Below are 45,014 nucleotides of genomic sequence, written 5' to 3'. Positions count from 1 at the left end.
CCTCGGGGGCGCGGGCACCTTCGCGTGCGGCTCGGCGGCAGCCTCCCCCGGCGAACGGGCGGCGGCGGGCGGCGCAGCGGTCAGCAGATGCGCGTACGGCTCTCCATCGCCTCGCGTGCCGTCTTCTCGTCCCTGTACACCTCGCACATGTGGCGACCGTCCGGCGTAGCCGTGTGCTCGACCTCCCAGAGGCTCGTCTCCCTGCCGTCGAGAAGCAGGAACGCGTGCTCGTACAGCGTGAATCCAGCGTCCCGCCCGTCCACCCGGCACTGCCTGCCGAAGATCTGGGTGATGTGGTGGGCGAAGGCGGCCCGCAGGAGGCGCGCGGTCTCCTCGCCCGGACCGTTGTTGTTCTCCGCGCGGCGCAGGACCCGGCGGGCGTGGTCCGCGGAGTTGTCCGGCGCGTACATCCGGGGCAGCGGGGCCGGCGGAGCGGCCATCAGGAGCGTCAGTGTCTCCAGGTCGGCCTGCGGGCCGTCCTCGCCGAACACGGGTACGTCGGAGAAGCTGCCGGACAGCCGGGCAGCGGCGACCTGGACGTCCGCCTCGTCGTCGTACAACTCGTGGTGCTGGGGGACGGGCTGCCTCCGCGACCGGGGGTCCGTCGTGTCCCTGGCGGTGCTGTGGACCAGCTCCCACAAGGTGAGCGCGGAGCCGTCGGCCAGCAGGTAGGTGTGCCGGTAGATCTCGCGATGCAGCACGGAACTGTGGTGCGAGGAGTGCAGGGAACTGCTGTGGGCCAGCGCGGTCCCGAGTTGCTCGACCGTGCAGTCGGGCAGGTCGAAAGAGTTGAGTGCCCGTCGTAGGAGTCGGTCGAGATGCTGCTCGGTTGTCTCGTACGGATCGCTCAAGGTGCTGTCTCCAGGCCGTCGCCGCGTGTTACTTGCTGCGTGCTTAACGTAGTCCCTGGGTCCGACATCGTGACCGGGGTTCCTGAAAACGTATGACGCGTGCGGAAGGTTCCTTGCGATTCGTCCGAACTTCCTGCTGTGGATGGCGAGTCGGTGGGCGCCCGGCTGCGGCAGGTGGGTCAGCGGGGGCCGTAGAGATCGCTGTACGAGGGGTGGACGCCCGCGCCGGGGCGCAGGTCGACGCCCTCCGCCGCCCGTACGGCCTTCACGACGGCGCGGGTCAGGGTGTCCGCGCCCGCTGCCAGGAGCTCGTTCAGAGCGATCGGGTTCTCCTGCGGCAGCGGGCGCTCGCCCGTGGCCAACGCGAAGACCGTGTCCCCGTCGGTCAGCAGATGTACGGGCCGCACGGCGCGCGCCAGCCCGTCGTGCGCCGTGCCCGCGAGCTTCTGCGCCTGCGCCCGGGTGAGATCCGCGTCGGTGGCGACGACGGCGAGCGTGGTGTTGAGCGTGGGGAGCGCGTTCGCCTCCCGTGCTTCGGCCAGGCGGCGCACGGCGGTTTCGTGGACTTCCGCCGCGGGGTGCACGGGCGGCTCCGCGGCGCCGTACTCCCCATACAGGACCCCGGTCACCGGATCGACCACGGACCCCGCCGCATTCACCACGACCAGCACGCCGACCGTGATTCCGGACGGCAGCCGCACACTCGCCGTGCCCACACCGCCCTTGAGCTGACCGGCGACCGCGCCCGTACCCGCACCGACCCCGCCCTCGGCGACCGGGGCCCCCGGCTCCGTACCGGCTGCGGCCTCCACGGCGGCACGGCCGGTCGAGGCGTCCGGGCGGGCCCGCCAGTCGCCGCCCCGCCCCAGGTCGAAGATGCACGCGGCCGGGACCACCGGTACCACCTGCGACGGATCGGGGCCGACCCGCACACCCCGCCGCTGCTCCTCCAGCCAGGCCATCACACCGGACGCCGAGTCCAGACCGTAGGCGCTGCCGCCGGTCAGGACGACGGCGTCGATCCGCTGCACCAGATTGCGCGGGTCGAGTGCGTCCGTCTCCCGGGTGCCGGGGCCACCACCGCGTACGTCGACAGCCGCGACGGCGCCGCCCTCGGGGGCGAGGACGACAGTGGTGCCGCTCAGCGCGCCGTCGCCCGCCACCTGCGCGTGACCGACGCGCAGCCCGGCGACATCGGTCAGCGCGTCCATCGCCCCTGCCGCCGGTGAAAGCGGGAACTGTGCATCCTGTCCGGTCATCGCGTGCTCCTCACATCCGGTTCGGCGAAACCACGGCGCCCGGTGCGCCCGTTGCCGGGCGTCGCGACAGCAACACTCCGACGGCCACCGTCGCGGCCGCCACCAGACCGGCCGCGAAGGCCGCCCACTCCCCGGCGAACGTACAGCCAAGGATGGCCACCGCGGCCAGGGGGAGGGGCAGTTGCTCCGCGAGATCGCGCTTGAAGTGGCGGGCGTGGATCAGCCACACCGTCAGCAGATAGACCGCGGCGGGCACCGTCACGGCGGCCGAGGCGACCGTTGTCGACACGTGCGCCTTGCCGATGGCCTCCTCCACCGCGACCTCGATGCCCGAGCCGATCGCGGCGGCGGAGCCGAAGATCACGTAGTGGCCGTATCCCCAGACGAACGCCTGCCTGCTGCCGCGGAGATAGCTGTGGATCGGCACGGCGAAGTAGATCCACCAGGCGGCGAAGACCAGCAGCAGCCCGCCCGCGGCGACCGGCAGCAGTTCGTCGAGCGCTTCGTGCTCGTCGGCCGCCTCCTGGACGGCGACCGTCGCGGCGGCGATCGTCTCCCCGAGCACGATGATGGTGAACAGCCCGTACCGCTCGCCGATGTGGTGCGGATGCCAGCTCGTCCCGAGGTCGCGCTCGGCGATCGTCGGGACCGCCAGCTCGCACAGGGCGAGCACGACGAAGACTGCGGAACGGGCGCCGTTCGCACCGGCGGGCACGAACAGCATGCCGATCCAGCCCAGTTGGAGCAGGACGATGCCGGTGGCGTACCGCCGGGCGACCGTGCGCTCCGCGCCCTCGGCGTAGTGGGCCACCCGCAGCCACTGGCTGGTCAGCGCGAGCCGCATCACCACATATCCGATGACGCCGAGCGCCCAGTCCCCGTTGTCGAAGGCGCGTGGTACCCCGGCGGCGAAGATGAGCACGCCGGTGATCTGGACGAACGTGACCACGCGGTACAGCGCGTCGTCGGTGTCGTACGCGGAGGCGAACCAGGAGAAGTTGACCCAGGCCCACCAGATCGCGAAGAACACCGCCAGGTAGCCGGCGACCCCGGTGCCGGGGTGCCCCTCGACGACGGCATGCACGAGACGCCCGCCCGCCTGGGCGACGGCGACGACGAAACACAGGTCGAAGAAGAGCTCCAGCGGGGTCGACGCGCGGTGTTCCTCGGTGCGGCTGCGAGCGGTCATCCGGGGCATGCGCCCCAGCACAGCAGACCGCCCCGAGGGCGGGCGCCCGGACGCGCAGCCCGATCGGGGAAAGCCTCCCGGAGATTCCTGCGAATGCATTCACCAGTGGACGGCGGCGGATGGAGAGGCTTACGGACGACGTCGGGAGACGCGGGCCAAGGAGGCCCACCGTCCGCCTCGTCCCTTCGCGTCGCACGGCCTGCGCGTCGCCGAAAACCCGGCTGCGCGCCGTCCGGGCGACGGGCTCACCCTGCCGCTGGCTAAAACAGGACTAATAACCCCATTCGTCCCTACGGTGGCTGAGTGACCGAGCCACCAGAAGCCGCAGCCGGAGCCAGGGGTGCACCGGCACCGCCCGCCGCGGGCGGTGCCGGCGTTCCCCTGTCCGTCACCTTCCGGGCGACCGTGGCCGGCGTCGTCGTCTCCGTCCTGCTGATCCTCGCGATCGTCTTCGGCAGCCGGCTTCTGGAGAACTTCGACTCCGCCCTCCTCCCGTACGCGGTCGCCACGGTCTTCCTCGCCTTCGGTGTCGCCTACCGCTACACGGTCTGGATCTCCGCGCCGGGCGCCCGGCGCCTGTTCCGGCAGGGCCGACGGGCCTTCTTCTCAGTGGCCAACTTCCGCAAGGCTCCCACCGCTCTGCCGAAGATGATCGCCACCTATCTGGGCTTCCAGAAGTTCCTCGGCGCCCGCTCCCACGCCCGCTGGGCCGCCCACCAGCTGATCTTCTGGGGCTGCGTCCTCGCCTCGCTGATCACCTTCCCGCTGACCTGGGGCTGGTTCACCTTCACCTCGGGCAGCGGCTCGGGCCCCGGCTACGAGATGCGCATCTGGGGCTTCAAGATCATCGGCTTCGATTCGCTGAACGTCCTCGGCTGGCTGATGTTCCACGGCCTCGACATCGCCGCCGTGCTCGTCATCCCCGGTGCCTGCTACTTCCTGTGGCGTCGGATGAAGGACCGCGGTGCCATCACCGGCCAGCGCTTCGCCTACGACCTCGTCCCGCTGATTGCGCTGATCGTCGTCTCCGTGACCGGTCTGCTGCTCACCTTCTCGTCGATCTTCCTGCACGGCGGCGGATACGAATTCCTGGCGATCCTCCACATGGTGTCGGTGGTCTTCACTCTCATCTACCTCCCGTTCGGGAAGTTCTTCCACATCGTCCAGCGTCCGGCCGCGGTCGGTATGCAGCTGTTCAAGTACACCGCCTTGCAGGACCAGGAGATCTTCGGCTGCCGTCGCTGCGAGGAGCCCATCGACACCGGACCGTACGTCGAGAACCTCCGCGGCACCATGCGCGATCTCAGCCTCGACTTCGACGAGTGGGCCGAATACTGCCCGCGCTGCAAGCGGGTCCTGCGCGGCAGTGCCTATCTCTCCCATGTGAAGAAGGGCTTCAAGTGACCGCGGATCCGCGAGCCGACGACCCCCGTAGGGCCGTCCCGCTCGGCCCGTCCCTCGCCCCGCCCGGCACCCGGGCGTTCCGGGACGCGGGCGGCATCCCCGCCGACCGGTGGCACGCCGACCAGAACGGCGAGACCCTCGTCCCCACCCACTGCTGCTTCTGCGGCGTCCAGTGCGGGATGTATCTGCGCGTCGACCGCGGCGGAAAGGTCTTCGGCGTCGAACCCCGCAACCACGACATCAACCGGATGCGGCTGTGCCCCAAGGGCGTCAACGCGTACCAGCAGGTCAACCACCCCGACCGGCTCACCGCCCCGCTGATGCGCCGTTCCCGTGACGAGGCGTTCCGCGAAGCCTCCTGGGACGAGGCGCTCGACTTCACGGTCTCCGAGGTCGAACGCATCCAGCAGACGTACGGCAACGACGCCTTCGGGGTGCTCGGCGGCGCCAGCCTGTACTCCGAGAAGACGTATCTGGTCGGCAAGTTCGCCCGGGTAGCACTCAAGACCCGGCATGTCGACTACAACGGCCGGCTCTGCATGGTCAGCGCGGCGGGAGCCAACAAGCTCGCCTTCGGCATCGACCGGGCCGGCAACCCGTTCTCCGACATCCTGCTCACCGACTGCCTGCTGATCGCGGGCTCCAACGTCGGCGAATGCTTCCCCGTGATGACCCAGTATGTGTGGGGGGCCCGGGACCGCGGCGCGAGCCTGATCGTCATCGACCCGCGCGAGACCGCGGTCGCTCGCACGGCCGACATCCATGTCGCCCTCAAGCCGGGCACCGACTCGGCGTTCTTCACCTCCGTTCTGAACGTCGTCATCGAGGAGGGCCTCACCGACGAGGCCCATCTCGCCGCCCACACCACCGGCTGGGACGAGGTCAGGGCCAAGGCCGCCGAGTACCCGCCGTCCCGTGGCGCCGAGATCTGCGGTGTCCCCGCCGAACAGATCGTCCAGGTCGCCCGGACCTTCGCCCGCGCCCCCAAGGCCATGGCCTGGCACGCCCGCGGCATCGAGCACCACTCGCAGGGTGTCGAGAACTGCCTTGCCGTGATCAACCTCTGCGCCGCCACCGGCCACATCGGCAAGCCCGGCGCCGGCTACGGCACCATCACCGGTCAGGGCAACGGGCAGGGCGGTCGCGAGCACGGCCAGAAGTCGGACCTCCTGCCCGGCGGCCGCTCGATCATGAACGCGGAGCACCGTCGGCAGATCTGCGAGATCTGGGGCATCGAGGAGTCCGAACTCCCGCCCGCCGGCACCTCGATGATGGAAATGGTCTGGCAGATGCAGCGCCGCGAGATCCGGGGCCTGATCGGCATCTGCAACAACCCCTTCGTCTCCCTGCCCAATTACAAAGTGGTCAAGGAGGGGTACGACGCCGCCGAATTCCATGCCCAATTCGATTTCTTCCTTTCCGAGACCGCTGCCAACGCACATGTCGTCTTCCCCGTCACCACCTGGGCCGAGGACGAAGGGGTGATGGCCAACGCCGAGGCCCGCGTCGTCAAGCACAACAAGGCCCAGGACCCGCCTCCCGGGGTACGGACCGACACCTGGGTGATGTGCGAACTCGCCCGGCGGCTCGGCGCCGGCGACAAATTCGCGTTCGCCGACTCGCGCGCCGTCTTCGACGAGCTGCGGATCGCCTCCGCCGGCACCGTCAACGACTACTACGGCATCACCTACGAACGGCTGGAGGAGACCGGCGGCATCGCCTGGCCCTGCCCCTCCATCGACCACCCCGGTACCCCCCGGCTGTTCGAGGACGGCCGGACCTACCACCCCGACGGAAAGATCCATCTGCAGGTCGTCGACTGGCACCCGCCGATGGACCCGTACGACGACGAGCACCCCATGTCGCTCACCACCGGCCGCACCGTCGCCCACTACCTCTCGGGCAACCAGACCCGACGCCTGGGCGGCCTCGTCGAACAGACCCCGCGTCCCTGGGCCGAGGTCCACCCCTCCCACGGCTTCCGCAACGGCGAACCGGTCCGCGTCGTCACCCGGCGCGGAAGCGAGGTCTTCCCCGCCCTCGTCACCGAGGCGATCCGCCCCGACACCGTCTTCATCCCGTACCACTGGCCGGTGCCCACCGCTGCCAACGCACTCACCATCGACGCCCTCGACCCCCGTTCCAAGATCCCCGAATACAAGGTGTGCGCCTGCCGCATCGAGCACGCCGAAAAGGTCGACGAGGTCCCCGCGCCTCCCGTGGCACCCGGCCACGTCGCCTATCCGGAGGCCCAGGTCTCCCGCACCGACCCATGGCCGCCCACGTCCCCACAGGGCCTTGGCACATCGGAGAGGGGCTGAGACCCGGATGATGGGAAGAACGATCTTCATCGACCCGGGGCGCTGCATCGGCTGCCAGGCCTGCGTCTCCGCCTGCCGGGAGTGCGACTCGCACCGCGGTAAATCGATGATCCACCTCGACTACACCGACGAGGGCCACTCCGTCGCCTCCCTCCCCACGGTCTGCATGCACTGCGAGGACCCGGTCGCCCCGTGCGCCGAGGTCTGCCCGGCCGACGCCATCCTGGTCACCGCCGACGGTGTGGTGCAGCAGGCCGACACCACCCGCTGCATCGGCTGTGCCAACTGCGTCAATGCCTGCCCCTTCGGCGTCCCGAAGATCGACCTGCAGGCGAAGCTGCAGATGAAGTGCAACCTCTGCTACGACCGCACCGCCTACGGCCTCGCCCCCATGTGCGCCACCGTCTGTCCGACCGGGGCGCTGTTCTACGGAACGGCCGAGGAACTCCAGGCCGAGCGGCCCGGTGTCCAGATCGCCGACACCTTCACCTTCGGCGCGACCGAGGTCCGTACCGGCGTCGCGATGGTCGTCCCCGCCGACAAGGTCCAGTGGCCGGTGCCCGGCGGTCTTCCCGTCGTCGAAATCAACGGGAAGGACGTCCGCCGATGAGTGTCAGCGAACAGCCACCGGCCGGGGACCGGCACCCCGGCGGGGACCCGCGCGAGGCCCTGCACGACCGGATCGCCGCCGACTCCCTCACCACCCGGCGCGACTATCTCCGGATCGTCGCCACTGTCTCCGGCGGACTGGCGGTCGGCGGGCTCGGCGTGGCCTCCGGGATGCTTCCGCGCCACGGGGAGCCCGAGGACGGCAAGGCACCCGGGCCGAGGAAGATCACCGCCCAGCTCCTGCCCGGCGAGTCCCTCGCCTTCGGCTACCCGGACGAAGAGGACAGGGCGGTCGCCGTCCGGCTGGACGACGGCACCCTCGTCGGCTACTCCGCGATCTGTACCCATCTCGCCTGCGCGGTCCTCTGGCGCAAGGACCGTGGTGCGGAGGGGGAGCTCTACTGCCCCTGCCACGACGGCGTCTTCGACGCCCGCACCGGCGAGGTCACCGCCGGACCGCCGCCCCGTGCGCTGCCCAAGGTGGTGCTCACGGAGGAGACCGACGGCAGCGTCTGGGCCATCGGCACCACCCGCTCCGGCGAGAGCATCGAGCAGGGCCTGTGCCGCCAGATCAGCTCCGAGCGCCCGGACCTCGCCTCCCGGATCGGCTGCCCCTCCGTCCGGGGCGGCGGGGAGGCACCCCCGCGCCTCCTCCCGGGGCGAAGGAGCTCCGTACCCAGGCAACCGAAGCCGAGCCCCCCGGCAGGCGGACATGACCGACGCCCAGCAGCCCGTCGGCCCGGACCCGCGGGCCTACCCGGAGTACCACCCGGGCAGCGCCCGGCCGGAGCTGAACCGGCCCGTCCGTGAGCGCTATCCGCAGATCCGCTCCACCAGCGGCTACGGCGACCCCCGGGTCCGTCGCACCGGTCCGGGCCCGGGAGCGGGCACCGACCAGGAACCCGAGCGCTCCTCGAAACTGACGGCCCGGCTGGCCCTGGCCATGACCGTGGTCATCGGCCAGCTCTGGGGCCTGACCGTCGTCGTCGACGAATGGATGGAGGGCAACACCGCAACGGCCTGGTGGGGTGCGGGCTTCCTCTGCCTGTCCTTCGCCGTCGTCCTCGGGCTCTGGATGCTCGACCCGAAGGACCGCTGACCGCTGCCGTACCCGGGAGAGCCGCCGTACCCTGGAGACATGAGCACCGCCCCCGCCTCCGGACCGCGCGATTCGAAACCGTCACAGCCGGCACACCCCGTACAACCGGAACAGAGGAAGCCCAGGCCGGCTCTGATCTTCGACGATCCACTGGACCAGCAGTCCGCGGACGATACGGACCGAGGGTGGGGTGAGCGGGCCCCGGGGGGCGACAGCTCCGCCGACCTTGCGCGCTTCCTCGACGAGAAGCCGCCCCACCACGTCTGAGCTGATCGTGCCCGCGCCCCGGGTCCTGGCCGCGATCCGCCATCGGGTCGGCGACGCAGGGGGTCCTCGCGGCAGGAGTTGCGGCTCTCCGGATCCCGGGTGCCGAACGCGCCGACGAGCGGGTCGATGACGCCCTTGACGATCGCGTTCACGATGTCGGCGAGGGCGGCGCCGATGCCGACCGTGATCGCCGTGTCGATCACACGGCCCGCGCAGCAGGAAGGCGTTGCAGCCCTCCCCGGACCGGCCTTCTTCTTCTCGCCCACGGGTGAGCCTTCCTCCGCGGGAGCCGCAGGGGGAGCGAACTGTTCCGCAACCTGGGGCAGTACGCGGCAGAACCACCCGATCCACGCCTTCGGGGCGCTGGCCTGACGGTGTGTCAGTCCGCAGGGCCGACAGGTCCCGTTCAGCACAGGGTCACCGCCAGCCGGGCCGAGATCCCCGCGCCGGCCAGCGATGCGGCCGTGCTCCGCGGCACGGACAGCACGACCAGCGCGCCGCCCGCCGCAGGACCTTCCGCGGGATCCTCCGCCCCGCCGTCGGCCGGCGCCCGCGGCACCGCCGCCACTCGGGCCCCCTTCGCCACCACCCTGGCATCGGCCCCGGCGCCCCCGGCCGCGATCACATCGACCCGGTCGCCGGGGCGCAGCAGCCGGACGGTTGCCGCATCCGCGATCCGGACCGGTGCCGACACCAGCGGAGCCGGCCGTCGCTTCACCGGCCCGGCACCTGCCGCGCCTCCGGCACCGCCCGGGGTCTCGCCGCCGCCCAGTCCCGCGGCGGCCAGCGCCGCAGCCGTCAGCGCCAGCCCGGCCGCCATCGCCCGACGCTGCCGCCACATCGCACGCCGCAGCCGACGCCCCCCGCCCCCGCGCACCCGCAACGGCGCGAACGAGGGCACCCCGCAGGGCGCGGGCGCCGACACCGGCGGACCCGGGACGGACGGGCGTACATGAAGCGAGGAGGAGGTCGCAGAAGCGGGCGGGAACATGGCCAACACCACCAGTCATGAGGAGCGCGGAGTCGGACGAACGCCGACTCCCCTCACCCTCCGCCTTCCGCGAGATTCCCGCTGAGCCCTGTGGACAGCCCCCACGGTGTGGACAACTCCGTCACCCACCCGCCACCGGGGCACCCCCCTACGGCAGTTCGAGTCCCGTCTCGATCCCGTCCAGCGCATGCGCACAGGGACAGTGGCGATCCCCCTCCGGGGGCAGCGCGGTCACCGCGTCGAAGAGCACCGACCGCAGCCGGTCCACATTGGCGGCGAACACCTTCAGCACCTCCCCGTGGGAGACGCCCTCGCCCGCCTCGGCACCCGCGTCCAGGTCCGTCACCAGCGTCATCGTCGTGTAGCAGAGCCCCAGTTCGCGGGCGAGCACGGCCTCCGGATGCCCGGTCATCCCGACCACGGACCAGCCCATCGCCGCGTGCCAGCGCGATTCGGCCCTGGTCGAGAAGCGCGGCCCCTCCACGACGACGAGTGTTCCGCCGTCCACCGGCTCCCAGTTCCTGCCGCGGGCCGAGGCCAGCGCGACCTTGCGCCCCTCGGGGCAGTACGGATCGGCGAAGCCCAGATGCACCACGTTCGGCGCCACCCCGTCCGGCCGGGTCTCCCCGTCGTAATACGTCTGCGTACGGGTCTTGGTGCGGTCCACCAACTGGTCCGGAACGAGCAGCGTCCCGGGGCCGTACTCCGGTCGCAGCCCTCCGACCGCGCACGGGCCGAGCACCTGACGTACGCCCACGGAGCGCAGGGCCCACAGGTTGGCGCGGTAGTTGATGCGGTGCGGCGGCACATGGTGGCCGCGGCCGTGGCGGGGGAGGAAGGCGACCCGGCGGCCGCCGATCTCGCCGAGGAAGAGGGAGTCGCTCGGCTGTCCGTACGGGGTGTCCACGCGAACCTCGGTGACGTCCTCCAGGAAGGAGTACAGGCCCGAGCCGCCGATGACACCGATCTCTGCGTTCACCATGCGATCACAGTAGCGGCGCGCAAAAACGCCGGGGACCCCGCCGAGTGGATCGGCGGGGTCCCCGGTGAAGAGAGGCTGGGTACCTCGGCTCAGGCGGCCGACGTACCACTCGTCGACGACGCGGAGGACGACGACGAGGAAGCGGACGAAGCGGAGGCGGACGAAGCGGACGACTTCGAGTCCGACCCCGTCGAGGAGGACGAAGCGGAACCGGATGCCTTCGCGGGCGAAGACGACGGCGTGCTGCTCGACGACGATCCGCGGCTGTCGTTCCGGTAGAAACCGGAACCCTTGAAGACAATGCCGACCGCCGAGAACACCTTCTTCAGGCGTCCCTCGCAGTTCGGGCACACGGTCAGGGCATCATCGGTGAACTTCTGCACCGCCTCGAGGCCCTCGCCGCACTCGGTGCACTGGTACTGATAGGTCGGCACTTGATCCTCCTGGCACTCTGACTCAATGAGTGCTAACGACGCTCCATACTGACGTATTCCGCTGGATCAGTCCACCGTGACCGGCTCTCGGTGACCGACACCACGTGCCACGGTCCGTCCCGATGCTCTCGGTGTCAGCCGCGAACGCAGGGTCACCAGGGTCGCGAGGGCCAGCACGGTCCCCACCAGCGGCACCACGAAGCCGGTGCTCGCGCCGTGGGCGTCCGCGAGCCGTCCGGCGACCGTCACCGCAGCCGCCTGGCCGAGCGCGACCGAACCCGTCAGCCAGGTGAACGCCTCGGTCCGCGCGGACGCCGGAACCAGCGTCTCCACCAGCGTGTATCCGCTGATCAGCGCGGGTGCGATGGAGAGCCCGACGAGCAGCCCGAGCCCGGCCAGCAGCGGCACGGAGTGCACCGCCCACAGCCCCGAAGCGGTCAGCGTCAGCGCCGCGTACCCGGCGATCAGCCTGCGCCGCGGCCCGCTCTTCCAGGCGATGGCGCCGCAGGCGATCCCGGCCAGCATGTTGCCGGCCGCGAAGATCCCGTACAGCAGGCCGTTCGCGCCGGGCCGGCCGATCTCCTCGGCGAACGCGGTCAGCGAGACCTGCATGCCGCCGAAGACCGCGCCGATCCCGAGGAAGGCCACCGCGAGCACCCGTACGCCCGGCACGGACAGAGCGGAGACGCGCTGTCCGGAGGTGCCGGCCGCGGCGGCTCGGGCCGTGGGCTGGGTGCGGTGCTGCGCCGCGAAGAGCAGGCCGCCCACCAGCGTCAGCGCGGCTTCCGTGATCAGCCCGGCCGCCGGGTGCACGCCGGTGCACAGCGCGGTGGCGAGGACCGGCCCGATGACGAAGGTGAACTCGTCCGTCACCGACTCGAAGGCGGCGGCGGTCGACATCAGCGGCGAGGCCTCCCGGCCCGGAGCCGCGCCCAGCAGGGCCGCCCAGCGGGCCCGCACCATGGGCCCGATCTGGGGGACGGACGCACCCGTCGGAACGGCGGCCAGGAACAGCAGCCACAGTGGCGCGTCCGCCAGGGCGAGTGCGGTCAGTGCCGATACGGACGCCGCGTGCACGAGGACGCCCGGCAGCAGTACGGCGCGCTGGCCGATGCGGTCGGCGAGCTTGCCGCTCTGGGGTGCGAACAGCGCCATGGAGACGCCGGTGACAGCGGCGACGGCGCCCGCGCTGCCGTACGAACCGGTGGTGTGCTGGATCAGCAGCACGATGCCGATGGTCAGCATGGCGAAGGGTTGCCGTGCGGCGAAGCCCGGCAGGAGGAAGGTCCACGCACCCGGGGTGCGCAGCAGCTGCTGGTAACCGGGGCGGTCGGAGACCGTGGACGCCACGGTCCATGCCTTTCTGCCGCCTGGTAGCGGTGCCCCCGCCGGTCCGCACCTGTGGGTGCCGGTCCCGTACGGGGGCTGCCGAGAGCTGTCCTCTTCGCGCGGAACTGCGGTAGATGCCGGGCGCTCGCTGCAGAAGCGGAGGACGCCACGACCGCCATACGGTCGCGCCAGCTCTGCGTCAGGCAGAGTTGGTCGATCAGGTGGAGTGACCAGATGTATCGATCAGATTTCCTTCATGCTACAGGCAGGATTGCTTGCCTGCCTGCGATTGTGCGCAGACTCCTGGTCGTGCGCTTCGGATGGTCAGTGATGGGCCCTCGCGCCCCTGCTGTCCCCGTCGGTCCCCAGCCAGCTGGCCAGCTTGCCGCCCTCGCCGACTGCCCGCAGCCGCGACTCCGCCGCGTCGCGTACCGGATCGGTCGTGACGACCAGCAGTTCGTCTCCGCGCCGCAGCACCGTCGACGGCGCGGGGACGAAGCTCTTGCCGTCCCGTACGACCAGGGTGACTGCGGCACCGGCGGGCAGTCGCAGTTCGGCGACCTCCACGCCGTGCATCTTCGACTTCGCGGGGATCGCGACCGACAGCAGATGACCGCGCAGCCGTTCCAGCGGCGCCGACTCGATGCCCAGGTCGGCGGCCTCGGACGGGTCCTCGGCGATCTTCAGGGCCTTGGCCAGCCAGGGCAGGGTCGGTCCCTGAATCAGCGTGTAGACGACCACGAGTACGAAGACGATGTTGAAGACGTGGGCGGATCCCTCGATCCCGGACACCATGGGAATGGTCGCCAGGATGATGGGTACGGCGCCGCGCAGCCCCGCCCATGACATGAAGGCCTTCTCCTGCCAGGGCATCCGGAACGGGATGAGCGAGATGAAGACCTCCAGCGGGCGCGCCACCACTGTCAGCACCAGACCGACGATCACCGCGGGCCAGAAGTCCGCGAGCAGGTCGTGCGGGGAGACCAGCAGCCCGAGCAGGACGAACATGCCGATCTGCGCCAGCCAGCCGAGCCCGTCGGCGAAGCCGCGGGTGGCGGGCCAGTGGGGCAGTTTGGCGTTGCCGAGGATCATCGCGGCCAGATAGACGGCGAGGAAGCCGCTGCCGTGGAGCATGGCGCCCGCCGCGTACGCGGACACGGCGATCGCCATCACCGCGATCGGGTAGAGACCGGACGCGGGCAGGGCCACATGACGCAGCCCGAACGAGCCGAGCCAGCCGACGGCGATACCGACGGCCGCGCCGATCGCCAGTTCCAGGGCGATCTCGCCGACCAGTACGTACCAGCTGTCCACCGGCCCCCTGGTCGAGAAGGCCACCACCAGGATCACCACGGGGGCGTCGTTGAAGCCGGACTCGGCCTCCAGCACGCCGGTGATCCGGGCCGGCAGCGGCACCTTGCGCAGCACCGAGAAGACCGCGGCGGCGTCGGTCGACGAGACGACCGCGCCGATGATCAGCGACTGCCGCCAGTCGAGGCCGACCAGATAGTGCGCCCCGGCCGCGGTGACGCCCACGCTCACCGCGACGCCGACGACCGAGAGCATGGCGGCGGCGGGCAGCGCCGGCTTGATCTCTTTCCACTTCGTGCCCAGGCCGCCCTCGGCCAGGATCACGACCAGAGCGGCGTAGCCGAACGCCTGGGTGAGTTCGGCGTTGTCGAACTTGACGTGGAAGATCCCGTCCTGCCCCATGGCGATCCCGATGCCGAGATACAGGAGCAGGCTGGGGAGGCCGCTGCGGGACGAGATGCGTACCGCCACGACGGCGACGAGCAGCACGAGTGAGCAGACGAGCAGGAGTTCGTTGAGCGCGTGGACAGTCAGTGGCCGTTCCTTCCCTGCGTACGCCTGCCGAATCGTCTTCCGGCGGCCAGTACTTCGTTACCTTACCTAATCTTTAACGTTTTCTTGACGGCTTCGAGCGTTCGTGCGATCGCACTTCGATTCGATGCATCCCGATACCGCGTCGGACCCGCTTCGGTGCTGCGCCTATGGTTGCTCCTGCACTCCCAGGACCACCCTGCCCCTCGAAGGACAGCGATGCCCGCCAACACAACCGCCTCTTCCGGCTCTTCCGGTTCCGCCGGTGGGAAGCCCGGCAAGAAGAAGGGGCGACGCGCCCGCCTGATCGTGATCGTCCTGGTGCTGGCGCTTGTCGCGGGTATCGGTTACGGCGCGTTCTGGTCCGTAACCACTGTGCGGGCCTCGTACCCGCAGACGAACGGCTCCATCAAGATCGACGGCCTCGCCGGGAACGTCGACGTCAAACGCGACAGCTACGGGATCCCGCAGCTCTACGCGGACTCCGACGCCGACCTGTTCCGCGCACAGGGCTTCGTGCAGGCGCAGGACCGCTTCTGGGAGATGGACGTCCGCCGTCACATGACGGCCGGCCGGCTCTCCGAGATGTTCGGCTCCGGGCAGGTCGACACGGACGCCTTCCTGCGCACGCTGGGCTGGCGCAAGGTCGCCCAGAGGGAGTACGACACCGTCCTGTCCGCGGACACCAAGAAGAACCTCCAGGCGTACGCGGACGGGGTGAACGCCTACCTCAAGGGGCGCGACGGCAAGGACATCTCCGTCGAGTACGCCGCGCTCGGCCTCACCAACGACTACAAGCCGACCAAGTGGACCCCGGTCGACTCGGTCGCCTGGCTCAAGGCGATGGCCTGGGACCTGCGCGGCAACATGCAGGACGAGATCGACCGCTCGCTGATGACCAGCAGGCTCAGCAAGAAGCAGATCGAGGACCTGTACCCGGAGTACCCGTACGGCACCCACGAGCCGATCGTCAGCGAGGGCGCGATCTCGCCGGTCACCGACACGTTCAACCCGAAGGCGACGCCGACCTCGGGCGTCGGCGCGGACACCGTGCAGGGCGCCACCGAGGGAGTGAACACGCAGCTCGCCTCGCTCTCCGACACCCTCGACCGGATCCCCGCGCTGCTCGGTCCGAACGGCAACGGTATCGGGTCCAACTCCTGGGTCGTCTCAGGCCAGTACACGACGACGGACAAGCCGCTGCTCGCCAACGACCCGCACCTGGCGCCGCAGCTGCCCTCGCTCTGGTACCAGATGGGGCTGCACTGCCGTCAGATCTCGGCGACCTGCCAGTACGACACCGCCGGATACACCTTCTCCGGCATGCCGGGTGTGATAATCGGTCACAACCAGGACATCGCCTGGGGCTTCACCAACCTCGGCGCCGACGTCACCGACCTCTTCCTGGAGAAGGTCTCCGGCGACGGCTACCAGTACGACGGCAAGGTGAAGCCGTTCGTCACCCGTGAGGAGACCATCAAGGTCGCGGGGGGCGCGAGCCGGCACATCACCGTGCGCGAGACCAACAACGGTCCGCTGATCTCCGACCGCAGCAGCGAGCTGGAGAAGGTCGGCCAGAAGGCCCCCGTCGGCAACGCGGCCCCGGACCGGGCCGACGGTTACGCGGTCGCCCTGAAGTGGACCGCGCTGGACCCCGGCCGCTCCATGGACGCCGTCTTCGAGCTCAACCGGGCCAAGGACTTCCCGTCCTTCCGCAAGGCGGCCGAGCACTTCGAGGTGCCCTCGCAGAACCTCATCTACGCGGACAACAAGAACAACATCGGCTACCAGGCCCCCGGCAAGATCCCGGTCCGCAAGAAGGGCGACGGCACGATGCCGAGCCCCGGCTGGACCTCGGAGTACGGCTGGGAGAAGGACCCGATCCCGTTCGCCCAGCTGCCGTACGAGTACAACCCGAAGCGCGGCTACATCGTCACCGCCAACCAGGCCGTCATCGACGAGAAGACATACCGCCCCTTGCTCACCAAGGACTGGGGCTACGGCACCCGCAGCCAGCGGATCAACGACCTCATCGCGGGGAAGATCAAGGGCGGCGAGAAGATCTCGACCGAAGACATGCAGAAGATGCAGATGGACAACACCAGCGAGATCGCCGCGGAGCTGGTGCCCGAACTGCTGAAAATCAAGGTCTCCGACAAGAGCGTGCGTGAGGCGCAGAAGCTCCTGGAGGGCTGGGACTCCCACCAGGAGCCCGACTCGGCGGCCGCCGCGTACTTCAACGCGGTCTGGCGCAACATCCTGAAGCTGGCCTTCGGCGACAAGCTGCCCAAGGAGATGCGGGTCAAGGGCGAATGCCTCACCGTGCTCCCGGCCGACAGCACGGGCCCGGTCGACGAGCAGGACAAGCCGGTTCGCGAATGCGGTCAGCGCGACGCGGACTCGGCGCAGCCGGACGGCGGCGACCGCTGGTACCAGGTGGTCATGAAGCTCAAGGACGACGAGAACAGCGACTGGTGGAAGGCGCCGAAGAACCGCAAGGACAAGGCGACCGAGAACCGTGACATGCTCTTCGCCCGCGCCATGAAGGACGCCCGCTGGGAGCTGACCGCCAAGCTCGGCAAGGACATCTCCACCTGGAGCTGGGGCCGGCTGCACCAGCTGACCCTGAAGAACCAGACCCTCGGTACCGAAGGCCCCGATCTGCTCCAGCGGGCCCTCAACCGCGGCCCGTGGAACCTGGGCGGTGGCGAGGCCGCGGTCAACGCCAGCGGCTGGAACGCGGCGGGCGGCTACGAGGTCATCTGGGTCCCGTCGATGCGCATGGTCGTCAACGTGGGGGACTGGGACAAGTCCCGCTGGATCAACCTCACCGGTGCGTCCGGTCACGCGTTCAGCGCGCATTACACCGATCAGACCGACAAGTGGGCCGACGGGGATCTGCTCGGCTGGTCCTTCGGAACGAACGCCGTGGCCAAGTCGACGAAGGACACGCTGACGCTCAAGCCGTCGTAGGGCGGCGGACCCGGCACCGCGGTCCCGGGCCGACGGGCCCGGCGCGGTGCCGGCCGGGCTCAGCCGGTGAAGCGCCGCGTTCCGGCCGGCGTCACGACGGCGTCTACGGGGTGGTCGTGCGGTTCCACGGGAACCGTCGCGACCACCTCGTTGTCGTAGAGGAGGACGATCAGCGAGGGGTGCGCCCCCGCGGCCGCGAGCCGGGCCAGCACCCGGTCGTACGAACCGCCGCCCCGGCCGAGCCGCATCCCGCGCCCGTCCACCGCGAGGCCCGGCAGCAGGACCGCGTCCGCGTCGAGGACGGCGTCGGGCCCGAGCCGTGGGCCGTCCGGCTCCAGCAGCCCGCGGCCCGCCGGGAGAAGGCGGTCGGCGCCTTCGTACGGCGCCCAGTCCAGATCGTTGTCCGGGAGGAGCACCGGCAGCAGTACCCGTACGCCCCGCGCGCGCAGCGCGTCCAGCAGCGCGCGAGTCCCTGGTTCGCTCCCGACCGAGACATAGGCGGCGACGGTACGGGCCCCGGCCAGCTCGGTGAGACCGACTGCGCCCCGGGACAGAACCATCGCGGCATTTTCGACGTCTTCGCTGGCCAGGAGGGCTCGCGAGGCGAGTAGTTGACGCCTGAGCGAGGCCTTTCCGGACATGTCGGTGTTCAACGTGCACCTGCGCATCTCTCGTATGTGCATATAGAAGTACAAAGTTAACCGGAGGCTCATCTTCCGCCCATACTCACCGGTTATGGTTGCGCGCATGACTCAGTCGCACCCCAGGATCAGCAAGGCTGTCATCCCGGCCGCGGGACTCGGCACCCGCTTCCTGCCGGCCACCAAAGCCACTCCCAAAGAGATGCTGCCTGTGGTCGACAAGCCTGCGATCCAGTACGTCGTCGAGGAGGCCGTGGCGGCCGGTCTCTCCGACGTACTCATGATCACCGGACGCAACAAGCGTCCGCTCGAGGACCACTTCGACCGCAATTACGAGCTGGAGTCGGCGCTCACCCGCAAGGGAGACGCCGAACGGCTCCAGAAGGTCCAGCAGTCGAGCGACCTCGCCACCATGCACTACGTCCGCCAGGGCGACCCGCGCGGCCTCGGCCACGCCGTGCTGTGCGCCGCACCGCACGTCGGCGACCAGCCGTTCGCCGTTCTCCTCGGCGACGACCTGATCGATCCGCGGGACCCGCTGCTCGCCCGCATGGTCGAGATCCAGGAGCGCGAGGGCGGCAGCGTCATCGCGCTGATGGAGGTCGAGCCGGAGCAGATCCATCTGTACGGCTGCGCAGCCGTCGACACCACCGTCGAGGGCGATGTCGTCAGGGTCACCGGCCTGGTCGAGAAGCCCGAAACAGCCGATGCGCCCAGCAATCTCGCCATCATCGGGCGCTACGTCCTCGACCCCGCCGTCTTCGACATACTGCGCAGGACCGAGCCGGGCCGCGGGGGCGAGATCCAGCTGACCGACGCTCTGCAGCTGCTCGCCGCGGACGAGAAGATCGGTGGCCCGGTGCACGGTGTCGTCTTCAAGGGACGCCGCTATGACACCGGTGACCGGAGCGACTATCTGCGTGCCATTGTCAGACTCGCGTGCGAACGTGAAGATCTGGGCCCGGAGTTCCGGACCTGGCTCCGCAGATATGTCACCGAGGAGATGTAGCACTTTGAGCAGCACGATCTGGTCGGTGGACGAGCACCTGGAAGACATTCTCGGCGCCGTGCGGCCGCTCGAACCCATCGAGCTGCAACTGCCCGAGGCCCAGGGCTGCGTCCTCGTCGAGGACGTCATGGTGGAGATCGCCCTGCCGCCCTTCGACAACAGCTCGATGGACGGGTACGCGGTCCGGATCGCCGATGTCGAGGGCGCCAGCGAGGAGTTCCCCGCGGTGCTCACGGTCATCGGTGACATCGCGGCGGGCAGCGACGGGCTCTCCGGCGACCAGACCGTGGGACCGGGCGAGGCCGCCCGCATCATGACCGGCGCACCCCTGCCGGCCGGTGCCGAGGCCGTCGTCCCTGTCGAGTGGACCGACGGAGGTACGGGCGGCGGCCCGGCGGACACCATGCGCGCCCACAGCGACGCCCCGCAGGTCGCGGGCGGGGAGGTCCGCGTCCACCGTCCGGTCGCGGCCCGTGCCCACGTCCGGGCCCGCGGCAGTGATGTGCAGCCCGGCGATCTGGCCCTGCGGGCCGGTTCGGTGATCGGGCCGCCGCAGATCGGGCTGCTCGCAGCGATCGGCCGCTCCACCGTGAAGGTGCGCCCCCGGCCGCGCGTCGTCGTCATCTCCACCGGCAGCGAACTCGTGCAGCCCGGCGAGGAGCTGACCGGCGGCCGGATCTACGACTCGAACAGCTTCGCGCTGACCGCCGCCGCGCGCGACGCCGGAGCGATCGCCTACCGGGTCGGAGCCGTCGAGGACGACGCCGATTCGCTCCGCGCCACGATCGAGGACCAGCTGATCCGCGCGGACATCGTCGTCACCACGGGCGGGGTCAGTGTCGGTGCGTACGACGTGGTCAAGGAAGCACTGTCCTCCGTCGGCGACGAGGACGAGCCGGGCAGCGGCATCGAATTCCGCAAGCTCGCCATGCAGCCCGGCAAGCCGCAGGGATTCGGTTCGATCGGCCCGGAGCACACACCGCTGCTGGCGCTGCCGGGCAATCCCGTCTCCTCGTACGTCTCGTTCGAGCTGTTCGTGCGGCCCGCGATCCGCACGCTGATGGGCCTGCAAGAGGTGACCCGCCCGACCGTCCACGCCACGCTGAACACCGACAAAGCGCTCTCCTCGCCGTCCGGCAAGCGCCAGTTCCTGCGCGGCACGTACGACGCGGAGGCGGGCACCGTCACGCCCGTCGGCGGCTCCGGATCGCATCTGATCGCGGCTCTCGCCCAGGCGGACGCGCTGATCGTGCTGCCCGAGGACGTCACCTCGGCGGAGCCCGGCACGGTCACCGAGGTGATCCTGCTCCGCTGAACGCCGGCCGGTGGCGGTACGGTGTCTGCCGCTGTGCCTTACCGGGGGACACCCCCTGGGCCCCCGGCCGCACCCCGGTGCAGGCCGAGCGGGCAACCGGCGCCCTACCGCTAGGCGGAGTTCAGTGAGTACGCAGAACAGGCTGACGCATCTCGACGAGGCGGGCGCGGCCCGGATGGTCGACGTGTCCGAGAAGGACGTCACCGCGCGCGTCGCCCGCGCCAGCGGCCGGGTCCTCGTCTCGCCGCGCGTCGTCGAACTGCTCCGTGGCGAGGGAGTCCCCAAGGGCGACGCCCTCGCCACCGCCCGCATCGCCGGGATCATGGGTGCCAAGCGCACCCCGGAGCTGATTCCGCTCTGCCACCCGCTCGCCGTCTCCGGCGTGAAGGTCGATCTGAGCGTCGCCGACGACGCGGTGGAGATCGCCGCCACGGTGAAGACGACGGACCGCACGGGCGTGGAGATGGAGGCGCTGACCGCCGTCTCGGTCGCCGCGCTCACCGTGATCGACATGATCAAGGCGGTCGACAAGAGCGCGGTCATCACGGATGTCCGGGTCGAGGCGAAGTCCGGCGGCAAGTCCGGCGACTACCGGCGCCCGACGCCGGAGGGAGCGGACGCGTGACGGCGCCCGACGCGGCGCCGTTCGGCGGTGCGCTGACCGCCCCGTACGCCGCCCTCGTCGTGACCGCCTCGAACCGCGCCTCGGCCGGTGTCTACGCCGACCGGGGCGGCCCCCTGATCGTCGAGGCGCTCACCGCGCTCGGCTTCGCCGTCGACGGGCCGCAGGTCGTCCCCGACGGCGACCCCGTCGAGCAGGCCCTGCGGGCCGGGGTGGCCGCCGGGTACGACGCCATCGTCACCACCGGTGGTACGGGCATCTCACCCACCGACCGCACCCCCGACGCCACCCGTCGCGTCCTCGACCACGAGATCCCCGGCATCCCGGAGGCGATCCGCGCCGAGGGCCGCGAGAAGGTCCCCACGGCCGCGCTCTCCCGTGGCCTGGCGGGTGTGGCGGGCGGCACCCTCATCGTGAACCTGCCGGGCTCCACCGGTGGGGTGCGGGACGGACTCGCCGTCCTCGAACGTCTTCTGGTGCACGCCGTCGACCAGCTCCGCGGCGGCGACCACCCCCGACCCGGGAGCCCGAGCTGAACGTCCCGACCTGGCCGGTGATCCTGACGGACGGCGCGATCACCCTCCGGCCGATAAAGCTGCGGGACCAGCGCGTGTGGCGCGAGGTCAACCGGCGCAACCGTGACTGGTTGCGCCCCTGGGAGGCGACGGTTCCGCCCCCGGCGCCGGGCGGCCCGGTCGCCCGGCGCCCCACGTACCGTCAGATGATCCGCCATCTGCGTTCCGAGGCCAACGCGGGCCGGATGCTGCCCTTCGCCATCGAGTACGAGGGGCGCCTGGTCGGGCAGTTGACGGTCGCCGGGATCACCTGGGGGTCGATGTGCTCGGGACACGTGGGCTACTGGGTGGATCAGGATGTGGCGGGCCGCGGTGTGATGCCGACCGCGGTGGCGCTCGCTGTCGACCACTGTTTCCGGACGGTCGGGCTGCACCGCATCGAGGTGTGCATTCGGCCGGAGAACGGGCCCAGCCGGAGGGTCGTGGAGAAACTCGGATTCCGCGAGGAAGGGCTGCGTCCGCGCTATCTCCACATCGACGGTGCCTGGCGGGACCATCTGATCTTTGCTCTCACGGCGGAGGAGGTGCCCGACGGACTGCTCCGGCGCTGGCACCAGGCACGACCGGAACGCCACGCGAAATAAAATAAGTGTTCGAAATTGGTCGATGTGTGGCCGCTAACGAACGCGCAAACGCCGACTGCTGATCCGAACAATCACAAAAAAAGTCCGCGATATCAGCCGGATCATGCGACACACCGGGCCAATTGGCGGATGCCTCCGTGCAAACCCCTCTACGGTGTGAGACGTGAGCAGCAGCGGCCTCATCTATGCAGTCATCGTCGGGGCCTGGGCCGCCTACTTGGTGCCGATGTGGCTCCGCAGGCAGGACGAGCTCAATGAAGCCCGTCCGACGGAACGCTTCAGCACCGCCATCCGGCTGCTGTCCGGACGGGCGGCCATGGAGCGCCGGTATGCCAAGGAGCTGCGGGAACGCACCGCCGAGGAGGCGGACCCCGACGCCGACCCGGACGCGGACACGGACCGACTGGATTCCGTGGACGTCCGGGCCTTTGCCGCGCCTCCGGCGCACACCGAAGCCCGGGTGCACGACCCGGCGCGCGCACCGGAGCCGCAGGCCCAGGACAGACCCGTACGCGCGCCTGTGCCCGCACGGCGCACACGACCCGGCGGGACCGACGCCGAGCGCGCCCGGCGCGCCCAGCGCTCGCAGGTCCTCGCGCGCCGACGGCGCACCACGTCGATCCTCTTCCTCGCCTTCACCCTCGGCGCGGTGGTCGCGGCCGTCGGCGGTCTCCGCTTCCTGTGGGCGCCCGCGGTGCCGGCCGTGCTGCTGAGCATGTACATCGTTCATCTGCGCGCCCAGGAACGGCGCCGGTTCGTCTTCACCATGGACCGGCGCAGGGCAGAGGTCGCGGCGCAGCACCTGCGCGAGAACCGTCCCCGCAGGCACCAGCCCGCGACGACGGCCCCCGCCGAGTCCGACGAGGAGCCCGAGGCGCGCCACCCGGAGCCCGAGCCCGCCCCCGCGGTCTCTCCGCAGGAGGCGGGCCGCCGCGCCCTGGTCGAGCAGACGGACCACGCGGAATGGGTCGACCAGCAGCGTGAACGCGGCAGGGTCCAGGACGACAGCTGGGAGCCGGTCCCGGTGCCGTTGCCGACGTACGTCACCGCACCGGTCGCCCCGCGCGCCACGGGCGGCGTCGAGGTCGGCAACCCGGAGACCTGGAGCGCGGCCCGCTCCAGCACGGCCGAGCCGACCCAGACGGGCACCGCGCACCCTGCCGCGTCTCCGGTCGAACCGGCGCCACGCCAGCGCACGGGCTCGTCCCGCCGCTCCCGCGACCACGGCCGGACCCCGCTCTTCGACCAGTACGACGACGGTGACCGGCCCCGCGCCGCCAACGAGTGAGACCCGCTCCGAAGCCGACCCGGCTGACCAGCAAGGGAGCGGATTTCCAAGCACCCCTGTGAGGGTGCTAGAGTTTCACTCGTTGCAAGGGCCTGTGGCGCAGTCTGGTAGCGCACCTCGTTCGCATCGAGGGGGTCTGGGGTTCAAATCCCCACAGGTCCACCGCACGACGAAGTCCCGTCCGATCGAAAGATCGGGCGGGACTTCGTCGTTTCCAAGACGGTTTGATCCCCAGGGCAGTTCGGACCGTCCGGTACTTCCCGCGCGGACATCCTGCGGCGGGATCGAGGCGCGGCCCCCTGGCTGCGCTTCCCCGTACGGAGGAGCCTCCTGTGACGGCCGGCCCGCCCATGCCCCGGATCGACACGGCAGACCCCACCCGGCGCGCGTCCATGACTGGCTGCTTGGCGGCGAGGACAACTGCCCGGCCGCGGAGTGGTACCGGGAGGAGCCGGCGCCGGAGAACGAACGCAGCGGGTTCTGTGCGGGTGTTGCCCGCGTGCGGTGAGGCATCGGGGCACGACGTTGTTTCGCCGCCGGGCCGGCGTCCGCCGCCGGGCACAACCGGGGGGGATCGGCATGGAGTTCCACCGCCTGCACCGGAACCGGGTGCCGGCGCCGGTCCTCGCCGACACCTCCCCGGTCTCCGCGACCGACGACGGCAAGGCCTTCCGTGCCGCGTTGCTCGGGTTCCTCGGAGGGCTCCAGTGCCGTGAGGGGCACTGGACCAGGACAGGGCCCGGTTCACGACTCCTGGAGCGGTTTGGCGAAGCAGCGGCTGCTGTCGTACGTGCGGTAGTAGCCGAACTTCTCGCAGGGGGTGTAGCCGCTGGACGTGTACAGCGCGATCGCCTCCGGCTGCTGGTCGCCGGTCTCCAGCACCATTCGGGTGCGGCCCGCCGCCTGTGCGTCCGCTTCGAGAGCGGCGAGGATGCGGCGGGCCAGGCCCCTTCCGCGGCCCTCCGGGATCACGAACATCCGCTTGAGCTCGGCGTCGCCGTCCAGATAGCCCTCCTCGTTCCGGTCCTGCGCACGCCAGCCGCCGGTGGCGACCGGTGCCCCCGACTCGTCGTAGGCGAGGAGGTAGAGTCCGCGCGGAGGCCGGAACATCGACGGGGCGAGCGGTGTGACATCGCCCTCGTCCCCGTAGCGCTCCGCGTATTCGAGCTGCACCTGGTCGTTGAGTTTGACGGCGTCGGGGTGGTCGAACGACCGAGGTTGGATATTCATGCGGGAAATGGTACAGGTATGCGATCGCTGGTTGTCGGTATTGTGCCCTGATGCTCACCGTGACCACCGTGAATGTGAACGGGCTCCGCGCCGCCGCGAAGAAGGGCTTCGTCGAGTGGCTGGCGGGGACCGAAGCCGATGTGATCTGCCTGCAGGAGGTACGTGCCGAGCCGCACCAGCTCGCCGACGAGGTGCGCGAGCCCGACGGCTGGCATGCCGTCCACGCGCCGGCGGCCGCCAAGGGGCGGGCCGGGGTCTCTCTCTACACGCGCCGGGCGCCGGAACGAGTGCAGATCGGGTTCGGCGGCTTCGGGGGCGCCGGAGGCGAGGAGTTCGACGACAGCGGCCGGTACGTCGAGGTCGACCTGCCGGGTGTCACGGTGGCGAGCCTGTATCTCCCGTCCGGTGAGGTCGGTACGGAGCGGCAGGACGAGAAGGAGCGCTTCATGGCCGCGTTCCTGCCGTACCTGAAGGGGCTCAGGGAGCGGTCCGCGGCCGACGGCCGTGAGGTGCTGGTGTGCGGCGACTGGAACATCGCCCACCAGGAGGCCGACCTGAAGAACTGGAAGGGCAACAAGAAGAATTCCGGCTTCCTGCCGGAGGAGCGGGAGTGGCTGACCCGGGTCTTCGACGAGGCTGCGTACGTCGATGTGGTGAGGGCGCTCCACCCCGACGAGGAAGGGCCGTACTCCTGGTGGTCCTACCGCGGGCGGGCCTTCGACAACGACACGGGCTGGCGCATCGACTACCAGGTGGCCACCCCCGGTCTCGCCGGGCGTGCGAGAAAGGCATGGGTGGAGCGGGCCGCCACGCACGGCGAGCGGTGGAGCGACCATGCCCCGGTGACGGCCGTCTTCGAGCTGTAGGGGGCTTCTACCCGGCCCGCCGGTAACTGCTGCCGTCCTTGGGGCGGGTCAGCAGGCCTGCCACGACCAGGAAACGGCGCAGCGCCGGGTAGTCGTCGTGCACGGTGAGCAGCGCCTCGTTGACCTCGCGTTCGCTGTAGGTGCGGTCCGGCTCGAACAGGGTCTGCGCCAGGTGGACGAGCAGCTGCTCGCGGCGGGCCGGCTTGCGCGGGATCGTGGTCAGCCGCCCGTGGGAGAACAGGGCCGCAACCCCGTGCGAACCGCTCGGATTGTTGTCGGACATGGGGGAAGCCTTGCGTACGGGGGGAGGGCGGGCAACGTGATTTCGTCGGGGTGGGCGGCTCCTGTGCGCCATTCGGCGTGCACTGCGGTGCGTTCCCGCCGTACGGCGCCCGTAGGCCCCGCCCCGTTCCGGCAGGAGCGCGGCGAGGCGCACCTGGACGGCGTCGGGGCCCCGAGGTGTGGTGACGGTCGGGCGCGGACGGCGGCCGGTGCGGGCCGTGTCCAGGGTGTCCATCGACGGGGACATGTGATGCGCAGTCAATTGCCGTGACGGCGAGCGCTGTTCGGTGAGCGGTCGCAGGGGGTTACGCCTCCGGCCCCTTCGGTGGCTGCGTGCCGTCGTCGCGGCGCAGCCGTCGGTCCAGGGCCATGGAGAGTTCGGCGTCCACCACTGCGCGGGCGAGCGGGCGGAGTTGGGGCGGTTCGGTCTCCGTGGTGTGGTCCCGCAGCACCTGTACGAAGAGATCGGCGAGGGCGTCCGCGTGTTCCCGGACCCGGCGCCCCGCCGAGAGCACGGCGAAGAGCGGCACACCTTCCCGTACCAGCTCCGCCGACACCTCCAGGAGGCGGCGGCTGATGTGCACGATCTCGTCGCCGTCGGTGGCGAGATAGCCCAGGTCCAGGGCCGTGGCGAGGTTCTCCGGGGTGACCTCGCCCTCGAAGTGGTCCGCGAGCTGTTCGGGCGTGAGGCGGACGGGGGTCTCCTCGGTCGGCTCGCCCAGCCCCAGCACCTCGGCGACATCGCGGCCGCTCTCGAAGGTGCGGGCCAGATCGGCGATCCCGGTGAGGGTGTGGCCGCGCTCCAGCAGCCCGGCGATGGTCCGCAGCCGGGCCAGGTGGTGGTCGTCGTACCAGGCGATGCGTCCCTCCCGGCGCGGCGGCGCGATCAGACCGCGCTCCCGGTAGAAGCGCAGGGTCCGCACAGGGATGCCGGCCTCCTTGGCCAGCTCCTCCATGCGGTATTCGCGGTGCTCGCGTCCTTCGGCCACCACCGCACCCTATGTTGTACCGCCGGTAACTTTCCCGTGCCGGACCCCTACCCATCGGTACGGAGCTGCTCTACTCTCCCAACGATGCCAGTGATTGCTGGCAGAGTCGCGTGACGTACCGCGGGAGGCGGCAGCATGGCCCAGCACGAGCATGTACGCGTGGCGGTGATCGGATCCGGATTCGGGGGCCTGGGGGCCGCGGTCCGGCTGCGCCGCGAAGGCATCACCGACTTCGTCGTCCTGGAACGGGCCGACTCCGTCGGTGGCGCCTGGCGCGACAACAGCTACCCCGGCTGCGCCTGTGACGTACCGTCCCACCTCTACTCGTTCTCGTTCGCCCCCAACCCGGACTGGCCGCGCACCTTCTCCGGGCAGGAGCACATCCGCGCCTACCTGGAACGTGTCGCCGACACCTTCGGGCTGCGCCCGCACATCAGGCTGGGTCATGAAGTGACCATGATGCGTTGGGACAACGACGAGTTGAACTGGGTGATCGAGTCCGCGAACGGGACCACGATCGTCGCCGATGTCGTCGTCTCCGCGACCGGCCCGCTCTCCGACCCGAAGATGCCGGACATACCCGGTCTCGCCGACTTCCCCGGCAAGGTCTTCCACTCGGCCCGTTGGGACCACGACTACGACCTGACCGGCAAGCGCGTCGCCATGATCGGCACCGGTGCCTCCGCGATCCAGATCGTGCCGGCGATCCAGCCGACGGCCGGCAGGCTGACCCTGTTCCAGCGCACCCCGCCGTGGGTCATGCCGCGCATGGACCGGAACATCAGCGGCGCCGAGCGGTGGCTGCACCGCGCGCTTCCGTTCACCGGCACCGCGCGCCGCGGACTGCTGTGGGGGATACGGGAGTTGCAGGTCAGTGCCTTCACCAAGCACCCCAACGAGCTCGGCCTGGTGGAGAGGGTGGCCAAGTCCAACCTCGCACGGGCCATCAAGGATCCGGCGCTGCGGGCGAAGCTGACGCCCTCGTACCGCATCGGCTGCAAGCGGATTCTGCTCTCCAGCACGTATTACCCGGCGCTCGCCCAGCCCAATGTGGATGTGGTCGCCTCCGGGCTGGCCGAGGTACGCGGCTCGACCGTCGTCGCCGCCGACGGCACGGAGACCGAGGTCGACGCGATCATCTTCGGCACCGGCTTCCACGTGACGGACATGCCGATCGCCGACCGGGTCGTCGGCGCGGAGGGCATCACGCTCGCCGAGTCCTGGAAGGACGGCATGCAGTCGCTGCGCGGCGCGACCGCGGCGGGATTCCCCAACTGGATGACGATCATCGGCCCCAACACGGGGCTCGGCAACTCCTCCATGATCCTGATGATCGAGTCCCAGCTGAACTACATGGCGGACTATCTGCGCCAGTTGAACGTCCTGGGCGGGCGGACCGCGCTCGGTGTGCGGACGTCGGCGGTCGGGGCGTGGAACCGGCGGGTCCAGGAGCGGATGAAGCGAACGGTGTGGAACACCGGCGGCTGCACCAGCTGGTATCTGGACGCAAGAGGGCGCAACACCACGGCCTGGCCGGGAACGACAGGTGAGTTCCGACGGGCGACTCGGACGGTGGACCTCGGGGAGTACGAGGTCATCCGGCCGCGGAAGACCGATGCCGCCGGGGCCGTCGCCCCCGGGAAGGCCGTCGCCGAGGAGGTCGCGCGATGAGCCGGCTGCTGCGGCGCGAGGACGCCCCGCCGGTGCCCACGCGCGAACTGACCGCTGTCTCCGCCGACGGCTCCCGCATCCACGTCGAGCTGCACGGGCCGGACGGCGCCCCCGCGGTCGTGCTCGCGCACGGCTGGACCTGCAACACCCATTTCTGGGCCGCGCAGATCCGCGACCTGGCGGTCGACCACCGGGTCGTCGTCTACGACCAGCGCGGCCACGGCCGCACGCCCGCCGTCCGCCCCGAGGGGTACAGCACCGACGCGCTCGCCGACGACCTCGAAGCGGTGCTGACCGCGGCGCTGGCCCCCGGCGAGCAGGCGGTGCTCGCCGGGCACTCCATGGGTGGCATGACGCTGATGGCCGCCTCACGGCGGGCCGCGCTGCGCGAGCACGCGGCAGCCGTACTGCTGTGCAGCACCGGAAGTTCGCGGCTGATCGCCGAGTCGCTCGTCGTACCGATGAGGGCAGGTGCGGTCCGCACCCGGATGACCCGCGCGATCCTCGGGGCGCGGGCCCCCCTCGGGCCGGTCACACCTGTCTCCAAAAGGATCCTCAAGTACGCGACGGTGGGCGCCGGTTCGGCCCCGGACCGGGTCGAGTCCTGTGCCCGGATCGTGCACGCCTGCCCGCGGGAGGCCCGGGTCTCCTGGGGGCATGTGCTCGCGGAGCTCGATCTCGACGCGGGAGTACGGAAGTTGCGGGTGCCCACCGCTGTGATCGCGGGCACGGAGGACCGGCTGACTCCGCCCGTCCACGCGCGCGCCCTCGCGGCGGCGTTGCCCGAATGCCTGGGGCTCACCGAGCTGGCGGGGATGGGCCACATGACACCGGTGGAGGCGCCGGAGGCGGTCACCGCGAAAATCCGGGAACTGGTCGCCGGGTATGTCAGCCCTGTCACCGACACCGTCAGTGGCACTGTTGAGGAGGAGGTCGTATGAGCGGCAGGCGTAGTCTCGAAGGACAGGTCGTGGTCGTCACCGGCGCGGCGCGCGGCGTGGGCGAGCTGCTGGCCCGCAAGCTCTCCGCGCGCGGCGCGAAGCTGGCGCTGGTCGGCCTGGAGCCTGACGAGTTGAAGAAGGTCTCCGAGCGGCTGCACGCGGAGAGCGACCACTGGTACGCGGACGTCACCGACCACGTGGCGATGGCGCAGGTCGCGCAGGAGGTGAAGGAGCGCTTCGGCAAGGTCGACGTGGTCGTCGCCAATGCGGGGGTCGCTTCGGGCGGGCCGTTCGTCGAGTCGGACCCGGAGGCGTGGCGGCGGGTCATCGAGGTCAATCTGATCGGCGGCGCGGTGACGGGGCGGGCGTTCCTGCCCGTACTGATGGAGAGCCGCGGCTACTTCCTGCAGATCGCGTCGCTCGCCGCGATCACTCCGGCGCCGATGATGACCGCGTACTGCGCGTCGAAGTCGGGCGTGGAGGCGTTCGCACACAGTCTGCGGGCGGAGGTCGGATACCGGGGCGTGAAGGTCGGTGTCGGCTACCTGTCGTGGACGGACACCGACATGGTGCGGGGCGCCGACGAGGACGACGTCATGCGGGAGTTGCGGCAGCGGCTGCCGTGGCCGGCGAACCGCACGTATCCGCTGGGTCCGGCGGTCGACCGGATCGTGGCCGGCATCGAGCGGCGTTCGCCGCACGTGTACGCGCAGTGGTGGCTGCGCGGGATGCAGTCGGTGCGGGGATACCTGCCGGCGGTCATCGGGGTGGTCGGGCAGCGCGAGATGAAGCGGTTCGGGTCGCGACTCGAGGGCGTGAGCAAGGGACTTGTGGGCGCCGGGGGTGCGGCGGACGAGGTCGCGCGGGGTGCGAGCACGCAGCGTAAGTGATCGAAATGCGTGGGATGTCCTGCCGTGTAAGTCTGGTCGAGGCCCCAACGGGGTCACCCCCCAATGCATCCCGAGCACCCCACTAGGAGTGAACAGCATGGGTATCGCAGACCAGTTCAAGGACAAGGCGCAAGAGCTCGCCGACCAGGCGAAGAAGAACGTGGGCGAGAAGAAGGGCGAGCCGCGCGAGCGGACGTCCGATGCCTCGGAACGGGCGCGGGGCAGGACCCGGGACGCGGCGCAAGGGGCGCGACGGGACGCGGCGCATGGGGCGCGCGACCGGTACGACGACGACGTCTGACCCGTCGGTGCGAGGGGCGCGTTCGGGAGACCGGACGCGCCTTTCGCATGCGCGGGGCGTGTTCCCCCGCCCCGCCCCTTCCCGAAACCGGGGGCACGCCCCCGGCCCCGTTCTTCTGTCCTCAATCGCCGGACGGGCTCGATGTGTCCGCCGGACCGGCTTGATGTGACGGGCCGCAGGACGGGCTTGATGTGACGGGCTTGAGGGAGCTGCCCGGTGCCTATCGCGGCGGCAGCGGTGGCCGTGCGCGGTTCGGGGCGTCCTCGTACGTCGGTGGGGTCGACGCCGGGTGGGACTTCAGGAGGTCGAGCGCGATCCGCACCGCGTCGTCCAGCACCGCGTGCCGGCCCTCCGCCCAGTCCAGCGGCGTGCGCAGCGCCTCCAGGTCCGGTTCGACACCGTGGTTCTCGATCGACCATCCGTATGCGTCGAACCACGCCGCGTTCATCGGCACCGTGATCACCGTGCCGTCGCCCAACCGGTGCCGGCCCGTCATGCCGACGACCCCGCCCCATGTCCGCTGGCCCACCACCGGGCCCAGGTCCAGCAGGCGGAACGCGGCGGTGATCATGTCTCCGTCGGAGGAGGTCGCTTCGTCGGCGAGGGCCACCACCGGGCCGCGGGGGGCGTTGGAGGCGTACGAGACCGGCTGGGCGTCGCGGGTCAGGTCCCAGCCGAGGATCGTGCGGGTCAGTTTCTCGACGACCAGCTCGCTGATGTGGCCGCCCGCGTTGCCGCGTACGTCGACGATCAGGGCGGGGCGGGAGACCTCCATCCGCAGGTCCCGGTTGAACTGCGCCCAGCCGGAGCCGCCCATGTCGGGGATGTGCAGGTATCCGCACTTGCCGGCGCTCAGTTCCCGTACGACATCGCGGCGTTTGGCGACCCAGTCCTGGTAGCGGAGCGGGCGCTCGTCGACCAGGGGGACGATGGCGACACGGCGGGAGGGACCTTCGCCCTCGGCCGGGCAGAAGGTGAGCTCGACGGTGGTCCCGCCCGCCTGGGAGAGAAGGGGGTAGGGGCCCGCGACCGGATCCACCGGGCGGCCGTCCACATGGGTGAGGATCGCGCCCTCCCGGATGCCCGTACCGGCGAGCGGTGAACGCGCCTTGGAGTCGGAGGAGTCGCCCGGCAGGATCCGCCGGACGACCCACTTGCCGTCCCGGCACACCAGGTTCGCGCCGAGCAGGCCGATCGCCCGCTGGTAGTGCGGCGGGCCCTCGTTGCGGCGGGCGGGTGCCACGTACGCGTGCGAGGTGCCCAGTTCGCCGAGGACCTCGCGCAGCAGGTCCGCGAACTCGTCGGGGGTTGCGACCCGTTCGACCAGTGGACGGTACTGGTCGAGCACGCCCGCCCAGTCGATGCCGCTCATGTCGGGGTCCCAGAAGTAGGCGCGGATGATGCGGCCCGCTTCCCCGTACGCCTGCCGCCATTCCGCCGCCGGGTCGACATCATGCAGGATCCGCCGAAGGTCGAGGTAGACCGTGGAGTCGCTGTCGCCGACCTCGGTGGCCGGTACGGCGCGCAGTTCTCCTTCGTCCATGACGACCAGCCGGGTCGCGTCGCCGCTGACGGCGAACCAGTCGAGATGGCCGACGAGTTCGGTCTTCCTGGCCTTCGTGATGTTGAAGTGTTCGAGCGTGGGACGGCCCGACATGTCCGCCGGGTTGGCGAACGTCTCGCCGAGCGCGCCCGAGATCGGCCAGCGCAGCCAGACGAGCCCGCCGCCGCTGACCGGGCGCAGAGCCGAGTACTTCGACGCGGTGACCGGGAACGGCGTGACCCGGTTCTCCAGCCCCTCGAACTCGACCGTGACCGTGGCCCCTTCGGCCGGAGCCTCTTCCGACATGTCGACCGGGTCGAGGCCGCCCGCCGCCGGACGCCCCTCCGGTGAGAGGGCGAACGGGGACGGGGTGGCGGAGGAGAGCGGCACCAGGTACGGGCGGCAGCCGAGCGGGAAGGAGAGGTCGCCGGTGTGGACGTCGTACACCGGGTCGAAGCCCCGCCAGGAGAGGAACGCGAGATACCGGCCGTCGCCGGTGAACACCGGGTTCTCGTCCTCGAAGCGGCCGTTGGTGACATCGACGATCACCGGGGTGCCCGGCCCCATGATCCGGGCCAGTTTGATCTGCCGCAGCGAGCGGCCGATCCCGGGATGCGACCAGGTCAGCCAGGCACCGTCCGGTGAGAACGCCAGATCGCGGACCGGTCCGTTGATGGAGCGGATCAGCTCGGTGGGTTCGCTGGTGGACTCCTCGGCCGTGTCGAGGAGCAGCAGCCGGCCGTCGTGCGTGGCGATCGCGAGCCGTTCGCCCTCCGGGTCGGCGATCAGTTCGTGGACCCGGCCGATCTGTCCGGAGGCCAGCCTGCGCGGTGCCCGGTCACCGCTGGCGCGCGGCAGGTACGCGATCTCGATGGCGTCCTCGCCGTCCGCGTCCGTCACGTAGGCGACCTGGCCCATGCTGCCGAGCATCTCGGGCAGCCGGACCCGGACCCCGGGGGTGTCGGCGATGGTGCGGGCGGGCCCGTCGCGGTGGGTCAGCCAGTACAGACTGCCGCGGACCGAGACGGCGCTCGCCCGGCCCGTCTCGTCCACGGACAGCGAGTCGACATTGGTGGCGGCGGGCACCTGGTACGTACGCCGCCCGGCCCGCGGCCCGCCGAGCCGCACCTGCAGCTTCCGCGGCACCGCGTCCGGTGATTCGAGGTCGTCGACCAGCCACACCTCGCCCGCGCACTGGTAGACCACGCGGCGTCCGTCGCTGGACGCGTGCCGGGCGTAGAAGGCGTCGTGGTCGGTGTGGCGGCGCAGGTCGGAGCCGTCGGGCAGGCAGGAGTACAGATTGCCGACGCCCTCGTGGTCGGAGAGGAACGCGATCCGGCCGCCGACGAACATCGGTGAGTCCAGATGGCCGCCGATATCGGGCAGCAGTCGCTTGCCGTGCAGCCACAGACGCCCCATCGCCCCGCCCCGGTACCGCTTCCAGCCGGCCGGTTCGTGCGGGGGTGTGCCGGTGAGCAGCAGCGTGCGCCGCTCGCCGTCGATGTCCGCGACCGCGATGTCGGAGACCGGACCCCACGGGAGTTTGCCGCCGGGGGAACCGTCCGTGGGAAGGCTGTAGGCCCAGGAGAAGTACGAGAACGGCTGCCCGTGCGAGGACACGGCGAGGATGTGCGACGTCTCGTCCGGATCGGGGGTCCAGCCGCAGACCCGGGCGTCGGTCGAACCCCAGTAGGTGAGCCGGCGGGCCGGTCCGCCCCCGACCGGGGCGAGGTGGATCTCGGGATCCAGGGTGCGCCAGGTCGTGTACGCGATGCGGGTCCCGTCGGGCGAGAAGCGCGGGTGACTGACCCGCGTCCGGTCGACGGTCACCCGCCACGCCCGTCCGGGCTGCTGCCCCTCGGCGACGAGGGGAGAGACCCAGAGGTCGTCCTCGGCCGCGAAGCAGAGCAGGTCCTTGTGAAGGTGCGGGAAACGGAGATACGCGACGTCGTCACTCACCCCCCAATGCTTTCCGCGTGAGCGGGACGCGGCAACTCGTGGTGCGGAAGAACTTGTGGTGCAACACACAAGCGAAACGATGCAGTTTCGCTCAGCCGGGGGGTACCTTCGAGGTGTACGAAACAGTTTCGTTCGGCTGACTGAAGTACGAACGACAGGACGGGAGGTCGACCCATGGCACGCACGCGTCTCACGCCCGAGCGCGAGAGCGAGCTCTACGCCGCGGTGCTCGACCTGCTGCGCGAGGTCGGCTACGACGCCCTGACCATGGACGCTGTCGCCACCCGTACCCGCTCCAGCAAGGCCACCCTCTACCGCCAGTGGGGGAGCAAGCCGGAGCTGGTCGTCAAGGCGCTGCGCCACAACAAGCCGGGCGGCCTTGCCGAGATCGACACCGGTTCGCTGCGCGGAGATTTCCATGCCGCACTGGGCCGGACCGACGACTGCCAGATGGAGAAGGACTCCGCGCTGATGCGGGGCCTGATACATGCCGTCCACAACAATCCCGATCTGTACCAGGCACTGCGCGAACTGCTCATCGAGCCGGAGATGACCGGCCTCGACCTGCTGCTCCGCCGAGCCGTGGACCGGGGTGAACTGCGTCCGGACAACCCGGCGCTGAAATACGTACCGCACATGCTGATCGGCGCTTTCACCGCTCGGCAACTGGTCGAGGACCGCGCCGTCGACCAGGCGTTTCTCATCGACTACGTCGACTCCGTGATCCTCCCCGCTCTCGGCGTCTGACCCCGTCCCCTCCGTACGGCCCTCTCCCCAAGCCCCACCTGACACGCCGCTCTCGTCGTCGGGCTGGTTCCTCACGCCCTTTTCCACTCACACGACCTGACCGGGAGTACGCCTCCGTGGCCACATTCCTCTACAAGCTCGGACGGTTCGCCTTCCGGCGCCGCCGCTATGTCGCCCTCGTCTGGGTGGCACTGCTGGCGCTCGCCGGATTCGGCGCCGCCTCCGCGTCCACCGCCACCTCCAGCTCCTTCTCCATCCCGGGTACGGAGGCCCAGAAGGCCTTCGACCTGCTGGAACAGCGCTTCCCCGACTCCAGTGCCGACGGCGCGACCGCGCGGGTCGTCTTCAAGGCCGACGCCGGTCAGAAGATGACGGACCCGGCGAACAAGGCCGAGGTCAACAAGATCGCTGACGAGCTGAAGTCGGGTTCGGACCAGATCGCCTCGGTCACCGACCCGTACACCGCCAACGCCGTCAGCAAGGACGGCTCCACGGCGTACGTCTCCGTGTCCTACAAGGTCAACTCGATGGAGCTGACCGATGCGACCCGGAGCGCCCTGGAGGACGCGGGCCACGCGGCGCAGAAGAGCGGGATGACCGTGGAGATCGGCGGTGACGCGCTCCAGGTGATGCCGGAGACCGGGGTCACCGAGATCATCGGTGTGGCGATCGCCGCGGTGGTGCTGGTCATCACCTTCGGCTCGCTCGTCGCGGCCGGTCTGCCGCTGCTCACCGCGCTCATCGGCGTCGGCATCGGCGTCTCGACGATCACGGCCCTGGCCAACGTGCTCGACCTGGGCTCCACCACCTCCACTCTCGCGATGATGATCGGCCTCGCGGTCGGCATCGACTATGCGCTGTTCATCGTCTCCCGCTACCGCGCCGAGCTGGCCGAGGGCCGCGAGCGCGAGGAAGCGGCGGGGCGGGCGGTCGGCACGGCCGGTTCCGCGGTCGTCTTCGCCGGTCTCACCGTCGTCATCGCCCTGGTCGGCCTGGCCGTCGTCAACATTCCGATGCTGTCGAAGATGGGCTTCGCCGCGGCCGGCACGGTCGCGATCGCCGTCCTGATCGCGCTCACCCTCGTCCCGGCGGTGATGGGCTTCGCGGGCAAGCGGGTCATCGGGCGCAAGGCGCGCAAGGCCGCCGAGGCCTCGGGCCGGCCCGAGGCGAAGCCGAACATGGGTACCCGGTGGGCGCGGTTCGTCCTGCGCAAGCCGGTCTGGGTGCTGCTGGTGGGAGTCCTCGGCCTCGGGGTCATCGCCGTACCGGCCGCCTCGCTGGAGATGGGCCTGCCCGACGACGGCTCCCAGCCCACCAGCACCACCCAGCGCCGCGCCTACGACATGCTCTCCGACGGATTCGGCCCCGGCTTCAACGGGCCGCTGATGGTCGTCGTGGACACGGCGAACAGCTCGGACGGCAGGACCGCGGTCAAGCAGGTCTCCGACGAGATCTCCGGTATCCCGCACGTCGTCGCGGTCACTCCGGCCCACTTCAACAAGGCCGGCGACACCGCCATGATCACCGTGATCCCGAAGGACCGGCCGAGCTCCACCGAGACGGAGAACGTGGTTCACGCCATCCGTGACGCGGGCACGGGCATCAAGTCCGACACGGGCGCCGAGGTCCTGGTCACCGGATCCACGGCGATGAACATCGACTTCTCGCAGAAGATGAACGACGCGCTGCTGCCGTATCTGGCGCTCGTCGTCGGCCTGGCGTTCCTGTTGCTGATGGTGGTCTTCCGCTCGGTGCTGGTGCCGCTGAAGGCGGCCCTCGGCTTCCTGCTCTCGGTCGTCGCGGCCCTGGGCGCGGTCGTCGCGGTCTTCCAGTGGGGCTGGCTGGCCTCGCTGTTCGGCGTCGAACAGACCGGCCCGATCATGTCCATGATGCCGATCTTCATGGTGGGTGTGGTCTTCGGTCTCGCCATGGACTACGAGGTCTTCCTCGTCACCCGGATGCGCGAGGCGTACGTCCACGGGGAGAAGCCCCCGCAGGCGATCGTCACCGGCTTCAAGCACGGCGCCCGCGTCGTCACCGCCGCGGCCGTGATCATGATGGCGGTCTTCGCGGGGTTCATCGGCTCCAGCGAGTCGATGATCAAGATGATCGGCTTCTCGCTCGCCATCGCCGTCTTCTTCGACGCGTTCGTCGTCCGGATGGCGATCGTGCCCGCGGTCCTCGCCCTGCTCGGCAAGCGCGCCTGGTGGCTGCCGCGCTGGCTGGACCGGCTGCTGCCCAATGTCGACGTGGAGGGCGAGGGGCTGCGCAAGCAGCTCGGCGAGACGTCCGGCGGAGACGCCCGGGGCGAGCGCGAACTGACGCACGTCTGATCCGTACGAGCCCCGGGGTCCGCGTCTGAGCGGAGCGCGACCCCGGAAGCACCGGTTACCTGTGGGGACGGGGGGCCGGAGCGGCGATGAGCCCCCGTGCGAGCGGCACGGGGGCTCATCCATGCCGTCACGCCGGTGCGGTCTCGGACGTCCTGCTCTCGCCGTGGGTGCGGTCCAGGAAGCGGATCAGCGGCGCGTTGTCGAACTGCACCACCTCGACGCCGTCCGCCGAGTGCCGCTCCACGACCAGCTGCGCCCGTCCGCACGGCCAGATCCGTATCGCGCCGTGCCCGGTCGGCGAGTGCAGCCCGCCCTCCAGCAGGTCTCGGCCGAAGGCCCAGTCGGTGCCGCCGGGGAAGGTGAGATGCACCGTGCGCGGGTCGACGGCCGCGTCGTACCGCAGGTCGACGGGGACGGAGAAGGTGTCGGTCGCCTCGGTGATGAGCCGGGCTTCGGCCTGTTCTTCGATCACAGGGGGCATGGGCCGAATCCTCCTATTTGTGAATGTTTGATATCTAATGTCCCATATTTCGACCAAAGGGCGCGATGGGGAAGGCAGGTACTTGTTATGAATGCGCTCTTGCGAGCCATTCGCAACAAGGCCCTATTATTGAGAGGTTCATGACCCCGCGCAGCAGTGCAGAAAGCGGAGCCTCCCCATGCATGTACCCGACGGATTCATCAACGCCCCCGTCTCCGCCGCCGCCGGTGTGGTCGCCGCGGGTGCCGTGGCGGTCAGTCTGCGGGGCGCCCGCCGTGAACTGGACGAACGCACCGCGCCGCTCGCGGGCCTCGTCGCCGCGTTCATCTTTGCCGTGCAGATGCTGAACTTCCCGGTCGCGGCCGGTACCAGCGGGCATCTGCTGGGCGGGGCGCTCGCCGCGATCCTGGTCGGGCCGTACACCGGGGTGCTCTGTATATCCGTCGTACTGCTCATGCAGGGCATCCTCTTCGCGGACGGCGGGCTCACCGCGCTCGGTGTGAACATCACCGTCATGGGCGTCACCACCACCGTCGTCTCGTACGCCCTCTTCCGCGGCCTCGCCACCGTCCTGCCGCGCACCCGCCGCTCCACGACCGTCGCGGCATTCGTCGCCGCACTGGTCTCCGTACCGGCCGCGGCCTGCGCTTTCACGCTGATCTACTGGATCGGTGGCACCACCGACATCCCGATCGGCAAGGTCCTCACCGCGATGGTCGGCGTGCACGTCCTGATCGGCATCGGCGAGGCCGTGATCACCGGGCTGACCGTCGGCGCCGTCATCGCCGTCCGCCCCGATCTGGTCCACGGCGCCCGCGGTCTCACCTCCCCGCTCAAGCTCCGGATCGACGGCGAGCTCGTCGACGCCCCCGCCCGGCAGTCCGTCGCGCCGGCCGCCGCCCGCTCCACGCGGGGGCTCTGGGCCACCGGCCTGGTCACCGCCCTCGTGCTGGCGGGCTTCGTCTCCTTCTACGCCTCCGCCGACCCGGACGGCCTGGAGAGGGTCGCCGCCGACAAGGGAATCGACAAGAGGGTCGAGGAGCACGCGGCCAAGGACTCGCCGCTCGCCGACTACGGCGTCAAGGACATCTCCGACGCGCGGCTCTCCGGCGGTCTGGCCGGGGTGATCGGGGTCGGCGCCACGATCGTGGTCGGCAGCGGGGTCTTCTGGGCCGTCCGCCGTCGGCGTACGCCGGACGCGCCCGCCGACATCCGCACCAAGGAAACCGTCTGATGGGCGCGGGCCACGCGCACAGGCTCTACCGGCACGGGCATTCGCCGGTCCATGACCTGCCCCCGCACTGCAAGCTCACCGCTGTGTTCGGCTTCGTGCTGGTCGTCGTCCTGACGCCGCGCGAGGCGGTCTGGGCGTTCGCGCTGTACGCCGCGCTGCTCGCCGGGGTCGCGGCGGTCGCCCGGATCCCCGCCGGGTTCCTCCTCAAGCGGCTGCTCATCGAGGTGCCGTTCGTCGCGTTCGCGCTGCTCATGCCGTTCGTGGTGCCCGGCGAACAGACCCATGTCCTCGGCCTCTCCGTCAGCGTCCCCGGTCTCTGGGGCGCCTGGAACGTCCTCGCCAAGGGCACCCTCGGCGTCGCCGCCTCGGTGATCCTCGCGTCCACCACCGAGCTGCGCTCCCTGCTGCTCGGCCTGCAGCGGCTCAAGCTGCCGCCGATGCTCGTCCAGATCGCCTCCTTCATGATCCGGTACGGGGATGTGATCACCGGCGAGATGCGGCGGATGTCGATCGCCCGCCGCTCCCGCGGCTTCGAGGCGCGCGGGGTGCGGCAGTGGGGCGTCCTGGCCAAGTCGGCGGGCGCGCTCTTCATCCGTTCCTACGAGCGCGGCGAACGCGTCCACCTCGCGATGGTCAGCCGCGGCTACGCCGGTTCCATGCCGGTCATCGACGAGGTGACGGCCTCCAGGACCCAATGGGCCCACGCCTCGGCACTCCCCGTACTCGCCCTCGTCGTCTGCCTGCTGGGATGGACCGTATGAGCAAGCCCACCGCCCCCGCGCCGTCCCTGGAAGTCAGCGGCCTCGCCTACGCCTACCCCGACGGCCACCAGGCGCTCTTCGGGGTGAACCTGACGGTGGCCCGGGGCGAGCGCGTCGCCCTGCTGGGCCCGAACGGAGCCGGCAAGACCACCCTCGTCCTCCACCTCAACGGCATCCTCGACGCCGGAGCGGGCACCGTCCGGGTCGCCGGTCTTCCGGTGGAGAAGCGCAATCTCGCGGAGATCCGCCGCCGCGTCGGCATCGTCTTCCAGGACCCCGACGACCAGCTCTTCATGCCGACCGTCCGCGAGGACGTCGCCTTCGGGCCCGCCGCATCCGGGCTGCGCGGCGCCGAACTGGAGGAGCGGGTCACCGAGGCGCTCGAACAGGTCGGCATGGAGGGGTACGCGAACCGCCCCCCGCACCATCTGTCGTTCGGTCAGCGCCGCCGTGTCGCGGTCGCCACCGTGCTCGCCATGCGACCGGAAATCCTTGTCCTGGACGAGCCGTCGTCCAACCTGGACCCGGCATCGAGGCGCGAACTCGCCGACATCCTGCGGTCGTTGGACGTCACTGTGCTGATGGTCACGCACGACCTGCCGTACGCCCTGGAGCTCTGCCCGCGCGCCGTCATTCTCAGCGAAGGCGCCATCGCGGCCGACAACCGCACTCAGGACCTGCTCTGTGACGAGGACTTGATGCGAGCCCACCGACTGGAGCTGCCCTTCGGGTTCGACCCGCGCTCCGTGACCATGGGCGTGTGACCGACGGCGACACCAGCCATCCCGCGGCCTCGCTGCCGCGGGGCCGACGAGGTGGAGCGGCTGCGGGCGGAGCTGCACGCCCGCGCCGCGCGCGCCGACGGCCGGGTCGCGTCGTGGTGAGCCGAGGGTCACCCGCGGTGCAGTTCACCTGCGCGGCGATGCACCATGGGGGGATGAGCGGGAGCGCAGGAGCAGGCGTGGACGTACGGGGCACGGTGGCGACCGGATTCGAACCGGTCAGGGACGCCTTCATCCGTAACTTCGAACAGCGGGGGGAGCGGGGGGCGGCGGTCGCCGTCTACCGGGACGGGCGCAAGGTCGTCGACCTGTGGGCCGGTACGAGAGACGTCGACGGCGTCGAACCGTGGGCGGTCGACACGGTGCAGATCGTCCGCTCAGCGGGCAAGGGCATAGCCGCGGCCGTACCGCTGCTGCTGCACCAGCGCGGACAGGTGGACCTGGACGCCCCGGTCGGTACGTACTGGCCGGAGTTCAAGGCGGCGGGCAAGGAGCGCGTCCTTGTGCGGCACCTCCTCGCCCACCGTGCGGGAGTCCCCGCCCTCGACCGGCCGCTGACGCCTCAGGAGGCCGCCGACGGGAGCTCCGGGGCGCACGCCGTCGCCGCGCAGCGCCCGCAGTGGGAGCCCGGTACCGCGCACGGCTACCACGCACAGACGTACAGCTGGCTGATCGGCGAACTGGTGCGACGGGTCACCGGGCGCACCGTGGGCCGCTGGATCGCCGAGGAGATCGCCCGCCCTCTCGGCCTCGACTTCTGGTTCGGGCTCCCGGAGGAGGAGGCGCACCGGGTGGGCCGGATCGGACCGGTCGAGCCGCCCGTTCTCGACGGCAACGGCGGGGCCCTGCGGATGCGCCCCAAGCGGTCGGTCGTGGACGCCTACCGTGATCCCGAGTCGCTGACCCGCCGCGCGTTCGGCGCCATCGACCCGTTCCCCGACGAGAACGACGCCGGCTACCGGGCGGCCGAACTCCCCGCCTCCAACGGCATCGCGACCGCTCGCGCGCTGGCCCGCGCCTACGCCGCGATGATCGGGCCGGTCGACGGACACCGGCTCTTCGCCCCGGCCACGCTCACCCTCGCCCGCACCGAGGAGTCCGCGGGCCCGGACCGGGTGCTCGTCGTGAACACCCGCTTCGGCCTCGGCTACATGCTGCACGGCCCGGCCGCCCCGCTCCTCGCCCCCGGCTCCTTCGGCCACCCGGGCCGCGGCGGCTCGCTCGGCTTCGCCGACCCCGAATCGGGCATATCGCTCGGCTATGTGACGAACGGTCTGCAGAAGGGAGTCACCGCCGATCCCCGTGCCCAGGCCCTGGTCAGAGCAGTACGGTCGGCGCTATGACTCCTACCGGTGATTCCAGGTTCGACGGATACGGCGTACTCATCACGGGCGCGGGACAGGGCATCGGCGCGGCCACGGCCCGCCGGCTGGCCTCCGAGGGCGCACGCGTCCTGGTGACCGATCTGGACGGTGACCGCGCCGAGCACACGGCGGCGGCGATACGGAAGACGGGCGCCACCGCCGAGGCGCTGGCCTGCGACGTGGGCGACCGGCCGGCGGTCGAGGCGGCGGTGGCCCGTGCGGTCGAGGCGTTCGGCACGCTCGACGTGCTGGTCAACAACGCGTACCGCTGCACTCCTGACACCCCGCTCTTCGAGGACGAGCCCGACGACGTCTGGCAGGGCGATCTGGATGCCACGCTCACCGGCCCGTACCGCTGCTCACGGGCAGCGATGCCGCACCTGGTGGCGTCGGGCAGGGGCGCGATCGTCAACATCGGCTCCGTCAACGGCGAGCAGGACTTCGGCAACCACGCCTACAGCGCCGCCAAGGCGGGGCTGGGCAGCCTGACCCGTACGCTCGCCGGCCACGCCGGCCCGCGCGGGGTCCGCGTCAACCTCGTGGCCCCCGGCACGATCCGCACGGACGCGTGGGCGGACCGTGCCGACGAACTGGACCGGGTGAGCCCGCTCTACGCCCTCGGCAGGGTCGGCGAACCGGACGACATCGCGGCGGCGGTCGCCTTCCTCGCCTCCCGAGACGCGTCCTGGATCACCGGGACGACGCTGCGCGTGGACGGTGGGCTGCTCGCCGTGAACGCGGGGTTCCGGAGGGCGATCGCGCAGGACTGAGGCCGGTTTGGGCGCCGCCGCGCTCAACTCGTGTGCAGCATCAGCCCGATCCCGACCACCATCAGTCCGGCCGCCGCGATCCTCGGTGCGCCGAACCGCTCCTTGAAGAACACCGTCCCTATCGCGGCGCCCACAATGATCGACGACTCGCGCAGGGCGGCGATCGGGGCCAGCGGCGCCTTCGTCTGCGCCCACAGGACCATCCCGTAGGCGACCACCGACATGGCCGCGCCCGCCAGCCCCCGTGCCGCGTACGGCCGCAGCTGGGCCGCCAGTTGTCCGCGGCGGCGGTAGAACGTGTATGCGGGGACGGCGAGCCCCTCCAGGATCATCAGCCAGGCGATGTAGCCGAGCGGGGTGCCGGAGGCCCGGACCCCCACCCCGTCGACGGTCGTGTACCCGGCGATCGCCAGACCCGTTGCCAGCGCGGCGGCGATCGCCGGCCAGTGCGGGCGGGTCTCCGAGCCCCGGATGCCCCACAGCGCGACGCCGACGAGCCCGGCGCAGGCGACCGCGACACCGGCCGTCGCCCATCCGTCGGGCCGCTCCCCGACGAAGACCGCCGCGAGGACCGTCACCACCAGGGGCGCGGTGCCGCGTGCGATCGGATACATCTGGCCGAAGTCGCCGAGCGTGAACGACCTCATCAGCAGCGCCATATAGGCGACGTGCAGGATCGCGGAGACGATCAGATACGGCCATGCCGCCGCGGCAGGCAGCGGGACGAAGCAGGCGGCGACCGCGCCGAGCAGTGTTCCGCCCCCCGAGATCAGGGTGAAGGAGAGCAACTGGTCCTTGATGGCGTGCGCGATGGCGTTCCAGCTGGCGTGCGTGATCGCCGCGATCAGGACCGCGCATGCGACCAGCGGCGTCACTTGGACTGCTCGCGCACGTCCACCACAGTGCCGCCGGCATGCCTGATGACCGTCTGGGGATCGAGCGGGAAGACGGTGTGCGGGGTGCCCGCCGCAGCCCACACCACGTCGTGGTCGAGCAGCCCGCGGTCGGCCAGTACCCGGGTCTTCGTACGGTGGCCGAAGGGCGGCACACCGCCGATCGCGTACCCGGTGGTCTCCCGGACCAGATCGGCCCCGGCGCGCTTGACCTTCCCGACGCCCAGCTCCCGCCGTACGAGCTCCACGTCGACCCGCGAGGAGCCGTCCATCAGGACCAGCACGGGAGCCCCGTCGGCCTCGAAGATCAGAGACTTGACGATGGCGCTGAGCTCGCAGCCGATGGCGGCGGCGGCCTCGGCGGCGGTACGGGTGGCGTCCGGGAAGCGGCGGACCTCGACGTCGAGACCCAGTTCGCGCAGGGCCTCGGCGAATCGGGGGTGCGCGGCCGAAATGGTCGCTTCGGTCAAGGGAGCGGTCGCGTCGGGAGTACTCATGCACCGCACGCTAGCGGCCGCCCAGCGGGGCACGCGATCCGGTTTCAGCAACCGGACCACCTCCGTCCGGTTGGCTCGGGCGTCACGGCCCCGCGCGCAGCACCTGAGCAACCACCGGCCCCGCCGCGTCGCCGCCGTGGCCACCGGACTGGACGACCGCCGCGGCCGCGAGGTCGTTGCTGAAGCCGGTGAACCAGCTGTTGGACGTGGCCTGTCCGTCGACCTCCGCCGAACCGGTCTTCGCGCCCTTGTCGCCGCCGACCGAGGCCATCGCCGCCTTGCCGGTGCCCCAGCTCGCGGTCTGCCGCATCATGTTGGTCACCTGCTGCGCGACCGACCCGGGCAGTGAGCGGGACGCGGTGGCCAGCTGACGGCCGTCCAGGTCCTGCGGTACGAGGACCGGCTGGCGGAAGGTGCCGTTCTTCGCGGTGGCGGTGATCGACGCCATGTTGAGTGCGTTCATCTGGATGGTGCCCTGGCCGATGTACTGCGCGGCGGCCTCACCGCCGCCGGCCTCGGGCACGCTGCCGTCGAAGGACGCGACGCCGGTCTTCCAGTCCAGGCCGATCCCGAAGACGTCCCGGGCCTCCTTGGCCAGTGCGGCGTCGTCCTTGGTGTCGTCGATCAGCTTGATGAAGGCGGTGTTGCACGACCGGGCGAAGCTGGTGGTGAAAGTGCCGTCCGGGATGGAGAACCCGTCCAGGTTCTGGAACGTGCGGCCCTGGTACATCGCGGTCTTCGGGCACTCGATCTTCTGGTTCGCGCCGGCGAGCCCCTTCTCGATCAGCATCGACGCGGTCACGATCTTCATCGTCGAACCGGGTGCCTGCTTGCCGAGCATGGCCGCGTTGAAGCCGGTCGCCGGGTTGTTGGCGACCGCGCGGATCGAGCCGGTG

The 45,014-nt window shown here is 70.6% G+C and carries 42 protein-coding genes, 1 tRNA gene and 1 pseudogene; 26 read left to right on the top strand and 18 right to left on the bottom strand.

Features of this window, described 5'->3' with window-relative positions; translation table 11 throughout:
* Positions 1–80: 80 nt before the first annotated feature.
* From ACFU6I_RS30695 to ACFU6I_RS30685, 3 genes are all read right to left on the bottom strand, one after another.
* The gene (locus ACFU6I_RS30695; RefSeq protein ID WP_384372526.1) at positions 81–851 is read right to left on the bottom strand and encodes a DUF6227 family protein; all 771 of its coding nucleotides are present in this window, start codon (positions 849–851) and stop codon (positions 81–83) included.
* Between the two features lie 179 nt (positions 852–1,030).
* Positions 1,031–2,110, bottom strand: coding sequence for a P1 family peptidase (locus ACFU6I_RS30690; RefSeq protein ID WP_384372524.1), 1,080 nt, complete (start codon positions 2,108–2,110; stop codon positions 1,031–1,033).
* 10 nt (positions 2,111–2,120) lie between these two features.
* Positions 2,121–3,308, bottom strand: coding sequence for a low temperature requirement protein A (locus ACFU6I_RS30685; RefSeq protein ID WP_384372522.1), 1,188 nt, complete (start codon positions 3,306–3,308; stop codon positions 2,121–2,123).
* A gap of 294 nt (positions 3,309–3,602) precedes the next feature.
* Here ACFU6I_RS30685 and ACFU6I_RS30680 point away from each other — a divergent pair, with 294 nt between their 5' ends.
* The 6 genes from ACFU6I_RS30680 to ACFU6I_RS30655 are packed head-to-tail and all read left to right on the top strand — an operon-like array spanning position 3,603 to position 8,999.
* Positions 3,603–4,703 (top strand): MFS transporter, encoded by a 1,101-nt coding sequence (locus tag ACFU6I_RS30680; protein WP_384372520.1) that lies wholly within the window; start codon positions 3,603–3,605, stop codon positions 4,701–4,703.
* Positions 4,700–7,024, top strand: a complete 2,325-nt coding sequence (locus ACFU6I_RS30675; protein WP_384372518.1) for a molybdopterin oxidoreductase family protein — start codon at positions 4,700–4,702, stop codon at positions 7,022–7,024. The genes ACFU6I_RS30680 and ACFU6I_RS30675 overlap by 4 nt, the downstream gene beginning before the upstream one ends.
* A gap of 7 nt (positions 7,025–7,031) precedes the next feature.
* On the top strand, positions 7,032–7,634 hold the full coding sequence (locus tag ACFU6I_RS30670; protein ID WP_326792433.1) for a 4Fe-4S dicluster domain-containing protein: 603 nt from the start codon (positions 7,032–7,034) through the stop codon (positions 7,632–7,634).
* Complete coding sequence (locus tag ACFU6I_RS30665) at positions 7,631–8,443, top strand: Rieske (2Fe-2S) protein (protein ID WP_384372516.1); 813 nt, start codon at positions 7,631–7,633, stop codon at positions 8,441–8,443. Before ACFU6I_RS30670 ends, ACFU6I_RS30665 begins: the two co-directional genes overlap by 4 nt.
* Positions 8,346–8,732: a DUF6755 family protein gene (locus ACFU6I_RS30660; protein WP_384038572.1), complete on the top strand. Its 387-nt coding sequence runs from the start codon at positions 8,346–8,348 to the stop codon at positions 8,730–8,732. Before ACFU6I_RS30665 ends, ACFU6I_RS30660 begins: the two co-directional genes overlap by 98 nt.
* Before the next feature lie 39 nt (positions 8,733–8,771).
* Complete coding sequence (locus ACFU6I_RS30655; protein WP_384372514.1) at positions 8,772–8,999, top strand: hypothetical protein; 228 nt, start codon at positions 8,772–8,774, stop codon at positions 8,997–8,999.
* 152 nt (positions 9,000–9,151) lie between these two features.
* On the opposite strand, the pseudogene ACFU6I_RS30650 reads toward ACFU6I_RS30655, so the two are convergent.
* The 6 genes and pseudogenes from ACFU6I_RS30650 to ACFU6I_RS30625 all read right to left on the bottom strand — a co-directional run.
* Positions 9,152–9,202, bottom strand: a pseudogene (locus ACFU6I_RS30650) (hypothetical protein); the annotation flags it as partial.
* A gap of 203 nt (positions 9,203–9,405) precedes the next feature.
* The gene (locus ACFU6I_RS30645) at positions 9,406–9,990 is read right to left on the bottom strand and encodes an RcpC/CpaB family pilus assembly protein (protein ID WP_384372512.1); all 585 of its coding nucleotides are present in this window, start codon (positions 9,988–9,990) and stop codon (positions 9,406–9,408) included.
* 148 nt (positions 9,991–10,138) lie between these two features.
* Positions 10,139–10,972, bottom strand: a complete 834-nt coding sequence (locus ACFU6I_RS30640; protein WP_384372510.1) for an S-methyl-5'-thioadenosine phosphorylase — start codon at positions 10,970–10,972, stop codon at positions 10,139–10,141.
* An 89-nt stretch (positions 10,973–11,061) separates the two neighbouring features.
* Positions 11,062–11,406, bottom strand: a complete 345-nt coding sequence (locus ACFU6I_RS30635; protein ID WP_384372508.1) for an FmdB family zinc ribbon protein — start codon at positions 11,404–11,406, stop codon at positions 11,062–11,064.
* Between the two features lie 66 nt (positions 11,407–11,472).
* On the bottom strand, positions 11,473–12,756 hold the full coding sequence (locus tag ACFU6I_RS30630) for an MFS transporter (RefSeq protein ID WP_384372506.1): 1,284 nt from the start codon (positions 12,754–12,756) through the stop codon (positions 11,473–11,475).
* A 303-nt stretch (positions 12,757–13,059) separates the two neighbouring features.
* Complete coding sequence (locus ACFU6I_RS30625; protein WP_384372533.1) at positions 13,060–14,580, bottom strand: potassium/proton antiporter; 1,521 nt, start codon at positions 14,578–14,580, stop codon at positions 13,060–13,062.
* 216 nt (positions 14,581–14,796) lie between these two features.
* On the opposite strand from ACFU6I_RS30625, the gene ACFU6I_RS30620 reads away from it, so the two are divergent.
* Positions 14,797–17,550, top strand: a complete 2,754-nt coding sequence (locus ACFU6I_RS30620) for a penicillin acylase family protein (protein ID WP_384372504.1) — start codon at positions 14,797–14,799, stop codon at positions 17,548–17,550.
* A 59-nt stretch (positions 17,551–17,609) separates the two neighbouring features.
* Here the strand turns inward: ACFU6I_RS30620 and ACFU6I_RS30615 are convergent, their stop codons facing one another.
* A complete protein-coding gene (locus ACFU6I_RS30615) occupies positions 17,610–18,191 on the bottom strand; it encodes a 5-formyltetrahydrofolate cyclo-ligase (RefSeq protein ID WP_384372531.1) in 582 nt (193 codons plus the stop codon).
* 106 nt (positions 18,192–18,297) lie between these two features.
* Here ACFU6I_RS30615 and galU point away from each other — a divergent pair, with 106 nt between their 5' ends.
* From galU to ACFU6I_RS30580, 7 genes are all read left to right on the top strand, one after another.
* Positions 18,298–19,200 carry a UTP--glucose-1-phosphate uridylyltransferase GalU gene (galU, locus tag ACFU6I_RS30610; RefSeq protein WP_345517661.1) on the top strand — a complete coding sequence of 301 codons (903 nt, stop codon included), beginning with the start codon at positions 18,298–18,300 and terminating at the stop codon, positions 19,198–19,200.
* A 4-nt stretch (positions 19,201–19,204) separates the two neighbouring features.
* Entirely contained in the window at positions 19,205–20,515 is a 1,311-nt protein-coding gene (gene glp, locus ACFU6I_RS30605) for a gephyrin-like molybdotransferase Glp (RefSeq protein ID WP_384372502.1), read from the top strand.
* Between the two features lie 124 nt (positions 20,516–20,639).
* Positions 20,640–21,140, top strand: a complete 501-nt coding sequence (gene moaC, locus ACFU6I_RS30600; RefSeq protein WP_384372500.1) for a cyclic pyranopterin monophosphate synthase MoaC — start codon at positions 20,640–20,642, stop codon at positions 21,138–21,140.
* Positions 21,137–21,673: a molybdenum cofactor biosynthesis protein B gene (locus ACFU6I_RS30595; RefSeq protein WP_266984713.1), complete on the top strand. Its 537-nt coding sequence runs from the start codon at positions 21,137–21,139 to the stop codon at positions 21,671–21,673. The genes moaC and ACFU6I_RS30595 overlap by 4 nt, the downstream gene beginning before the upstream one ends.
* A 17-nt stretch (positions 21,674–21,690) precedes the next feature.
* Entirely contained in the window at positions 21,691–22,296 is a 606-nt protein-coding gene (locus tag ACFU6I_RS30590; RefSeq protein ID WP_266984714.1) for a GNAT family N-acetyltransferase, read from the top strand.
* A 163-nt stretch (positions 22,297–22,459) separates the two neighbouring features.
* Positions 22,460–23,584, top strand: coding sequence for a gephyrin-like molybdotransferase receptor GlpR (gene glpR / locus ACFU6I_RS30585; RefSeq protein WP_384372498.1), 1,125 nt, complete (start codon positions 22,460–22,462; stop codon positions 23,582–23,584).
* Between the two features lie 88 nt (positions 23,585–23,672).
* Positions 23,673–23,746, top strand: a tRNA-Ala gene (locus ACFU6I_RS30580).
* Between the two features lie 582 nt (positions 23,747–24,328).
* Here the strand turns inward: ACFU6I_RS30580 and ACFU6I_RS30575 are convergent.
* The gene (locus ACFU6I_RS30575; RefSeq protein WP_384372496.1) at positions 24,329–24,814 is read right to left on the bottom strand and encodes a GNAT family N-acetyltransferase; all 486 of its coding nucleotides are present in this window, start codon (positions 24,812–24,814) and stop codon (positions 24,329–24,331) included.
* 50 nt (positions 24,815–24,864) lie between these two features.
* Between ACFU6I_RS30575 and ACFU6I_RS30570 the strand changes: the two genes are divergently transcribed.
* A complete protein-coding gene (locus ACFU6I_RS30570; protein WP_384372494.1) occupies positions 24,865–25,680 on the top strand; it encodes an exodeoxyribonuclease III in 816 nt (271 codons plus the stop codon).
* A gap of 7 nt (positions 25,681–25,687) precedes the next feature.
* On the opposite strand, the gene ACFU6I_RS30565 is transcribed toward ACFU6I_RS30570, so the two are convergent.
* Together ACFU6I_RS30565 and ACFU6I_RS30560 are read right to left on the bottom strand one after the other, a co-directional pair.
* A complete protein-coding gene (locus tag ACFU6I_RS30565) occupies positions 25,688–25,963 on the bottom strand; it encodes a DUF2087 domain-containing protein (RefSeq protein ID WP_266984725.1) in 276 nt (91 codons plus the stop codon).
* 304 nt (positions 25,964–26,267) lie between these two features.
* Positions 26,268–26,918: a MerR family transcriptional regulator gene (locus ACFU6I_RS30560; RefSeq protein ID WP_384372529.1), complete on the bottom strand. Its 651-nt coding sequence runs from the start codon at positions 26,916–26,918 to the stop codon at positions 26,268–26,270.
* 168 nt (positions 26,919–27,086) lie between these two features.
* Between ACFU6I_RS30560 and ACFU6I_RS30555 the strand changes: the two genes are divergently transcribed.
* The 4 genes from ACFU6I_RS30555 to ACFU6I_RS30540 all read left to right on the top strand — a co-directional run bounded on the left by ACFU6I_RS30555 (position 27,087) and on the right by ACFU6I_RS30540 (position 30,754).
* A complete protein-coding gene (locus tag ACFU6I_RS30555; protein WP_384372492.1) occupies positions 27,087–28,622 on the top strand; it encodes a flavin-containing monooxygenase in 1,536 nt (511 codons plus the stop codon).
* Positions 28,619–29,563, top strand: coding sequence for an alpha/beta fold hydrolase (locus ACFU6I_RS30550; RefSeq protein ID WP_384372490.1), 945 nt, complete (start codon positions 28,619–28,621; stop codon positions 29,561–29,563). The genes ACFU6I_RS30555 and ACFU6I_RS30550 overlap by 4 nt, the downstream gene beginning before the upstream one ends.
* Positions 29,560–30,453, top strand: a complete 894-nt coding sequence (locus ACFU6I_RS30545; protein ID WP_384372488.1) for an SDR family oxidoreductase — start codon at positions 29,560–29,562, stop codon at positions 30,451–30,453. Before ACFU6I_RS30550 ends, ACFU6I_RS30545 begins: the two co-directional genes overlap by 4 nt.
* A 97-nt stretch (positions 30,454–30,550) precedes the next feature.
* On the top strand, positions 30,551–30,754 hold the full coding sequence (locus ACFU6I_RS30540; RefSeq protein ID WP_384372486.1) for a hypothetical protein: 204 nt from the start codon (positions 30,551–30,553) through the stop codon (positions 30,752–30,754).
* 220 nt (positions 30,755–30,974) lie between these two features.
* On the opposite strand, the gene ACFU6I_RS30535 is transcribed toward ACFU6I_RS30540, so the two are convergent.
* On the bottom strand, positions 30,975–34,256 hold the full coding sequence (locus ACFU6I_RS30535; protein ID WP_384372484.1) for a S41 family peptidase: 3,282 nt from the start codon (positions 34,254–34,256) through the stop codon (positions 30,975–30,977).
* A 174-nt stretch (positions 34,257–34,430) separates the two neighbouring features.
* Between ACFU6I_RS30535 and ACFU6I_RS30530 the strand changes: the two genes are divergently transcribed.
* Entirely contained in the window at positions 34,431–35,003 is a 573-nt protein-coding gene (locus ACFU6I_RS30530; protein WP_384372482.1) for a TetR/AcrR family transcriptional regulator, read from the top strand.
* A gap of 116 nt (positions 35,004–35,119) precedes the next feature.
* Positions 35,120–37,336, top strand: a complete 2,217-nt coding sequence (locus ACFU6I_RS30525) for an MMPL family transporter (RefSeq protein WP_384372480.1) — start codon at positions 35,120–35,122, stop codon at positions 37,334–37,336.
* Positions 37,337–37,463: 127 nt separating this feature from the next.
* On the opposite strand, the gene ACFU6I_RS30520 is transcribed toward ACFU6I_RS30525, so the two are convergent.
* The gene (locus ACFU6I_RS30520) at positions 37,464–37,817 is read right to left on the bottom strand and encodes an SsgA family sporulation/cell division regulator (RefSeq protein ID WP_323135893.1); all 354 of its coding nucleotides are present in this window, start codon (positions 37,815–37,817) and stop codon (positions 37,464–37,466) included.
* A gap of 178 nt (positions 37,818–37,995) precedes the next feature.
* On the opposite strand from ACFU6I_RS30520, the gene ACFU6I_RS30515 reads away from it, so the two are divergent.
* The 5 genes from ACFU6I_RS30515 (at position 37,996) to ACFU6I_RS30495 (ending at position 42,728) form a co-directional block, all read left to right on the top strand.
* Positions 37,996–39,051: an energy-coupling factor ABC transporter permease gene (locus tag ACFU6I_RS30515; protein WP_384372478.1), complete on the top strand. Its 1,056-nt coding sequence runs from the start codon at positions 37,996–37,998 to the stop codon at positions 39,049–39,051.
* Entirely contained in the window at positions 39,051–39,812 is a 762-nt protein-coding gene (gene cbiQ / locus ACFU6I_RS30510) for a cobalt ECF transporter T component CbiQ (RefSeq protein ID WP_384372476.1), read from the top strand. The genes ACFU6I_RS30515 and cbiQ overlap by 1 nt, the downstream gene beginning before the upstream one ends.
* Positions 39,809–40,576, top strand: a complete 768-nt coding sequence (locus ACFU6I_RS30505) for an energy-coupling factor ABC transporter ATP-binding protein (RefSeq protein ID WP_384372474.1) — start codon at positions 39,809–39,811, stop codon at positions 40,574–40,576. The genes cbiQ and ACFU6I_RS30505 overlap by 4 nt, the downstream gene beginning before the upstream one ends.
* 197 nt (positions 40,577–40,773) lie before the next feature.
* Positions 40,774–41,937 (top strand): serine hydrolase domain-containing protein, encoded by a 1,164-nt coding sequence (locus tag ACFU6I_RS30500; RefSeq protein ID WP_384372527.1) that lies wholly within the window; start codon positions 40,774–40,776, stop codon positions 41,935–41,937.
* Positions 41,934–42,728: an SDR family NAD(P)-dependent oxidoreductase gene (locus ACFU6I_RS30495; protein WP_384372473.1), complete on the top strand. Its 795-nt coding sequence runs from the start codon at positions 41,934–41,936 to the stop codon at positions 42,726–42,728. The genes ACFU6I_RS30500 and ACFU6I_RS30495 overlap by 4 nt, the downstream gene beginning before the upstream one ends.
* Positions 42,729–42,751: 23 nt before the next feature.
* Here the strand turns inward: ACFU6I_RS30495 and ACFU6I_RS30490 are convergent, their stop codons facing one another.
* The 3 genes from ACFU6I_RS30490 to ACFU6I_RS30480 all read right to left on the bottom strand — a co-directional run.
* Complete coding sequence (locus tag ACFU6I_RS30490; RefSeq protein ID WP_384372471.1) at positions 42,752–43,603, bottom strand: EamA family transporter; 852 nt, start codon at positions 43,601–43,603, stop codon at positions 42,752–42,754.
* On the bottom strand, positions 43,600–44,118 hold the full coding sequence (locus ACFU6I_RS30485) for a YbaK/EbsC family protein (RefSeq protein ID WP_384372469.1): 519 nt from the start codon (positions 44,116–44,118) through the stop codon (positions 43,600–43,602). The genes ACFU6I_RS30490 and ACFU6I_RS30485 overlap by 4 nt, the downstream gene beginning before the upstream one ends.
* A gap of 82 nt (positions 44,119–44,200) precedes the next feature.
* Positions 44,201–45,014, bottom strand: an 814-nt coding sequence (locus ACFU6I_RS30480; RefSeq protein ID WP_384372468.1) for a penicillin-binding transpeptidase domain-containing protein, incomplete at its 5' end; no start/stop codon positions are given.

This window comes from Streptomyces sp. NPDC057486 (genome assembly GCF_042802415.1).
Taxonomy (GTDB): Bacteria; Actinomycetota; Actinomycetes; order Streptomycetales; family Streptomycetaceae; genus Streptomyces; species Streptomyces yanii.
The sequence above is the reverse complement of the archived record's forward strand: the minus strand, read 5'-3'. Positions and strand labels throughout refer to the sequence as shown.

What these genes read in the sequence shown, in the direction of transcription:
- ACFU6I_RS30690 (WP_384372524.1), bottom strand. Translation starts at nt 2,110, where the DNA reads ATGACCGGACAGGATGCACAGTTCCCGCTTTCACCGGCGGCAGGGGCG.
- ACFU6I_RS30685 (WP_384372522.1), bottom strand. Translation starts at nt 3,308, where the DNA reads ATGCCCCGGATGACCGCTCGCAGCCGCACCGAGGAACACCGCGCGTCG.
- ACFU6I_RS30670 (WP_326792433.1), top strand. Translation starts at nt 7,032, where the DNA reads ATGATGGGAAGAACGATCTTCATCGACCCGGGGCGCTGCATCGGCTGC.
- ACFU6I_RS30665 (WP_384372516.1), top strand. Translation starts at nt 7,631, where the DNA reads ATGAGTGTCAGCGAACAGCCACCGGCCGGGGACCGGCACCCCGGCGGG.
- ACFU6I_RS30660 (WP_384038572.1), top strand. Translation starts at nt 8,346, where the DNA reads ATGACCGACGCCCAGCAGCCCGTCGGCCCGGACCCGCGGGCCTACCCG.
- ACFU6I_RS30655 (WP_384372514.1), top strand. Translation starts at nt 8,772, where the DNA reads ATGAGCACCGCCCCCGCCTCCGGACCGCGCGATTCGAAACCGTCACAG.
- ACFU6I_RS30645 (WP_384372512.1), bottom strand. Translation starts at nt 9,990, where the DNA reads ATGTTCCCGCCCGCTTCTGCGACCTCCTCCTCGCTTCATGTACGCCCG.
- ACFU6I_RS30640 (WP_384372510.1), bottom strand. Translation starts at nt 10,972, where the DNA reads ATGGTGAACGCAGAGATCGGTGTCATCGGCGGCTCGGGCCTGTACTCC.
- ACFU6I_RS30620 (WP_384372504.1), top strand. Translation starts at nt 14,797, where the DNA reads ATGCCCGCCAACACAACCGCCTCTTCCGGCTCTTCCGGTTCCGCCGGT.
- ACFU6I_RS30615 (WP_384372531.1), bottom strand. Translation starts at nt 18,191, where the DNA reads ATGTCCGGAAAGGCCTCGCTCAGGCGTCAACTACTCGCCTCGCGAGCC.
- galU (WP_345517661.1), top strand. Translation starts at nt 18,298, where the DNA reads ATGACTCAGTCGCACCCCAGGATCAGCAAGGCTGTCATCCCGGCCGCG.
- ACFU6I_RS30575 (WP_384372496.1), bottom strand. Translation starts at nt 24,814, where the DNA reads ATGAATATCCAACCTCGGTCGTTCGACCACCCCGACGCCGTCAAACTC.
- ACFU6I_RS30570 (WP_384372494.1), top strand. Translation starts at nt 24,865, where the DNA reads ATGCTCACCGTGACCACCGTGAATGTGAACGGGCTCCGCGCCGCCGCG.
- ACFU6I_RS30565 (WP_266984725.1), bottom strand. Translation starts at nt 25,963, where the DNA reads ATGTCCGACAACAATCCGAGCGGTTCGCACGGGGTTGCGGCCCTGTTC.
- ACFU6I_RS30560 (WP_384372529.1), bottom strand. Translation starts at nt 26,918, where the DNA reads ATGGAGGAGCTGGCCAAGGAGGCCGGCATCCCTGTGCGGACCCTGCGC.
- ACFU6I_RS30555 (WP_384372492.1), top strand. Translation starts at nt 27,087, where the DNA reads ATGGCCCAGCACGAGCATGTACGCGTGGCGGTGATCGGATCCGGATTC.
- ACFU6I_RS30550 (WP_384372490.1), top strand. Translation starts at nt 28,619, where the DNA reads ATGAGCCGGCTGCTGCGGCGCGAGGACGCCCCGCCGGTGCCCACGCGC.
- ACFU6I_RS30545 (WP_384372488.1), top strand. Translation starts at nt 29,560, where the DNA reads ATGAGCGGCAGGCGTAGTCTCGAAGGACAGGTCGTGGTCGTCACCGGC.
- ACFU6I_RS30540 (WP_384372486.1), top strand. Translation starts at nt 30,551, where the DNA reads ATGGGTATCGCAGACCAGTTCAAGGACAAGGCGCAAGAGCTCGCCGAC.
- ACFU6I_RS30530 (WP_384372482.1), top strand. Translation starts at nt 34,431, where the DNA reads ATGGCACGCACGCGTCTCACGCCCGAGCGCGAGAGCGAGCTCTACGCC.
- ACFU6I_RS30520 (WP_323135893.1), bottom strand. Translation starts at nt 37,817, where the DNA reads ATGCCCCCTGTGATCGAAGAACAGGCCGAAGCCCGGCTCATCACCGAG.
- ACFU6I_RS30515 (WP_384372478.1), top strand. Translation starts at nt 37,996, where the DNA reads ATGCATGTACCCGACGGATTCATCAACGCCCCCGTCTCCGCCGCCGCC.
- cbiQ (WP_384372476.1), top strand. Translation starts at nt 39,051, where the DNA reads ATGGGCGCGGGCCACGCGCACAGGCTCTACCGGCACGGGCATTCGCCG.
- ACFU6I_RS30505 (WP_384372474.1), top strand. Translation starts at nt 39,809, where the DNA reads ATGAGCAAGCCCACCGCCCCCGCGCCGTCCCTGGAAGTCAGCGGCCTC.
- ACFU6I_RS30495 (WP_384372473.1), top strand. Translation starts at nt 41,934, where the DNA reads ATGACTCCTACCGGTGATTCCAGGTTCGACGGATACGGCGTACTCATC.
- ACFU6I_RS30485 (WP_384372469.1), bottom strand. Translation starts at nt 44,118, where the DNA reads ATGAGTACTCCCGACGCGACCGCTCCCTTGACCGAAGCGACCATTTCG.